We start from the raw sequence: 40,548 nt of genomic DNA, 5'->3' as shown, positions 1-40,548 counted from the left end.
GCCCAAGAGCCGGGCCGCGTCCTCGAACTGAACCTGGGTTGGAGTCTTCCCCTTGGCCATGGTGCGATGTTCTCACATCGGGACCCAAACACCGCCGAAGTTGGCGACTAAATCAGCGGTCTCCTAGGCCGCGCGCGGCCAACCAGGATGCGGCCAAAACGCCGAGCCCCAAGAGCGCGCGCAAGGCCGCGTTGTTGTCGGCGTCGGCCGGCGGGGTCGCCGGAGTCGAACTCGGTGTCGGGGATGGCGACGCGGTCTGCGTCGGGCGCGCGGAGGGCGTCGCCCCCTGCGCGCGCACCACTTGCAACCCCGACGGGGTGGTGAAGTACAAACCGTCCGGCCCCCAGGTCATTCCGACGACGCCTTCGTCCAAGCGCGCCACAACGGTGTCCCTTGTCACCGAGTTCCGGTTCCCGGACAGATGCAACCGATGGATGGCGCGTTCACCGTAGGTTCCCAAGAACAGGTCTCCAGCGAAGGATCCGAAAGCTTCTCCGGCAAAGGCCATCCCGGTCGGCACGACGATATTGGTGTAGTCGATCACCGGATTGATGAACCGGCGGTCCTCGGCGCGGCCCTTGACGACCGGCCAGCCGTAGTTCCCCTTGCGCCGGATCAGGTTCACCTCATCGTTGCTCGCGGGCCCGTTTTCGCTCTCCCACAGGTTGCCCGTTTCCGGGTCGAAGGCCAGCCCGAAGGAGTTGCGATGTCCCCAGGACCACGTGGGGGAACCGGCGATTGGGTTGTCTGCGGGAATCGTGCCGTCGTCGTTGATCCGGTACACCTTGCCACCGAGCGCGCGCGGGTCTTGCGCGCGCCGCTGGTCGTGCGCCTCGCCGTTGCTCACATACAACTTCCCGTCGGGCCCGAATGCCAGGATCCCGCCGTGGTGGTATTGGGATCCCGAGGGCAATCGATCCATCACGATTTCGCGAGCCACTGCCCGGCGCCCGTCCGACCGAAGGCGTTCGACGCGGTCGGTCTTGCCTCCCGGCAGCGTGTAGAACACGTACACCCAGGGCTCCCCGTCTTGGAACTTCGGGTGCAGAGCCAGTCCGAGCAGTCCGCCCTCGCCGGCCGTCGTGGTGTCAATGCGCGCGAAGGGTTCGGCTTGCAGTGCGCCGTGGCGGATGATCCGGACCCGACCGACGCGTTCGTTGACGAACAACATGTCACCCGAATCCGTGAATTGCAGCGACGTGGGGAAGCTCAGCCGACGAAGCGTTTCGACGCGCATATCCTCGGCCGCGACCGCCCCCGTCGGGGCGATGAGCAATGCGGCCATCAGGGTCGCCCGGACGCGGCGCATACCCGGGACTATAATCCGCAGGTCTATGGCTCAGCTCACGCCTTCTGCGGGATACACCCTAACGATTCGCGTCACGCTCCAAAACGTTCCCGGAACGCTCGGCCGCCTGACTTCGGCGATCGGGCGAGCCGGCGGGGATTTGGGCGCCCTGGACCTCGTGGAACACCGAGGGAAGGAAGTCGTGCGCGACCTGAACGTCAAGTGCCGAGACGAGGCACACGGGCATCAGATCGTGCGCGCGGCGCAGCGAGTTCACGGAGCCGAGGTGCGGGCGATCACCGACCGCACCTTCGCGATGCACGACGGAGGCAAGATCTCGGTGGTGCCGAAGTACCCACTGAAGACGCGCGACGATCTTTCGATGGCGTACACGCCGGGGGTCGGCCGCGTGTCTTTGGCTATCGCCGACGACCGTGAACGCGTGTGGGAACTGACGATCAAGCGGAACTCAGTCGCCGTTCTCACCAACGGGACTGCTGTGCTCGGGCTCGGCGACATCGGTCCGGAGGCGGCGATGCCGGTGATGGAGGGCAAGGCGATGCTCTTCAAGGAGTTCGCCGATATCGACGCATACCCGATCTGCGCGAACGCGCGCACGGTGGACGAGGTGGTCGCGGTCGGAAAGGCGATTGCCCCCGGCTTCGGCGGGATAAACCTAGAGGACATCGCTGCGCCTGAGTGCTTCGAGATCGAGCGACGCCTTCGCGAAGAGCTGGACATCCCGGTGTTCCACGACGACCAGCACGGCACGGCCGTGGTGACGCTCGCGGCGATGCTCAACGCCGCGCGCGTGGTGGGCAAGCGTCTTGAGGACATGCGGATCGTGTTCTTGGGGATGGGCGCGGCGGGCGTCGCCTGCGCGCGCCTGCTGATCGAAGTGGGCGTCGGCGACGTGATCGGCGTCGACCGATCCGGCATCGTTCATCGCGAGCGAACCGAGCATATGAACGATGCGAAGCGCTGGATCGCCGAGCACACGAATCGAAGCGGCCTGAAGGGATCTCTTGAGGACGCGTTGCGCGGTGCCGACGCCTTCGTCGGAGTGAGCGGCCCGGGACTCGTCAAGGCGGACTGGCTCGCGGGGATGACCTCGGACGCGATCGTGTTCGCGCTTGCGAACCCGACCCCCGAGATCATGCCGGAGGAAGTGCCCGAGAACGTTCGCATCGTGGCAACCGGACGCAGCGATTACCCGAACCAGATCAACAACGTGTTGGTCTTCCCCGGGTTCTTCCGCGGCCTGCTGAACTGTCGCGCGCGCGGCATCGTGCCCGAGATGGAGATCGACGCCGGGCGCGCGCTCGCTTCCATCGTCTCGGACGCCGAACTCGACGAGGAGAACATCATTCCGTCGGTGTTCGACCCCCGGGTGATGCCCGCCATCGCTCGCGCCGTCGAGGGTGCGGCCGTGCACAGCCGTGTTGCGCGCCCGAGGCTTGAGAGCACAACTCCGTTCATTCTGCGGAGCTGAGGCTCAGTCCCAGCCGAGTTCACGCAGTCGTTCATCGTCGATTCCGAAGTGGTGCGCGACTTCGTGGAAGACGGTCGTGCGCACTTCGTCGGCAAGTTCTTCCGGCGTTCGCGCGCGCGCCTCGATCGGCCGCCGGTAGATCGTGATGACGTCGGGGAGTGCTCCGGTGTAGCCGGCGTCGCGGTCGGGCTGGGGAATTCCCTGGTAGAGGCCGAGCGTGTCCTTGGGCGCGCCGCCGTCCTCCACGACCACCGCAACGTTGGACATCGCAGCGCTGATCTCTTCGGGCAGCGCGTCGATCGCGTCGGCGACCAGCTCTTCGAAGCGCCGGCGCGCGGCGGATTCGCCGGCCATGTACTCCGACCATCCGGCCTTCCGCTTCGATCCCATCGCGACCTCCAGAGCGATCCTATCCAGAGGTCTGGGAGATGGCTATGTGTGGCTTGCGCGTTCTTGGGCCGAGATGTGCCCCCGTCTGTCAGGATGACGTGAGACGCGTCCAGTAGGGGGTTGCCATGACCACAGGATCCGATCGGCACATCCCGCGGGTGGCGGGAGTATTCGTCGGCGTCGTGTTGCTGATGGGTGTTCTCGGCTGGGGTGTTCAGCGGGCCATTCAGACCTTGGCTCGCGGTGGAGTGGAGTACTCGTACAGCACAGCGAAGAACTGGGACCAGCTTGTATGGAAGGCGGACGCCGTCGCGCGCGCGCGCATCGAGAAGGTAGACGAGCCGCGCTGGAATTCCGTGGACGGCGATTACTGGGACGGCTCGGACGACGTGACCTCCCGGCAGTTCACCGATGTGCGCTTGACGATCCTCCACACGTACCTGGGGGACCTGCCGAAGGGACCTCTGACGATCACCGTCTTCGGACCGGCGTCAAAGCGTTACGACGAGGAGCCTGGGATACCTCCTAGTGAGAACCTGTCGGGGGGTTTCAACGAGGGCGACACGCACATCGTCTTGCTCGGCAGGTTGGAGTACGGATGGGAAGACGGATTGCGGGAGGTCTGGAGCCTCGCGGCTCACTTCGAGGGGAACTGGCGTCTGGACGGCTCACGCATCGCGGGCGGCAGCGCGCTCTCACGGTCGTTGAACGCCGACGGGCTCATCGGGGAGCTGCGAGAGGTGTGGGGCCAGCGCCCGAAGGCCGCCGGCAGCCCCGTGACTTAGCGAGCCGGTTGCGGGGCTCTCCGAGCCGGGCAATACTTCTCCGACTCAAGCGATCCAGGAGGAGACCCCGTGAGAGCACGACGTTCTTGTTTGTCCGTCCCCGGCTCCAGCCCGAAGTTCCTGGCCAAGGCGGCCGGACTTCCCGCAGATGAGGTCTTCTTCGACCTTGAGGACTCCGTCGCGCCGCTTGAAAAGGAAGCCGCGCGCGGAAACATCATCGAAGCACTGAAGAACAATGAGTTCGTCGCGCCGACCAAGATCGTGCGGATCAACGGTGTCTACACCAAGTGGTGCTACCGCGATGTCATTACCCTCGTCGAAGAAGCCGGCCACCTGATCGACGGATTGATGATCCCCAAGGTCGAGTACCCGTCCGATGTCGTGTTCGTCGCCAACCTGTTGCGGATGATCGAGGACACCGTCGGGCTGAACAAGCGCCTCGGGCTCGAAGTTCAGATCGAGACCGCCATCGGCCTTCAGAACATCCAGGCGATCGCCGCCGCGTCCGACCGCATGGAGGACCTGATCCTTGGTCCGGCCGACATGAGCGCGTCGCTCGGTCTTCCCACCGTCACCGCCGGCGCCCCGATTCCCGGGTACGGCAACCTCGACCACTGGCACTACGTGCTCACCCACATCAACGTCGCGGCGCGGGCGAACAACCTGCAGTCGATCGACGGGCCGTACCTGCTCATCCGCGACCTCGACGGATTCCGCGAGGCCGCGATGCGCGCGCGCGCGCTCGGTTACGACGGCAAGTGGGCGCTGCACCCCGACCAAGTCGCGATCCTGAACGAAGTCTTCACGCCGACGCAGGATGAGTACGACAAGGCTGAGGCGATCCTGGAGCACTACAAGCACGCCACCGAAGTCGAGCGCAAGGGCGCGGTCATGTTCGGCAAGGAGATGATCGACGAGGCGAGCCGCAAGATGGCCGAGCAAGTCGCCGCGCGCGGCGAGGCGGCCGGGATGACTCGTGCAAAGGGCGTCGACGACTTCCTGAACGTCGGGTAAGGGGAGTCCTATGTCTCTCTTCGAGTTGACCGAAGACCAGAAGATGATCTTGGACACCGTGCGCGAGTTCGTCGAGCGCGAGGTGATCCCGGTCGCGGACGAGATGGAGCATCGGGACGAGTTCCCGGACCGGATCGTCGAGCAGATGAAAGAGATGGGCCTTTTCGGGATGATGACGCCCGAGGAGTACGGCGGCCTTGGCATGCCGCTCACGACCTACGCGCTTACCGTCGTCGAACTCGCGCGCGGGTGGATGAGCCTCTCGGGCGTGCTGAACACGCACTCGATGGCCACATGGCTGATCAAGACCTTTGGCACCGCGGACCAGAAGCAGCGGTTCCTCCCCCCGATGGCGACGGGGAACCCGCGCGCGGCGCTGCTGATGAGTGAGCCGCACGCGGGCTCGGACGTCCAGGCGATTCGCACGCGCGCCGTGCGTGACGGCGACGATTACGTGATCAACGGCCAGAAGATGTGGGCGACCAACGGCCTGCGCGCGGGCATCTGCATCACGCTGGTCAAGACCGCCATCACCGACCCGCCCTTTAAGGGGATGTCGCTGTTCATCGTGGAGAAGGAGCCGGGTGCGGAGCGCTCCGGCGGTGTGATCGTCGGCAAGAACATTGAGAAACTCGGCTACAAGGGCGTCGAGACGACCGAACTCGCGTTTGACGACTGCCGCGTGCCCGCGGCGAACTTGCTCGGTGGCGAAGAGGGCCAGGGGTTCATCCAGAACATGGCGGCGATCGAGGTCGGTCGCGTCAACGTTGCGGCGCGCGCGCTCGGGGTTGCGCAGCGGGCCTTCGAGGAGTCGATCAAGTACGCCCAGGAGCGCGAGGCTTTCGGCAAGCCGATCGCCCAGCACCAGGCCATCCAGTTCAAGCTCTCCGAGATGGCGACCAAGATTGAAGCCGCGCGCTTGTTGATGCTGCAAGCGGCCGCGATCAAGGATGAAGGCAAGCGCGCCGACCTCGAGGCGGGAATGGCGAAGTTGTTCGCGTCGGAGATGTGCGTCGAGGTCGCGATGGAAGCGTTGCGGGTCCACGGCGGTTACGGGTACTCCAAGGAGTACACGGTCGAGCGCCTGTATCGCGACGCGCCGTTCTTCGTGATCGGCGAGGGGACCAGCGAGATCCAAAAGATCGTAATCGCCAAGAGCCTGCTGCAGAAGTACAAGATCTAGCGCGTCCGAGCGGGCCGGGTTCGCGCAGGGGTTGTACGCTTCATCGAGTTCGAGCTGCAACGGGAGGATCACCAGATGGGCGAGGCGCGCGAGTTCGGCCGGTTCTTTGAGGAATTCGAGATCGGCGACGTCTACAAGCATTGGCCGGGAAAGACCATCACCGAGTACGACGACCATCTGTTCTGCATGATCACGATGAACCACCACCCGCTGCACACCAACGTCCATTACGCCGAGACGCAGACGCACTTCAAGAAGAACGTGGTCGTCGGCAACCTCGTCTACTCGCTTGCGCTCGGGATGAGCGTCCCGGACGTCTCCGGACGCGCCATAGCCAACCTCGAAGTCGAATCGCTCAAACACACTGCTCCGGTCTTTCACGGCGACACTCTCTACGCGCAGACCACGGTGCTGGACAAGAAGGAATCGGGGTCGAAACCGGATCGCGGAATCGTCTCTGTCGAGACCCGCGGGTACAACCAAGACGGCGTGGAAGTGCTGTATTTCCGCCGCAAGGTGATGGTGCCGAAGCGCTCGCACTACCCCGAGTTGCAGCCGGGCCGCCCGGAGCCGGCCGCATCCGAGTAGACGCTTGAACTGGGTCGACTTGCTCATCATCGGGGCCTCCGGCCTTGCGCTGATGGGCGGCTATCGCCGCGGGGTCGTTATGCAGTTCTTCTCCTGGGGAGGGTTTCTTCTCGGCCTGGTCGTCGGAGGGGCAGCGACAACTCCTATCGTTCGCGCCATCGATCCCAGGACGCCGATGTCTCGGGCAGTCGCGGCCCTTGCCGCTTTTCTGGGGATTGCCTTCATCGTCGAGGCGATCATCGCCTATGCCGGAAGCAAGATCACGCGTCGCATCACGCATGCACGGGTTCGTCGGGTCGACGCGATCCTGGGCTCGGTCGTAGCCGGTACGCTGGCGCTGACGTCGGTGTGGTTCCTGAGCGTCCCGGCCAAGCGTGTGCCCGAACTTGCCTCTGCACTCAGGAAATCGGCGATCTTGCGGGCGGAGTATGCGTTGATGCCGCACCCGCCGGACATCCTCGCAGGTATTGGGAACTTCCTCGGGCGGACCGGTTTCCCGGAGGTCTTCGCTCAACTCAACCCCTCGCTTGCTCCGGGGGTGGCACCGGCACCTGCTTCGCTGGCGCGGGATCGCGAGGTGCTTGCCGCCGCCCGTATTACGTACAAGATCGAAAGCGACGGGTGCGGCGGACGCGTTGACGGCAGCGGGTTCTCGGTAAAGGCGCACACTGTGATTACCGCAGCCCACGTTGTGGCCGGGACTCGCAATACAAGGGTTCTCGAGCCGAGTGACGGGGGAGGGCGCAGTTTCCCGGCGCGCGTCGTGTATTTGGACTCGAAACGCGACATCGCGGTTCTGTGGGTTCCCAAGCTCAACTCACGACGCATGGAATTCATTCGTCGTGCGGCGCCGCGGGGGACCGACGGGGCGGCCATCGGGTACCCGGGAGGAGGGGACCGACGGATCTCCGTCGCGCGCGTTCGCGCGCGCACCGAGGCGGTCGGACGCGACATCTACGGAGAGGGCCTGGTCCAGCGCGAGATCTACGTTCTTCGAGCCCGCGTGCGCCAGGGGAACTCCGGTGGACCCTTCATCGACCGGCGAGGGCGCTTGCGTGGGATGATTTTCGCCGCATCCGCGCAAAACCAGGAGGAGTCCTACGCTTTGGCCGAAACCGAGGTTGCGCGCGCGCTCCGCCTGTCGGACGGCCGGACGACCCGTGTGGACACCAGAGCCTGCGCCATCTAGCGTTTTGGCGATGTCGCTACCTGCTCGCCGGAACCTGATCGTCCACTATCACGAGATCGGCCTCAAGGGCCGCAACCGCTCGGTATTCGAACGCGCGCTCGTCACGAACCTTCGCCGGGCGACGTCGGATCTTCACGACTTGCACCCGAAACGGTTGCCGGGTCGCATTCTCGTGCCGATACCCGAGGGCGTTGATCCCGCTGCCGTCGCCGATCGTGTCGGGCGCGTGTTCGGGATCGCCAACTACGCGCTTGCGCGCGGAGGCATCGTGGACTTCGACGCGATTTGTGAACTCGCCGCCGACGCAATGCGCGCCGCGCCCTTCGAAACGTTCGCCGTGCGCGCGCGCGCGGCGCACTCAACGTTCCCAATGAGCGCGCGCGAGATTAACGAGAAGCTGGGCGCGTGGCTGCTCGAAAACGTTGGCGGACGCGTGAATCTGTCCAATCCCGACCGCACCTGCCGCGTCGAGATCGTCGGGGATCTCGTCCTGATCTACGCCGACCGCTCGAGCGGTCCGGGTGGCTTGCCGGTAGGGGTCTCCGGGCGCGTCGCTGTGTTGCTGAGCGCCGGCATTGATTCTCCTGTGGCCGCCGCGCGCTTAATGCGGCGGGGTGCGCGGTGCATGTTCGTGCATTTCCACTCGCAACCGTTCACCGACGCATCGAGCGTGCGCAATGCGCTGGAGATCGCAGGGATTCTCACGCGGTACCAGTACGACTCGAACTTGTATCTGGCGCCGCTGGCGCCGGCGCAGCAGCAGATTGCCACTGAGTGCCCCGAGGCCCTTCGTACCGTGCTGTACCGACGCATGATGGTGAGGATTGCCTCGGAGCTGGCCGTGCGGGACGGGGCGGCCGCGCTGGTGACCGGGGATTCTCTCGGGCAGGTCGCGAGCCAGACGCTGGAGAATCTCTCGGTGGTCGAAGCCGCCTCGCGGCTTCCCGTCTTGCGGCCGCTGGTCGGCATGGACAAGATCGAGATCATCGCCGAGGCGCAAAGGCTCGGAACCTTCGATGTTTCCAGTGCTCCGTGCCAGGAAGCCTGCGTGTTGTTTGAGCCCAAGAGCCCGGCTACCCGGGCAAGGCTGTTTGACGTCGAACGCGCTGAGCGCGTGCTCGACGTAAGTGCGCTGACTACCGAGGCCGCGGATGCGGCCGAGGTTCGCGTGATCCGGTTCCCGCCAGCGTCCTAGCGCTTCTTGGTGGCTTTCTTCGCCGGCTTCTTCGTGGGTTGCTTCACCGACTTCACTGATGACTTCGCCGGCTTCTTCGTGGCCGGTTTTGCGGACTTTGTTGCCGTCTTCGCTGCTTTGGCGGGTTTGACCGCTGTCCGCGTCGCAGTGGTCTTCGCCGCCGGCTTCGCGGACTTCACGGCCTTGCCTGTGGTTGCGGTCTTCGCCGCCGGTGCGACCTTCGGCTTGCCGGTCTTGGGCTCGAACCTCACGGCGCCGGCCCCCGGCTTGAACAGGGACGTGGTGCCGTCCGACCAGCGCACGTTGATGAGCGGGCCGACGACCCCGATTAGCGAGCCTTCCCTCCGCGGGTTCCCGATCTTCGTGCCTTCGATGATCACGCGGTCGCCCACTTTGGGCATGAGCAATCCCCCCTTATAGACTTCCTCGGCCGGCCGTTGAGATGTGCCGGTTGCCTTTCGGCGAACGAGGGATATACTAACTCCCTGCTGTCCAACCGGATGGCAGAAACCAACCGGTATCTACGACCCGGAAGGGTCCAGGTCCGGTGTGCTTGTGCCTTGACAACTGCATAGCGAGGACACAGCCGAACGCGCAGCCTCTCTTCGGAGGGGTTGTGAAATACGCTTGTAAAGAGAGCGGGAACCCAAGCAATTCCTAACCATGAATCCAAACCGGAGCTTCGGCTTCGGATTGAATTTCTATGGAGGGTTTGATCCTGGCTCAGGACGAACGCTGGCGGCGTGCCTAATACATGCAAGTCGAGCGATCGGCCGGGGAAGCTTGCTTCCTCGGTACGGAGCGGCGAACGGGTGAGTAACACGTGAGCAACCTGCCTTGGAGACGGGGATAACGTTGGGAAACCAGCGCTAATACCCGATGATCCGGCTGGAGGACATCCTCTGGTCGGCAAATGTTCCGGCGCTCCGAGAGGGGCTCACGGCCTATCAGCTTGTTGGCGGGGTAACGGCCCACCAAGGCGACGACGGGTAGCTGGCGTGAGAGCGCGAACAGCCACACCGGGACTGAGATACGGCCCGGACTCCTACGGGAGGCAGCAGTAGGGAATATTGGACAATGGGGGAAACCCTGATCCAGCGACGCCGCGTGAGGGACGAAGGCCTTCGGGTTGTAAACCTCTGTTGTTGGGAAAGAAGCCGGGTGCATAACCCGGTGACGGTACCCGACGAGGAAGCCCCGGCTAACTACGTGCCAGCAGCCGCGGTGATACGTAGGGGGCGAGCGTTGTCCGGATTCACTGGGCGTAAAGGGCGCGTAGGCGGCTACGTAAGTCAGGCGTGAAAGCTCACGGCTCAACCGTGGACGTGCGTCTGATACTGCGTTGGCTTGAGGACGGTAGAGGTAAGTGGAACTAGCGGTGTAGCGGTGAAATGCGCAGATATCGCTAGGAACGCCGGTGGCGAAGGCGACTTGCTGGGCCGATCCTGACGCTGAGGCGCGAAAGCTAGGGGAGCGAACCGGATTAGATACCCGGGTAGTCCTAGCCGTAAACGGTGGGTGCTAGGTGTGGGGGACGTATGTTCCTCCGTGCCGCAGCTAACGCATTAAGCACCCCGCCTGGGGAGTACGACCGCAAGGTTAAAACTCAAAGGAATTGACGGGGGCCCGCACAAGCGGCGGAGCGCGTGGCTCAATTCGATGCAAAGCGAAGAACCTTACCAGGGTTTGACATGCTGGCAGTAGTGACCCGAAAGGGGATCGACCCGTTGAGTCGGGAACCAGCACAGGTGCTGCATGGCTGTCGTCAGCTCGTGCCGTGAGGTGTTGGGTTAAGTCCCGCAACGAGCGCAACCCATGTCTTCTGTTGCCAGCGGGTAATGCCGGGGACTCAGGAGAGACTGCCGGCGAGAAGCCGGAGGAAGGAGTGGATGACGTCAAGTCCTCATGGCCCTTACATCCTGGGCTGCACACGCGCTACAATGGCAGGTACAAACCGCTGCAAAGTCGCAAGGCGGAGCTAATCGGAAAAAGCCTGTCGTAGTTCGGATCGAGGTCTGCAATTCGACCTCGTGAAGTTGGAGTCGCTAGTAATCGCAGATCAGCATGCTGCGGTGAATACGTTCCCGGGCCTTGTACACACCGCCCGTCACGTCCTGAAAGTGGGCAACACGTGAAGCCGGTGGCCTAACCCGCAAGGGAAGGAGCCGTCGAGCGTGGGGTTCGCGATTGGGACGAAGTCGTAACAAGGTAGCCGTACCGGAAGGTGCGGCTGGATCACCTCCTTTCTAAGGAGTACTTGATACTCCCATGAAACGGGAACCCGCTCTTGTCCTCGCTATGTAGTTGTTGGCACAAGCCTCAAAACAGGCGCCTTTGGCGCCTTTTTTGGTTTTCACCGGGTTCTTAGGCGGGATCTGAGGCAGTTGCCTATCAGGGGCGGGGCGCGCGCCAGACGCGGTAACGGGTGTCCTCGGCGATTACTTCGGGGGTTGGGAAGACCTCGTTCAGGTGACGCGCGTAGTCGAGGAAGCGGTTGGCGACGATCCATAGTTCGCCCCGGCGATGCAACCGATCGGGAGCTTCGCGGATCAGTCGGACCGCGGCTTCCGAAGCCGTCCTCACTCCCGCGTGGAACGGTGGATTGCTCACGATGAGGTCGTAGTCGCTGCCGGCATCGGAGTAGACGTCGGACGCGAAGACGTTGATCCCGTCGAGGCCGTTTGCCAGCGTGGTCTGTCGGGTCGACTCTAGGGCAAGCGCGTCGACGTCCACGCAATCGACGTGCAGACATCCTCCGGCCCGCAGATGCGCGCCGACGATGCCGGAGCCACACCCGACGTCGAGCGCGCGCGCCTCAGGGCGGATCAGGAGGTTCTCGAGCAGCAGCGCGGATCCCGCATCAAGGCGGCCGGATGCGAACACTCCCGGGTACCCCACGGCGGTGAACCTGCGTCCCCGAGCTTCCGTGGACCAGGTAGTGCGCCAAGCGTCCAGGGATGACGGCTCACCGGGTTTGGCTACAACCGCACTCAACAATCTGCAATGGTGGCGGAAGTCCACGACGTCGGTGGGTCCAATCAGATCGCCAATGTGTCGGGGGGCCGATCGGATCCCGGCGTCGTTGTGGCCTGCGACAAGAACGACCCCGCCGGGGGACACCAGTCCCGCGGCCATCGACAGCAGCATCCGCAGTCGCTCGGTTTCCTTCGGCAATAGAATCGCGGCGGCCGCGTAGCCGGGCGGCCCCGGCGCCCACGGGGCGAATGTTGACGGAACGCCCCGCACCGAGCACGCACGATGCGCGCGCAGGTTCAGGTGGAATACCTCGACGATGTCGCCGCGCTCGATGAATGCCTCGGCAGCCTCCGGGCCGAAGCCTGCCACCAGGATCCGCCCGGCGGGAATAGACCCCAGGTTCTCGACGAGAATCCTTGTCTCGGGTGCGGTCATGCGAGGAAAACTAACACGGCGGTGGGGCGCGACCGGCACCTGACGGCTCCCCGCGGTGCAGGCTTCCGCCCGCTCCGATACACTTCCGTGCCCGTGGAAGAGAACGAGTTTGCAGTCATAAAGAAGTCCGACGTCATTCAGGGCGTCCACTACGTGTTCCCCAAGCCGGCCGACGACGATCGCGGCAAGTTCGCGGAGGTCTACCGCCACGAGTGGATTCCGGGCAGCCGCGAGATGAAGCAGATGAACCTGTCGCTCTCTCGTGCAGGCGTCCTTCGAGGAATGCACTACCACCTGTTTCAGGCGGACTACTGGTATGTCACTTCGGGCAGCGTGTTCGTTGCGCTTTACGACCACCGGGCCGCATCCAAGACCGCCGAGAAGTCGGAGTTCTTCGAACTGCAGGAAGGGGAGGGACGCGGCATCTACATCCCTCCGGGCGTTGCGCACGGCTTCTATGCGATCACCGACGCCACGTTGCTGTACATGGTGGACCAGTACTTCGACGGCACTGATGAACTAGGGATCTACTACGACGATCCGGCGCTTGAGATCACATGGCCTTTCGAAGTCGAGCCGGTCGTCTCGGACCGAGACCGTGACTGCCCGATGCTGGCAGAGATCCCCGAGGAGAATCTCCCGATCTAAGCAGATGCGGCGCCGGTAGGATGCGGCGCATGAGCATCTTTCTTGACGCGCTGGCCGAGCGCGTTCTTGTTTTCGACGGGGCCATGGGGACGCAGATCCAGATCCGCGATCTGGGTCTGGACGGGTTCTGGGGACAGGAAGGCAACTCCGAGGTCCTGACCCTTTCTCGTCCCGACGTCGTCAAGGAGATTCACGCGGATTACCTTGCGGCGGGTGCCGATTGCGTCGAGACCAACACGTTCGGCGCTAACCTCGTCGCACAGGCTGAGCACGGAATGGCCGACCGTGTGCATGAGCTGAACCTGCGCGCGGCGCAGCTCGCTCGTGAGGCCGCTGCGTCCTTCACCGATCGCCCCCGCTTCGTGGTCGGTTCAATAGGTCCGGGAACAAAGGCGCCGAGCCTTGAGCAGATCGGGTTCGACGAACTTGAGCACTCGTACGAGATCCAGTCATGCGGACTTCTGGACGGCGGAGTCGACGCGATCCTCATCGAGACCGCGTATGACCTGCTTCAGGTGAAGGCGGCGCTCGCCGGCGTTTCGGCGGCCTTCGGCACCCAAGGGCGCACGGTTCCGGTAATGGTGCAGGTAACGATCGAGAGCACGGGGCAGATGCTGCTCGGCTCAGAGATCGGCGCTGCGCTTGCGACGTTCGAGCCGTATCGCTTCGTCGATGTGGTCGGGGTCAACTGCGCGACGGGGCCCGTCGAGATGACGGAGCACGTGCGATACCTGTGCGAGAACTCTCGCAAGTACGTCAGCGTGCAGCCCAATGCCGGGCTGCCTGAGATGCGAGACGGGCTGCCTTTCTACAGCCTGACGCCGCAGGATCTGCTGGCCCATCACCGAGTGTTCGTTGAGGAGTTCGGAACGAACATCGCCGGCGGGTGCTGCGGGACGACTCCGGAGCACATCCGTGCACTCGCCGACGCATTAGGCGGGCAAGCACCTCGGCCGCGCGCCCGGTTGTTCGAGCCGTCGTGCGCGTCGCTGTACGTTGCGCAACCCTTCCGGCAGCAGACGTCTGTCTTTGTTGTCGGGGAGCGGTGCAACGCTCAGGGTTCGCGCCGGTTCAAGGATCTCGTGGACGGTTCCGACTGGGATGGTGCCGTGGTAGTGGCCCGGGACCAGGTGCGCCAGGGTGCGCACGCGATCGACGTGAGCGTCGATTTCACGGGTCGAGACGGTGTCGCGGACATGACCGAGGTGGTCTCGCGATTGCGCGGGCAAGCGACTTCGCCGATCTTCCTCGATTCAACTGAGCCGGCTGTGATCGAGGCGGGGCTGAAGTTGATCGGTGGTCGGCCGGTCATAAACTCGGTCAATCTAGAGGAAGGCAGCGGTCCGGAATCGCGAATTGCGTGCAATCTTCGAAACGCAGTCAAGTTCGGGGCAGCCGTTGTTGCCCTCGCGATTGACGAGGTCGGCCAGGCGACCACCGCCGCGCGCAAGGTTGAGATCAGCCGAAAGATCTTCGTTTTGGCGGTCGGCGAGTACGGACTCGAGCCTCACGACATCATCTTTGATCCCATTGTCCTGCCGATCTCGACCGGGCTGGAGGAAGCGCGGCATGCTGCCGTCGAAACGCTCGATGCGGTCGCAGCCTTGCGAAGTGAGTTCCCGTCGTCCTTTGTGAGTCTGGGCGTATCCAACGTCTCTTTTGGACTGTCGCCGGCCGCGCGCCAAGTGCTCAACTCGGTGTTCCTACATGAGGCCGTTGAGCGCGGGCTGGATATGGCAATCGTGCATGCGGCGCAGATCCTGCCGCTAAACCGGATCGAGCCCGAGCGTCTAAACGCCGCCCTCGATCTCATCTACGATCGTCGCAGCGACGGAGTGGATCCGCTGCAGGAGTTCATCCGCTTGTTCGAAGGCGTGGATGCCGCCCACGCATCCGCGGGTCCGGTTCTTGGGGATCTTCCGCTGGAGGAAAGGCTGCCTCGCAGGATCGTGGACGGTAATCGCGACGGTCTCGATGGCGACATCCGGGAGGCACTCGCTTCCTACGCCCCGCTGGACATCGTGAACCGGTTCCTGCTGGAGGGGATGCGGACGGTCGGGGAGCTATTCGCCTCGGGTCAAATGCAGTTGCCGTTCGTCTTGCAGTCGGCGGAGACCATGAAGGCGGCGGTGGCGTGTCTTGAGCCTCACATGGAGAAGGCCGAAGGCGAAACCAAGGGGACCCTCGTTCTTGCGACGGTGCGCGGTGACGTCCACGACATCGGCAAGAACCTGGTGGACATCATCTTGACCAACAACGGTTATACCGTGGTGAACTTGGGCATCAAGCAGCCGATTTCCTCGATCATCGAGGCGGCGGCGCGCGAGAAGGCCGACGCCATTGGGCTGTCGGGCTTGCTCGTGAAGTCCACGGCCGTCATGCGCGAGGACCTTGAGGAATTGAACCGCAGGGGCTTGCACGGTTACTCGGTGATTCTCGGCGGCGCTGCGCTGACGCGCTCCTACGTCGAGGACGATCTGCGTCGTCTCTACAATGGGAAGGTCTTCTACGGCCGCGACGCGTTCGCCGGTTTGCGCACGATGGACGAGATGATGGCCGAGAAACGCGGTGAGAAGGTCGTTGACGCGGCCCCCAAAACCAAGCGGGTAGCGCGCGCATCCTCGGTCCCCGCCGCCCCCGCGGCCGCGACGAGATCCGATGTCGCGACCGACGTTTCGATCCCCGCGCCGCCTTTCTGGGGAAGCCGCGTGGTCAAGGGGATCCCGCTCGCCGACATCGCGGCGATGCTGAACCGAACCTCGTTGTTCCGAGGGCGGTGGGAATTCAAGCGCGCGCGCGAGCAGTCGCCCGAGGACTTCGAGCGTTTCCTCGCCGATAACGCCGAACCTGTGCTGCGCGACTTGCTGTTACGGTCTGCCGTCGAAGAGATCTTGCAGCCGGCCGTGGTCTACGGGTACTTCCCCGCACAGTCCGACGGGAACGACCTCATCGTGTACGAGCCCGGGAGCACGCAGGAGATCGTTCGGTTCTCGTTCCCGCGCCAGGAGCGCGATCGCCGGCTTTGCATCGCGGACTTCTTCCGTCCGGTGGGATCGGATCAGACGGACGTGCTCGCAGTGCACCTGGTCACCGCGGGATCCCGCATCGGGGAGTTGGCGCAGGAGTTGTTCTCCTCCGACCGCTACCAGGAGTACTTCTTCCTGCATGGGTTCGGAGTGGAAATGGCCGAGGCACTCGCGGAGCTGTGGCATCAGCGCATTCGCCGCGAACTCGGGATTGCGGATGCCGACGCTTCAGATCCAGAGAGTCTGTTCGGGCAGGGATACCGCGGTTCACGGTACTCCTTCGGCTATCCGGCATGTCCGAATCTGGAGGACCAGAAGCACGTCTTCACTTTGCTGCAGCCGGAGCGGATCGGCGTGCGCTTGAGCGAGGAATTCCAACTCGATCCCGAGCAGTCGACAAGCGCCATCATCGTGCACCACCCCGAGGCTCGGTACTTCTCGGTCGGTCGCAGCGAGTAGCTGAATCTAGGCCTTTCCGGCGTCCTCGATTGTTACCTTGATCAGGGTGATCGGCGGGTCGGGTCGCAGGCCGAGTCCGTTTCCAATCGGCTCGCCCTTCGTCTCAATCATCTTGTCGAGTGTCCCGAAGCTGGCCTTGTCTGTGGCGTCTACGGCTCCGAAGAACGTGTAGTTGGCCGGCAGCGAGGGCCAGTCCTTCACCACGATGAAGAACTGGCTGCCGTTGGAATCGGGCGAGCCGGAGTTCGCCATGGCGATGAATCCGCGCTTGTACTTGGTGATCGGCGACGGTGTCTCTCCGCCGTATTGGTACCCGGGTCCGCCGGAGCCGTCGCCATTCGGGTCCCCGCCCTGCACGATGGCGAAGTCTGATTCCTTCTGTACTCGATGGAAGATCGTTCCGTCGTAGTAGCCCTGCTGGGCGAGGAAGACCACGTTGTTGACCGTCTTGGGCGCCAGTCGTGGGTCCAAGCGCAGGTTGATCGGGCCCATCGACGTCTGCATGTGCGCGATGTACGTGTGTTCCGGATTGATTATCTCGCACGGAGGCAGGGCGAAGGTCTTCTTGCCGATCGTGTCGGGACCGGGACTGGTGCACGCGGACGACGATGCGGATGGCGACGGACTCTGCGACGAGGATGCCTTCGGCTCTCCGGAGCCACGCACCAGGAACAGCGTGCCGCCGCCGATGAGTCCGAGCACGACGACCGAGAGTAACCACGTCAGCAACCGACGCCTGCGTCTGCGCTGTTTGCGTTGCGTCTTCTCCTGCTGCCGCTGCTCGCGAATTCGCCGCTGCTGGTATCCGCCCTTACCCACGCTCGCCCTCCTTGCGGCGCGGCAGGCCCGAGAGGCCTCGCCACGCCAGTTCGGTCAAGTCCTTGACTAACTCGTCTCTGCCGACTTGCTGTTTGCGGTCGATCCACCACGTTGAGGCTGCCTCAGCCATGCCCATGACGCTACGGGCAAGCAGTTCGGACTCCTCCAACGGCTTGCCGGTCTCCTCGACAATGATGGCACCGATTGCTCCTGCGGCCGCATCGTGGAAGTGATCGATGGCCTCGCGGAAATCGGGGTCTGCGCCCATCGTCTCGCGGAACAGAAGGCGGAAGGAATCGACGTTGTCCTCGATGAATTTGAAGTAGGCCGCCAGTCCGCGCTGGATGCGCACGTGACCGGCTGCACCGGCAATCGCGTCGGAAACCTGGACCAGCAGCCGAGCCATGTCGGAGTCAAGCAGTGCGCAGTAGAGCTCCTTTTTCCCGACGAAATGCTGGTACAGGACGGGCTTGGTGACGCCCGCGCGCTGGGCGATCTTCTCCATTCCGGCGCCGTGGTATCCGTCCTCGCCGAACACCTCGCGCGCGACCGCGAGGAGCTGCGCCCGCCGGGCTTCGGCGGTGAGCCTTCGCGTGGCCAGGGCTGTCCCTTTCCTCGTGGGCGCGCACTTGACGAACCGCGTGCGCCGCCCTAGATTACCGGATGGTAAGTTACCGTCAAGTAACCTGTTCGCGCGACGCGGACCAGACCAACGCGGGGGAATTGATGCCTGACTTCGGGTTGAACTCCGAGCAGAAAGAGTTCAAGAACTGGATTCACGAGTTCTCTGAGAAGGAGATCCGTCCGGCTGCGGCCGAGTATGACGAGACCGAGGAATTCCCCTGGCCGATTGTAAAGAAGGCCGCCGAGGTCGGGATCTACACCTTTGACTTCTACATGCAGACGGGCCAGGACGAGAGCGGCCTGATGATGCCGATCGCGCTCGAGGAGGCAGCTTGGGGCTGCGCCGGCATCGGCCTCAGCATCTTCGCCACGGGCCTGCCGATGGCCGCGGTTGCGGCGAGCGGCGACTGGAACGCCATTCAGAAGTGGGCGCCGATGATGTTCGGCACGCCCGAGGACCCCAAGCTTGGTGCGTTCTGCGTGACCGAGCCGAACGCCGGTAGCGACGTGTCGCAGCTTCGCACGACCGCCAAGCGCGAGCGCGACGGCTGGCTACTCAACGGCACCAAGAACTTCATCACCAACGGTGGAATCGCCGACGTCCACGTTGTCGTTGCGACGGTTGATCCCGCGCTCGGACACCGCGGTCAGGCGACGTTCGTCGTCGGCCCCGACACGCCGGGACTGTCGATGGGCAAGAAAGAAAAGAAGATGGGCATCCGCGCTTCGCACACCTCCGAGGTCATCCTCGAGGACGTGTGGGTGCCGGGCGAGAACTTGCTCGGCGGCGAGGAGAAGCTACAGGCGAAGCTCGAGCGCGCGCGTTCGGGACAGAAGTCCGGCAAGTCCGGCGCCCTGGCGACGTTTGAGGCCACCCGCCCGTCGGTCGGGGCTCAGGCAGTCGGTATCGCGCGCGCGGCGTGGGAGTTCGCTCGCGATTACGCCAAGGAGCGCGTCACCTTCGGCCGCCCGATCATTGAGCACCAGGGCATCGCATTCCAGCTTGCCGACATGGTCATGGAGACCGAGGCTGCGCGCTTGCTGGTGCACCGAGCCGCCTGGATGGGGCGCACCGGCCAGCAGTTCGTCCACGCCGAGGGTTCGATGTCGAAGCTCAAGGCCGGCGAGGTGGCCGTCAAAGTGACCGACCAAGCGATCCAGATCCTCGGCGGATACGGATTCTGCAAGGACTTCCCGGTCGAGAAGTGGCACCGCGACGCGAAGATCTTCACGCTGTTCGAGGGCACGAGCGAGATTCAGCGTCTCGTCGTCTCGCGCGCGCTGGCGGCCGAGTAGCGGGAATGTATCTGCGGGGGACCGAGGACGGGACGCTGTTTCCGAAAGACCGCTGCGTCGTCACGTCCGACGGTGCCCACGTTGCGTACACAATCAAAGGACAGAAGAGCCCCGTCGTAGTTCTCTGCGCGGGGCTCGTCTGTCCGGATAACTTCTGGAAGTACCTCGTCCCGTCGCTCCAGCGTCATTACAGCGTCCTGGTCTGGAACTACCGGGGCAGTGGGGCGTCGGGCATGCCGACGGCCCCCGGCTTTCGAACGCGCAACTACACGGCGGATGATTTCGCCGTCGAGCTATACGCCGACGACCTGCGCGAGATCCTCGACCGTGAGGGGATCTCCGAGGTCGTCGTGTTGGGCCACTCGATGGGGACGCAGGTTGCGCTGGAGGCATACCGGCTGATGCCTGATCGGGTGCGCGCCATCGTGTCGGTGGCGGGTCCGTTTGGGGCGCCGCTGGATTCCTTCTACAACACTCGTCTGTCGTCGGAGTTGTTCCCGCTGATTTCGTTCGCGATATCGCACACGCCAGGGCTTGGGCCTGTGTGGCGAGCGTTGCTGCGGTCGCCGATCGTGCATCCGATCGCTTTGGCGGTTCGGGCGCTCGGGCCGGCGACGAAAGAGGAAGACATGAAGCCCTACTACGACCATCTGGCGTCGCTGGACCCACTGGTGGTTGTGAAGATGGCAGAGGCGGCGCACGCGCACAGCGCTGAGGACTTGCTGCGTCACATCGATGTTCCAACGCTGGTGGTCGTGGGGGAGAAGGACAACTTCACGCCGCCGTGGGTCGGGCATGTGATGGCGTCGCGTATTCCGGTGGCCGAGTTGTGCGTCGTCCCCGAGGGTACGCATACAACTCTCATCGAGTACCCGAAGGTGGTCAACCGCGCGGTGCTGGACTTCTTGCGGCGGCATTTGGGTGAGACTCAAGGCGCGGTTTCCCTGACCGCCCGGCGGCGGGCGCGCGCCCGCCGTTCGTCAACCGACGCCGCCACCCCGCGCCCGTAGCGCGTCGCGAGGGATGTCCGGCGACGGCCGATCCCGGTCGGTACGATGTCCTGGTGGCTTCCGTCGAGAAGGTTCTTCTTGCCGCTCCCCGTGGGTACTGCGCCGGGGTAGATCGCGCGGTTGAGACCGTCGAGCGCGCGCTCCGCAAGTTCGGCGCTTCGATCTATGTCCGAAAGCAGATCGTGCACAACCTCCACGTGGTGCGCGCCCTTGAGGCCAAGGGCGCGCTGTTCGTAGATGAACTCGATGAGGTTCCGACTGGTGCGACTGTAATCCTGTCCGCGCATGGAGTTGCTCCCGAGGTCTACGAGCAAGGAAGGGCACGCGGGCTGCGCGTAATCGATGCGACGTGTCCGTTGGTGACCAAGGTGCACAACGAAGCGAAGAAGTTTGCCGGTGACGCCTATCACGTCGTTCTGATCGGACACGAGGGCCACGAAGAGGTCGTCGGGACCATGGGGGAGGCACCGGCTTCGATCACGCTGATCGGTTCACCCGATGAGGTGGATCGGCTGTCTTTGCCCTCGGACGACCGCGTCGCGTACTTGTCGCAGACCACGTTGTCGGTGGATGAGACCGCCGGCGTGATCGAGCGGCTGCGCGAGCGTTTCCCGTCGATTCGTGGTCCGGTGCGCGAGGACATCTGCTACGCGACTCAGAATCGCCAGACCGCGGTGAAGGTTCTGGCCGAGCAGGCCGACGTCGTGCTGGTGATCGGATCGAACAACTCGTCCAATTCCAACCGCTTGCGCGAGGTGGCCGCCGCGCGTGGGGCGCGCGCCTACCTCGTGGACGATGAGACTGAAATCGACGAGGCGTGGCTCGAGGACGCGCGCGTCGTCGGGATCACCTCCGGCGCGTCGGCGCCCGAGTGGCTCGTTGAGCGTGTTATCGGGTTCTTCCGCGCGCGCGGCGTGGATGACGTTGAAGAGGTGCGGGTCGTGGAAGAGGACGTGCGGTTCGCCCTGCCTCCGGAAGTGGGCTAGTTGACCGAACCGTCGGCCGGTCCCGGCGCGACGTGCAGTCTCAACGGCAGGCTCTTCATGTGCTGGCTGTTGATCAGGATCTCGATCGAATAATCGCCCTGAAGTTCGAAGCGCGTGTTTACCAGGTTGACTACGAGGTTCAGCGGAATCTCGCGGCCGGGTGCGGCTTGTCCGGTCGCACTGAAGCTTCCCTCGAGGTTTGCCAGTTCCCCGCCGTCGGAATCCATCATCCGGATTTCGAGATGATGCTCTCGGTCGGCTTCCGCGGGGTGGACCAGCAGGCGCAGAACCAGCGCGATGAGCGGGTGCACCACCGGGAACGCCGGCGCGGCGATCGAGTCGATGCCGCCCCCGAGGACGTGGAACTTACGCCCGGGCTCGGCTTCAGCGGCATCGGCGAGGAAAGCGAAATCGAGCTTCGGCATCGGTCCTCCATCGTCACTTCTTCGCGATTCTACGCGGAGGCAAGCACTCGCGGGGACGGGTTCGTCGTCATCGCGTTGGTGTGCGCGATCCGGTGAGGCCGGACCCGGCTTCTCAAACCGGGCGGAAACACGATAGCGTGAGCCGACGTTCGTCCGGATGGGGAGTGCGGATGAGAAACCTCTCGGAGAAGAGCACGGCCGAACTTGTCGCGGGGTCGATCGACGACGCGCTCAAGTTGGTGCGCAAAGAGCTTGAGTTGCTTCGCATCGGGCTGACCGAAACGCTGAGTGAGCGGCTGAAAGGCGCCGGGTTGATCGGCGGCGCCGCCCTGGCCGTGGTTCCGGGCCTGTTGTTCGTTCTCGTTGCGCTCGCGTTGTGGCTGCCGGGCTCGGCCGCGTTCGGGTTCTTCGTCCTGGGACTGGCGCTGCTCGCAATCGCGGGCGCTGCGGTCTTCTTCGGTGTGAAACTGGTGCGCTCGGGTGGAAAGGAGTCCAGCGCCGCGTTGGACAAGGTGAAGGAGGATGCGCGATGGGCTCGCGGACGTCTGACACGCTGAGAGAGATCGAGTCGATCCGCGCGGGTCTCGACGCGAAACTGACCGAACTGGAGGGCCGCCTCCCTCCGACCGCGAAGTTCGGCAAGCAGGCGGTGGGGATTCTCGCGGGAACCGGTGGTGGTGCGCTGTTGTTTGCGCTACGCCGCTCCTCCAAGAAACGCAGAAGTCGCGGATCCGCCGTCGCGCCTTCGGTCACCGTGAAGGTCTTCTCCGGCGCTGCCGCGCCGGCCGCGCTCGGCGTTGCGGCCATCTGGGCCGCTGTGCGCCTGTATGAAATGCGAACACGAAGTCAAGGAAACGGAGTTTCTCGGCCGGCGGTCGTCCGGTCGTTGCCATCAGAACGGAGGGCCTAAATGCGCGCAGTCAAGTTCGAGGATGTCGGGCAGTTGTCGGTTGGGGACTACCCGGACCCGGTCATCCAGGATCCCGGCGACGCGATTATCCGCGTGACGACGGCGCCGATCTGCGGGTCGGACTTGCACCTGCTGCACGGTCGTATTCCGGGTATGCGCCCGGGCAGCGTTGTCGGCCACGAGTTCGTCGGCATCGTTGAGTCCGTCGGACCCGATGTGAAGAAGTTCAAGGTCGGCGACCGCGTCGTCGGCTCGTTCCTGATCGTGTGCGGAACCTGTTGGTTCTGTCAACGCGGATCGTTCGGCAACTGCGAGCAGCTCTGGGTGCTCGGCTACGGCATGTTCACCGGCGACCTCGACGGCGCACAGGCCGAGAAGGTGCGCGTTCCGGTCGCAGACTGGAACCTGCATGCGGTCGATCCGTCGCTCACCGACGAGCAGGCGGTGTTCGCCGGCGACATCCTCACGACCGCCGCGTACATTTGCGCGCGCTCGAACATCTCCGAGGGCGACACCGTCGCGATCACCGGCGCCGGCCCCGTCGGGCTACTGACGCTGATGATCGCCAAGACTTACAACCCCGCGCAGATCTTGGTCGTGGACCAGGCGCCGGACCGACTGGCGCTTGCCGAGTCCCTCGGCGGCGTGCCGGTCGACATGTCGAAGGTCAACCCGGTGGTCGAGATTCAGCGCGCGACCCAGGACCGGGGAGCCGACATCGTGATCGAATGCGTCGGTGCGACGCCCGCGTTTACCACGGCGCTGAACGCGGTGCGCGCGGGCGGAACCGTCGGCGTGATCGGCGTGTACTCCGAGCTGGAATACGACTTCCCGATCGGCGAGATCTGGCGCCGCGGAATCACCATCGTGATGGGCGGCACCGCGCACGTGCAAGCGCACTGGAGCCGCGCTCTCGAGCTGGTCGAACAAGGCATCGTCGACCCGACCGTCATCATCACGCACACCCTGCCGCTGGAAGAAGCTTTGAAGGGCTACGAGATGTTCGAGTCGCGCGAAGCCATGAAGGTGATCCTGAAGCCGTAAACGGGGGCTAGCGCGCGCGCACCTTTGGGCCCTCAGGCGCGTCTTCGACGTCGAAGCCGCGCGCGCTGATCTCGGTGCGCAGGGCGTCGGCGGCGGCATAGTCCTTTGCATCGCGCGCGCGCTCGCGTTGCTCGACCATTTCCTGCACCTCGGCGGGGATTTCCACCCCGGCGCGCGCGTCGCGCAGGAGATCGAGGGCGAGGACGGCGTCCCACCCGGCGAGCAAACTCGCGCGGGCGTGGGGTGGAAGCGATGGCGTGGAGACGACCTCGGCGACGAGCGCGATCGCGGCGGGTGTGTCGAGGTCGTTTGCGAGCGCGTCGGTGAAGCGCTTTTCGTAGCTGGTCGTGTCGGCTTGTTCGGCGGGCTGAGCGGCGGACTCGGCGGCGATCCTGCGCCAGCGGTTCAGCGTGCGTTCGGCTCCGGCGAGCGCGTCGAGGGTGAAGTTCATCTGCGCGCGATACCGCGACTGCAGGAACAGCAGGCGCACGGCGAGCGGGTCGGTGTGGCCGCGCGCAGCGAGGTCGCGCAAGTCGTAGAAGTTCCCTGCGCTCTTGGCCATTTTGCGGCCTTCGCTCAGCAAGTGCGCGCCGTGCATCCAGCGGCGCACGACGCGGTGACCGGTCACGCCCTCAGACTGAGCGATCTCGTCTTCGTGGTGCGGGAAGACGTTGTCCTCGCCGCCGGTGTGCAGATCGAACTCTTCGCCGAACGCCTCCATCGACATCGCGGAGCACTCGATGTGCCAACCGGGATATCCCTCGCCCCACGGCGATGGGAACCTGATCGCGCGTTGGGGTCCGGCGTGCATCCACAGCACGAAGTCCGCGTGGTAGCGCTTGCGCGGATCGTCGATGTCCTTGCGGTGCCCGGAGACGAGTTTGTCGAGTGTGTTGCCTGAGAGGCGGCCGTAGTCGGGGAACGACCGAACGTCGTAGTAGACGGTTCCGTCGCACTCGTAGGCGTGTCCTCGCTCGATCAGGCGCACGATCAGCTCGATCATCTGTGGGATGTACGCGGAGGCGCGCGGATAGGCGCGCGCAGGCGCGATGTTGATCGCGGCCATGTCGGCGAGGAACGCCTTGGTGTAGTGCGCCGCGATCTCTTCGGGGGGCTTGTTCTCCAGGCCTGCGGCCAAGAGCATCTTGTCTTCGCCGCGGTCGAACAGCTCGTCGGTCATGTGTCCGACGTCGGTGATGTTCATAACTTGGTGGACCTCGACGCCTGAGTACTCGAGCGAGCGCCGCACGATGTCGGCCGCCAGGAACGTGCGCAGGTTGCCGATGTGGGCGTAGCGGTACACCGTAGGTCCGCACGAGTACATCGTGAGCGCGCGCCCGGCGACCGTCTCGAGGGGGAGAACGGCACGGGCGAGTGTGTCGTATACGGCGACCATTCCGGCCATCCTAGTGGGCCGGAAGCGCGTGAAGCAGCCCTATCTTGAACGGGGCGGGGTCGGAGGAATTACACGCGCGGCTGTCACGTCTTCCGCCGCGAACTCGACCAAGACGCCGGCCCGGGTGCGAACGGCCATCCCTTCAGGGTCGAATCGCTCCAGCACGCCGACCACGTCTCCGAGGTGTCCGTCGGGCAACCGCCGACGAATGGTGACCCGCTGCCCGACGTCGGACGGCGTCACGATTCCCGCGGATTGGTAGCGCATCATCCGGCGATGTGCGCGGCGACCGCCGTCGCCAGCTCGTGGCGGGAATTGGTGAAGAAGTGGTCGGCTCCCTCGAAGACCTCAACCCGCGCTGAAGGAGAGATCCGGCACGCCCAGGCGCGAACATCATCGGGTCCGGCGAACCCGTCCAAAGTCCCGCAGACGGCGTAGACGCGGCCCGAGAAAGCCCGAAGTTGATTCTCCGACGGTGCTGGGGGACCGACATCGACGTTCAGGGAAACCGGAGGTGCGACCGCGGCATACGCCCGAACGCGAGAGTCGGCGACCGCGGCGGCCAGACCGACCAGCGAACCAAAAGACCAGCCGGCGACCGCAAGTGGGAGCCCTTCCGCCTCGATCGCGATCCGATCCAGGGCGGCCGCGGCGTCCAAGCTTTCGCCGACGCCGCCGTCGTAAGTGCCCTGACTGTCGCCTACGCCCCGGAAGTTGAACCTCAGGCAGGCCCAGCCGGCGGCATCGAGCGCGCGCTGAATGGCCGGAATCAGAACCGAGGACATGGAGCCGCCGAATTGGGGATGAGGATGGCAGAGAATGGCTCCGCCGCGCGGGTTGACCGGGGCCGTCAGTCGGCCCTCAAGCAGCAGGCCGTCGGGGGAAGAGAAACGGATGCGTTGCGCAACTGCCGCCATCGCGGGGAAGTCTACCCGGACTTCGAGGCGCGATCTGATTGACAACGCTGAGTGCGGTACTATTCCGGGCGTCTTCAGCAGCCACGAGGGGGTAAGTGACGTGACGTACGTCATCGCAGAACCGTGTATCGACGTTAAGGACAAGGCCTGTGTCGAGGAGTGTCCGGTCGACTGTATATACGAGGGTCCTCGGACTCTCTACATCCACCCGGACGAGTGCGTCGATTGTGGCGCCTGCGAGCCGGCCTGTCCTGTCGAGGCGATCTTCTACGAGGACGACCTGCCGGACAACTGGAAGCAGTTCACCGCTGTGAACGCTGAGTGGTTCACCGCCGAGAACGGAATCGGTTCTCCCGGCGGCGCCGCGAAAGTCGGTCCGGTCGACCACGATCACCCCGTGGTCGTGGCCTGGCAGACCAGCTAAGCGCGCGGCAGAAAAGGCGAGGCCGGGGTCTTCCCCGGCCTCTTTTCTTGCCGCCTACTTCCGTGGAAGGAACTCGCCGATCGCCGCGATCACGGCCTCGGGGTTCTCTAGGTTGGCGACGTGGCCGGCGTTCGGGATGGCGACGAACTTCGCACCGGGGATGCGGGCAGCCGTTGCCGCGGCACCTTCGATCGGCATGAGCTTGTCTTGCTCTCCGTGCATCCACAGCACCGGCACGTCGATGCCTGCAAGTAAATCGGTTGAGTCGGTCCGGTCGCGCATTGCGAGAAGGTCGGCGGCGGCGACTTCGGGGGCGGTTTCCATGAACATCCGCTTGACTTGCGCGGGCACCTGATCCGCCGGCGCGTCACCGAACATCTTGGGGCCGAGGCCGTCGTGCAGCGCTTCCATGCCGTCCCGCGCAACCATTTCAGCGGTCTTTTCCCGACCGTCTTTCGCTTCGGGTGAATCGGCTTCCGCCTTGGTGTCGATGAAGATCAACGAACGCACGCGCGCACGATGACGCCGCCACAGCGAGAACAGCACGTAGCCGCCCATCGAAAGACCGGCGAAATCGGCTTGCTTGATCTGCATGCCGTCGAGTGTGGCGGCGATGTCGTCGGCGAACATGTCCATCGAGAATCCTTCAAGGGATTCGGTTGCCGACAGTCCGTGTCCGCGGAGGTCGATGGCGACGCATGTGCGCCGTTTCGCGAGTCCCGCCAACTGAGGAATCCACAGCGTGCGGTCGAGGGGGAATCCGTGGACAAACACCAACGCGGGGCCTGATCCCCGCTCTTCGTATGCAAGCTCCATTGCTTCCATGAAGCCTCCTTGGGCGTCTGACCTTTTCACCCTACTCGACGCATGAACAGAGGGGGATGGGTCGATCAGGTTTGGGTTTCGGGGTCGGGCGAGACGACCCCGGGCGCGGCGAGCGCGGAACCCAGGTCGGGCCACCGGCGGCGTTGGGCGACGGCCAGCTTGTGCATTAGGGCCAGAGCGGCCGGATCATCGACGCCGGGTTTCACCGCGACCAGCCCGGCGTCGGCAGCCGCGCGCAGCCACTCCGCGCCGCGTTCGGTCCGAACGATCGTCAGGGTCCACCCCTCGGACCGGCCGATCCCTCCGGTCGAGATATCCGCGTGCTCGGCCGCGAAGTCCGGGCACTGTTTGCACCCTTCGCGAGTGAACGGCCGGCATTGCTTCAGCGGGATGTCGACCTCTTCGCCGGTTGAACGCAACCGGATCTGGAACTTGCCCTTGACGTTCACCTTGGAGATGTCGTCGAGCGGGATCCCCATCTCGGTGGCGATCTTGCCCTGCATTAAGCCTTCGTAGGTGAAGGACTTCGAGCAGAGCAGGCCGATCGTGAACGCGATGCGACGGCTGTACTTTGCCACGTTGCGCGCGTTGACGGTTCCGTTGATCGACGATTGGCATCCCATGCCGACGAGCGCGACGTTGCGCAAGCCGCGTGCTTCAGCCTCCTTCATCGCGAGTGGGTTCGCGGAGTAGGTGTAGCGCGACCCGGCTGATGCCAGGACATCCTCGCGGGACGTCGCGACGAAAGGCTCGGCGTCCCAGGGACGCTCGTCACTCAACTTGCTGACGAGCGCGCAGTCGATCTTGCCGCTCTCCAGGCCCCAGATCAGCAGGGCGGAGACGAGGCCGCCGTCTTGTCCGGCGTTGAGCGTTGCCGAGTCGGTGGCGCGCGCCAGGTAGATGTCGCGAAAGATGCCGGCCGGTTCGTTCGCAGCGCGCGCACGCCCGAACAGCGATGTATCGCACTCGACTTCCCACGCGCGAAACCGTGGACAAGCTTTCGTGCAGATGTCGCACCCGCGTTGTCCGTGAATACAGTCGTCGAACGCCGTCGAGTCTTCGATGTTGAACGGGTGGAAGGTGCTTCGCTCGTAGTTCAGCACGTCCCGCGGGCACGCCATTATGCACGCGGCGCAGCCGGTGCAAAGGCCGGTCGAGACAACCTCGTGGAACAGCTCCTTCCACTGGCCGTACGCGCGCTCTTCGCCCGGCATCGCGCTCAAATGCTCGCCGTCGGCGGAGCTTCCTTGGGGCCGCGCTGGGCGCCGTCGAATGCGTCGTCGTCCAGGACGAGGAATTCGACGGGACGGCCACCGACTAGGTGCTCATCGATGATGCGTTCGACGTCGTCCACAGTGACGCCGCCGTACCAAACGTTGTCGGGGTGCACGACGATGGACGGTCCGGCCATGCACGGCTCGAGGCATCCCGTCGCCACAGCTTTGAAGTTGGTGAGTCCCTTTTCTCCTTGGAGATCGCGGAACTGCTGCAGGACGTCGGCGCCGCCGCGTCCCATGCAACTCCCGCGCGGATGGCCTTCCGGGCGCGAGTTGGTGCATACGAAGACGTATCTCTCCGGCTTCATGACCGGCATCCTATCGGCGCGCGCCCTCGCGACGCCCGGCCTCCGCGTACAATCGCTCGATGGATTTGGGACTTCGGGGCAAGGTCGCCGCGGTCGCGGCGTCGAGCAAAGGTTTGGGTCGAGCATCGGCCGAAGCGTTGGCGCGCGAGGGCGCGGACGTCGCCGTGTGCGCGCGGGGGGGCGTGGCGCTCGAGGCCGCCGCCGAGTCGTTGCGCGCGATGGGCGTGCGTGCGCACGCCGTGGCGCTCGACCTCGGCGAAGCCGGGGCGTGTGAGCGATTCATCGAGGAGACGGTTTCACAGTTGGGCGCAGTGGACGTGCTCGTTGCCAACAACGGCGGGCCCGCAAGCGGCCCAGCCGAGCAGTTCGAGCTCCCGGAGTGGCGCGATGCCCTGGAGCGGAACTTGCTTGTGCCGGTGCGACTGGCGCGCGCCGCGTTGCCGCACATGCGTGCGCGCAATTGGGGCCGAATTATCAACGTTACGAGCATGTCGGCCAAGCAACCAATCGACGGTCTGGTGTTGTCGAATTCGGCGCGCGCCGGAGTGCTGGGGTGGTCCAAGACGCTCGCGAGTGAACTGGCGTCCTCGGGGATCACGGTCAATTCAATCGCACCTGGGCCGTTTCACACCGACCGCATCCAGGCGCTTGCCGAGCAGCGTGCCGCGCGCGAGGGCATCACCGTCGTCGAGGCGTTGCGCGCGCAAGAGGCCGCGGTGCCGATGGGTCGCCTCGGCCGCCCCGAGGAGTTCGGCGCCCTGGTTGCCTTTCTCGCGAGCGAGCAGGCGTCGTTTCTGACCGGTGCCACCATCCAAGTGGACGGCGGTTTCGTTCGCGGGCTCTTCTAGCGATCAGCGCGCGAGGTCGCGGCGTGAGAACACTCGAACGGCGGCGATTGCGAAGACGACGGCCAGTCCGGCGAGGATTCCGAGATCCGTTGCGTACGGTCGCGACTCCAGGATGTTCGCCGCGCTGAAGTAGTGGAATGGAGTAAAGAACCGCATCCACGACGCGCCGTCGAACAAGAGCGCAACGAAATTCAAGAAGAACATACCTATGGTGGTTCCGGCGGCGACTCCCAGGGCCCTGCTGCGCAACGACGCGGTGGCGAAAACCGCGAAGGCGAACATCGCGAAGACCGAGAACAGTAGCCACGATCCTCCAAATGCGATCAGCGTGTGCGCGACGGGCAGGTTGCGAACACCCGGGATGGCGGCCTTCGCGACGAAGGTCCCGGTGACGCCGCCTGAGACCACGAGCATCAAGATGCTGAGTCCCGCCGCCATCTTCGCCGACAGCATGGCCGTGCGTCCGACCGGTCGCGACAACACGAAGTCCATAGTCCCCCGTTCAAGTTCCGATGCTCCCGAATTGGATGCGACCAGTAGCGCGCCGGCCGTTTGCAGTGCGAGCACGACGGGGTGAAACATCCCGACCGCCACCCATCCGGCGGGGGTAGTGAAGTCGGCCGCTCCGCCGACGAAGGCCCGCATGGCGCGCGGCGGCTTCGCAAGCAGTCCCGGCACATTGCCCGCCTGATCGATGAACGAGACCGACGACAACATCACTAGGAAGAAGAACAAACCGAGGCCGATTCCAAGCATCGCGCCGGTGCGTGCGGCTTGGCGCATCGCGTGGCGGAACACCGCAGTGTTCATCGTTCACCGTAGATGTCGAAGAATGCTTCGGTCAGGCTTTCCGGCCGAGCGAGAAACTCGATCACTCCTGCTCCGGCAAGCCGCTCGACGAGCGGCTCCATTTCACCGCGGAAGTCGAAGATGAACGCCGTTCGGTCTTCATTCACGACGAGGGCCTCGATGCCGGCGACGTCGTCGAGCAACCCGGCGCGCGCCGGCGCCTTCAGTTGGAGGGCGCAGTGCCGCACGTGTCCTCCGCTCAGGTCCGAGGCCGGTCCGACCTTGACCAGTCGCCCCTGTTTGATCACTGCGACGCGATCGCTGGCGGCTTGCACTTCAGACAGGATGTGCGAGGACATGAATACGGTTCCTCCGCGGTCGCGGTGCTCGCGGACCAGTTCAAGGAATCGCTCCTGCATTACCGGATCGAGTCCCTCGGTCGGCTCGTCCAGCATGATCAACTCGGGTTCGTGCTGGAACGCCTGAATCAGTCCGAGCTTCTGTTTCATTCCACGGGAGTAGTGGCGGACTTGTCGGCCGAGGTCGGCATCCGACAGTTCGAATCGCTCGCACAGGGTCGTCCGCGCGCGCGGCGGTGCGGGGTGGAGCCGTCCCAAGTAGGCAAGGTGATCGCTGCCGGTCATAGACGGCCACAGGCCGAACTCCCCGGGGAGGTATCCGATCCGCGCGAGGACGTTCACGCGGTGGCGTCGCGCGTCGCGACCGAACAACTCGATGTTCCCCGCGCTCGGGGAGATGAAACCGAGCATGCAGCGGATCGTTGTGGTCTTCCCTGCGCCGTTGGGTCCGAGGTATCCGAACGACTCGCCCTCGGGGATCGAAAGACACAGATCCGTCACCGCTTCCACGTGCCCGTAGCGCTTGCTCAGGTTCCGGATCTCGATCACGGATGACATGCACAACCCTCCCGAAGGCTAATCCTAACGGGCGCGCGGCGGCCGCCGGGCAAATCGCATCCAACCGGTCTTCGCTGTTGGAGTTGTGGCGGTGGCGATCCGGCCGTCCCGGTACGATTACTCCTGGTGGAACCCTTGCTCCGACCCGCGCTCCCACTAAGTGAGCCATTTCGTCATGCGTTTACAAGCGCGCTCGATGCTCGCACGCCGCGCGCGTTGGACGTGCCCGGCCGACGTCGAGCTGCGGTGCTGTTGCCGCTGTTCGAGCGTGAAGATGAACCGTGGATCGTGTTGACGCGTCGGACCGAGACTGTGCGTTCACACAAGGGTGAGATCTCGTTTCCCGGCGGTGCTGAGGATCCGGGGGATCTCGACTTGTGGCACACGGCGGTTCGCGAGACATCGGAGGAGATCGGGTTACCTCCGCCCCAGATCCGCCCACTGGGCGCGCTGGACCAGTGCCCGACGTTCTCCAGCGACTTCGTCGTGTCGCCGTTTGTGGGTGCGATCACGCCGCCGGAGCGGTGGGACCCGAGTCCACACGAGATCGCTCAGGTTATCGAGTTGCCCTTGCGCGCCCTTGCCGAGGCCGGACGCACCGAGGCGTGGGAGTACGGCGGTACCCGTCACCCGATGCGGGTATTCGAGGTCGACGGTCACTACGTCTGGGGGCTGACGGCATACATCCTGGGCGGGTTTCTGGATCTCGTCGCTCCGGCGGTGGGATGGGAGTCGAAGGCGCTCTAAGGTCGAGGTTCAGCGAGGGAACCCGCATGCGGAGCACGGCGTCATAGGTACAAGAGGCGTCATTGCGCTTCGAAACCGACAAAGCGTAATATCTTGAGGTGGTGAGGGCCCCGATGAGTACATCTTCCGGATCTGTTGTGGCGCGCAGGTTCCGCCGCGAGCGCGCGGCGGCGGCGGCCGTGATCGCGGTCGGCCTGTCTTTGATCCCGATTCCGGGCGCGCGCGCCGAGTCGCTGCCTCTGATCGTAGAGAAGACCGCCTGGTTCTGGTCGTCGAACTCGAAGGTCACGACGTGTTCGGACGACCCAGCGGTTGGGGTGTGCGGTGCGGCTTCCATTACCGGCGGCGTCGCAGGAAACGCTGCCGGCACGGCGTCTCCGATCTCGCCCGGACACCTTGGCGTATCGATGAAGGACGGCGGGTCGGACATGCGGTCCTACGTGTTCTTCAATCTCGCCGACCTTCCGGACGGGGCTGAAGTCAGCCGGTTCCTAGTTCAGATGAATGTGTCCTTGCAGTCGGGGGAGCACATCCAAGAGCACGCTTCTAAGCGCGAGCAGCCTCCGGCGACCTCTAACCAGGCCACTGCGGCGATCCAAGCCTGCGCTGTGACCGAGCCATGGGGCCCGGCAGAGGGAGATCCTCCATATTCCACAACGGTGGTCCGGCCGCATCCTGAAAGCGCCGATACGACCGCGGAAGTCGAAACGGTGCGGAACGAGCCCTTCACGGACTGCAGCCTTAGCGCGGGTGGGACGGTCTCCAAGGACGGCGCGGTCTGGACCTTTGACATCACGCACATCGTCAAGAAGTGGACCTCCGGCGAGATGTTCAACGAAGGTGTTGCGCTCATGCCGGTCAACACCGGGGTTGCGCAGACGTGGACCGTGGAGTTTCACGGGAAGCCGACGACGGTAGCCGCTGCCGACGGGACTGAACTTACCTACGTGGCCGAGAAAGATGCCAGTCGCGCGATCGTCGAGTACACGGTCGCCGCCTCACCACCGTCACCACCACCGTCATCACCTCCGACGGACGGGAGTCAATTCCCGTCTTTTGGCAACCCGATCCCGATCGACGACTACATTCCCCAGTTGGAAGTGGATGTTCCTTCGGGGATCGGAACGGGGGGGGCGAGCGGGACTGAGCGCGTTGTTCCCATCGCGGCGAATCCGAAGACCCCCGCCTGGGTATTTGGCGTCATTCCGCTCGGCATTCTGGGATTGGGGCTGGTTACCAGCGTGATCGGAGAGGATCCTGTTCCGGTGGGCGCCGGGGGGTTCATCTCCAGCAGCCGGGTCGCCGCGTTGTTGCGTCGTCGCAGGATGGGCAGCGAGGATGCGGAGATTGCGGACGGAAGTTGAATCAAGGCGTGGCCGTCTCGGGGGGAAGCCGATGAGTTGTTGGAAGGGTGCGCGGTTTGGCGCGCTGGCGATTCTGTTGATGCTGGTGCTTGCTTCGTGCGGCCAGCATGCGGGAGTGCACGCGGCGGGAGGGCCAGCCGGAGGAACCATCAATGTGCCCGGAGACGGCACCGGCACGGGCACCGGAACGGGCACCGGAACGGGAACGGGAACGGGAACGGGCACTGGTACAGGAACCGGCACGGGCACCGGAACCGGCACGGGCACCGGAACGGGAACGGGCACTGGTACAGGAACCGGCACGGGCACCGGACCGATCGCGGGGGATCGCACCGGCATCACGGCCACAACGATCACGATCGGTCTGCATGCTCCTCTGACCGGCGCGGCGCCGATCCAGCCACTTGCGTTCGAAAAGGGCAAGGATCTCTACTGGCGATGGCTGCACGAGGTCAAGAAGCAGAAGATCTATGGCCGCGAAGTGAAGGTTGTGTTCCGCGATGACCAGTACACGCCGACGACTGCGGTAGCCGTTTGCAACCAGATGGCGACGTCTGATCGCGCGTTCATGCTGATCGGTGGTGCGGGCACGGACCAGATCAACGCGTGTGCGCAGTACGCCGACGCCGAAGGACGAAAGATCCCGTATCTGTCTCCTGGGGTACAGGAGGCGGGGCTCAGCAAGCGATCGACGTACTTCGCCGTGACGATGTCGTACGCGCAACAGATGCCCTTGCTCCTGCAACTCCTGAAGAAGGTCAATGCGAAGAAGAGTCTGGACGTCTACGGCGGGATCGGGGGGGGCAACGACAAGATTCTGTTCGGACACGTCCGTCCCAACACGCCGAACTTCAACGACGCGGCGGCGGCATTGAAGAAGGCGGTCCTCGCGGCGGGCTGGGAGTACAAGGCGTACACGGTCGTAAAGGAAGGCAGTTCGACGGAGGCGCAGACGGTTGCCACTCAGGCTCAGCAGGATGGCGTGGACATCCTCATGCCGATCACCGCGCCGACCTTCACCGTGCAGTTGGGGCTTCAGGCGGACAAGAACGGATACAAACCCAAGTGGGTCGGTATTGGAATCACGAACAACCTCAATGCTTTTCTAAACACTGTGTGCGGTAAGAGCCCTAACCCGACTTCTTCCACGGTTCAGGGGGCGATCTTCCTTTCTCCTTGGGCAGGCTGGAAGCAGGTCCAGCAGGGGCAGTACGACCCGGACTTTGCGCAAGCCGCAAAGAGGTTCGCGGCGGATGTGAACACCCGGGACAAGAACGGGGACCTCGTGCTCGCCTTCTGGGGGATCATGAAAGGTATTCACCAGGCGCTGCTGGCTGCGGGGCCGAACGTGACGCGCGAGAGCTTCGTCAGCACGATGAGTCGGTTCAGTTACGCGTCGCAGTTGTTCCCAACCCTTCGCTTCACCCCGGGCAGTCCTTTCGGGGCGCAGAACGTGCACGTGCTGCGAGGGAGTTGTGCCGAACCGGCCGACGCGGCGCATGATGTACAGGCGGGAGCACAGTTCATCGAGGATCCCGATTATCCTGGTCTCCACTCCAGTTTCTAAGAATCCCGTCACCGACTGGGGAGGGAGCGCGTGCTTACCTTCGTGACCATCGGCATCATTCAGGGCGCCGTCATCGGCCTCCTGGCCATCGGAATCGTTCTGGTGTACAAGGGCTCGCGCGTATTCAACTTTGCTCAAGCTGAGTTCGGATCCCTCGGCGCCTTCTTCCTGTATTCCCTGCTGGAGGTCGTCCACGTGCCGTACGGCCTCGCGATTCCCATCGCTCTTGTCGGAGTGGGGTTCGTGGGGTTCGTCGTTGAGCGGCTAGTTGTGCGTCCGCTGTTCGAGGCGCCGCGGGTGACCCTGCTCGTGGCCACCGCCGGCGTCGCTCTGCTCGCGATCGCCCTTGAACTCAAGATCGGTGGGGCGGAAATCCGCCAGCTTTCGCCCATTGTGTCGGGCCAGGCGCTGAGAGTATTTGGCGCGGTGATCACTTGGCAGCAGGTGATTACATTGACCGTGCTCGGCGGACTCGCCGCCGGTCTGGCCTACTTCTTCAAGAAGGCCGATCTCGGGCTCGCGGTGCTGGCCACGTCCCAAGAGCCGGTGGCTACGGAGTTGGTAGGGATCGGGACGCGTCGGATCTCGACGTTCATCTGGGTGTTCGCCGCGGTCCTTGGGGGAGTGGCCGGAATCCTCCAGGGATCAGACACGATCTTTACTCCTGGGTTCATGACGGTGAACTTCTTGCTCCTTGGTTTCACGGCGGCGGTCGTGGGAGGCGTTACGAGCCTCGCAGGCGCGTTCGTCGGGGGTCAGGTGATTGGAATCATCCATGCGCTCGGCGCTTACTTCGACTCTAAGTACATTCATTCGTACGTGGATATCCCCGGGCTGCCGGATCTGCTGGTCTTCGCAGTGCTGGTCACCATCCTGCTCGTTCGCCCGCGGGGCCTTTTGGGGTCGGAGGCGTAGATGGCGGTTACATCGCAGCAAAGTTCGTTCCTGCCGCTGCTCAAAGTGGGGATGCCTTCGGGAAGCGAGTGGTTCTCGCGTGCCGCCGTTGTGGCGGGAATGGGATCTGTGCTTCTTCTCCTGCCGCTCGTACTGCCGTCTTTCCAGGTTTCGTGGATTTCGCTCGGCATCATTTATGTGATCGTCGGCCTGTCGATCAACGTGCTGATGGGGTACGCGGGACAGGTCTCGCTTGGGCACCAGGCGTTCGTCGGGGTCGGGGCGTTCACGTCTGCGCTGATGGTGTCGGAAGTAGGCATGCCGTTTTGGTTCGCCATCTTCGTGGCGGCAGGGACCGGGGCGGTGGCTGCCCTTGCCCTTGGGTTCGTGGCGCTGCGCTTGAAGGGGCTGTACTTGGCGCTCATCACGCTCGCATACGGAGGTATTGCCGAGCGCGTGATCTTCTCGATCCCGAGTTTGACGGGAGGAGGAGCAGGGACACTCGCGCCTCGTCCGAACGGGTTTGCGGGCGAGACCGCGTATCTGTACGTCTGCTACGCAGTCCTCGGCACGGTGCTGTTCGTCGACTGGCGCTTGCTGAAGACGAAGGCAGGTCGTGCGATCCTGGCAATCCGTGAGAACGAGATCGCGGCGGCAAGTTTTGGGATCAATGTGGTCGGGTACAAACTGCTGGCATTCGTGCTCTCCGGTGCCGTTGCGGGCGTAGCCGGTTCTTTGTTTGCCCATTGGCGGACCGTCGTTGTTTCCGTGGACTTTGATTTCAAGTTGGCGCTGACGTTCGTGTTGATGGCCGCGGTCGGGGGCCTGGGATCGCGCGCCGGGATCTTTGGCGCCTCGATGTTCTTTGCGATCTTCCCGCTGGCGGCGAATGCGCTCACGGTGTGGGTGCTGATCATCGGGCCGGTGCTGCTGTTATTCACTCTGGCCGTCGCGCCGGGGGGGATGGGGCAGCAGCTTCGCCCCATCACCGAGTGGCTGCGTGGAAAACCGTTCAGCCTCAAGCATGACGAAGGCGGCGTTCAGACGGGAGGTGCCGGTGTCCGTCCTTGAGATCCGCGATCTATCGATGCGTTTCGGCGGGCTTCAGGCGCTGTCCGAAGTGAGCCTGGACGTCAACGAGTGGGAGATCGTCGGGCTGATCGGGCCCAACGGCGCAGGCAAGACCACGTTTTTCAATTGCGCGATGGGCGTCTACCAGCCCGACAGCGGCACCGTGTCGTACCGAGGGCAGGACATCACCCGGACGCCGACGCACAAGCGATCTGCGATGGGGCTCGGTCGGACGTTCCAAAACGTCGGCTTGGTCAAGAGCCTGTCGGTTCTCGAGAACATGCTCATCGCGCAGCACGCGAAAGTGAAATACGGCGCCGTCGGTGGGATGCTCGGGCTTCCGGCTTCGTGGGCCGAGGAGCAAGTGCTTCGCGAGAACGCGTTGGAAATCCTCAACTTCATGGGGCTGATCGACCATCACGAGGATCGCGTCGCAAAGCTCCCCTACGGACTTCAGAAACTGACGGAGATTGCCGCGGTTCTTGCGGGGGATCCCGACGTGTTGCTTCTCGACGAGCCGACTTCGGGGATGAGCCCGGAAGAGGCGCACGAGTTCGGCGACCTGCTGCTTCGGTTGCGTACGGAACTGAGTCTGACGGTGCTGATGATTGAGCACCACGTTCCGCTCGTGGTGCGCGTGTGCGATCACGTGTATGTGCTGAACTTCGGCAAGCTCCTTGCCGAGGGGAAACCGCAGGCGATTCAGAAGCATCCGGAAGTAGTGGCGGCGTACTTGGGGGAGGAAGATGGCGCTGCTTGAGATCCAGGACCTGCGTACCGGATACGGTTCGCTTCCGGTCCTGCACGGCATCTCACTCCAGATCGACGAAGGTGAGTTCGGCGTGATGCTTGGCCTCAACGGGGCCGGGAAGTCCACGATGATGATGGCGCTAACCGGGCTTTTGCACACCTGGTCGGGGGAGATCTACTTCGACGGCGAGCCGATCTCGAAACTGGAACCGTCCGAACGCGTCGCCCGCGGCATCGCTCTTTCGCCGGAGGGTCGACGCGTGTTTCCTGCGCTGACTGTCGCGGTGAACCTGCGTCTGGGCGCGTGGGTGCGGCGGAAGGAGCCGGGATCGTTCGCGCAGAGCCTAGAGGCCGTGTACGAGCTGTTCCCGCGTCTTCACGAGCGAAGGGACCAACTCGCGGGGACGTTGTCGGGCGGGGAGCAACAGATGCTTGCCGTGGGGCGCGCGATGATGGCGCGACCGCGACTCCTTCTGATCGACGAAGCCAGTCTCGGTCTGGCTCCGAAGCTCGCGAAGGAGATGTTTGCGGCCATCCGGCATATCTCCGAGACCGGGATCACGGTCGTGATGGTCGAACAGAACGCAGGCGCTTTGAAGCTTGCCGATCGGGCGTGGATCATGCAGAAGGGAACCCTGGTGTTCTCGGGGGCTGGAGACGAAGAACTTCGCGGCACGGATCTGCGCGCGGCGTATCTGGGGTAGGACTTCGTAGGTCCTGGCCGACCCGGCTGAGTTCCTTGGTTAGTTCTTCGACGCGAGCGTCGGATCGCACACGCGGCAGGGCTGTAATCCGCGGGCAATAGCTTCGTCCTTGGATGCGTGGTCGAGATCTTCCTTGCCTTCGACCAGTCGGCAGCCCGGACGGTGGAACGAGGACCGCCCGATCACCACGTTGCCGTTCGTTGAGGCTGCGGTCTTCGCCGTCCTGCGCGGGGCGGCCGGTGCAGCCGCCGGCGGGGCTTCAGTGTCGGCCGGGCGCTCGGTGTTCCGGCGGATCGCGTCGACGAGTTCGTCGATCTTGGACTCGAGTTGACCGCGCGCCCGGCGACCCGCCTCGAAGAGCAGCAATCCGGCGCCGAGGATGATGAAACCGAGTCCGGCAGCTCCGCCTGAGATCAGGTACGGGATCTGGCAGTCCACACAGTTGACGCCGGCTGAGCCGTTCCAGCCGAGCAGAATAAAAAGGAACCCCAAACCGAGGAAACCCAGTGCGACCGCCGCAGGCAAACCAATCTTGAATCGCATCGGCACGGATCGTACCCCGTTCCCTTCCCGCGGCGCCAGAAGGCAGGCCGCTTTGCGGACGGTCTTTCCTCCGAAGCGGGCCTTCTGCGCCTAGCGCATGACCGCCTGGATGGTGTGTCGCCAAGAGGCGGGCAGGAACCGGTCGGTGATCGCGCGGTCGAATGCCGCCGCGGCATCTGCCGACGCGCGCGCGCCGCGTCGAACCCAACGGTTGCGCGCGAGGCCGTCGAATTCCCCAACGAGGTAGTAGTTGATTCCCAGCGCAAGGATCCACGCGAGTGAGGCCTTGCTCACCTCGACCTGCTCGAACCCCGCCGCGCGCGCCGTGGATTCGATTTCGTCCGGCGTGAACGTGTGCAGGTTTGCCGCCATTGAGGCCAGTTCCCAAGTGAGGTGTTCGGGGTCCTGCGTGCGGCCGCGCAGCTTGTTCAACAAACCGACGGCGCGCACCGCTACGCCGACAACGGCCGCGACTTGGCGTTCTCCGCCTGGAGTGGGTTCCGCCGTGACGATCGCGATTCCGCCGGGTTCCAGCACCCGGCGAATCTCGCGCAACGAGGCGGCCGGATCGGGAAGATGATGAAGGGCCGCGCGCGCGACGACCAGATCGAAGGCCGCGTCGGCGTAGGGGAGTCGCTCGGCGTCGGCGAGGGCGACCGTCAGTGACGCGCCCGCCCGCGCGGCGTTCTCGGCAGTCCGCTCGACCATTCGCACCGAGAGGTCGGTTGCGTGGACTTCGCGGGCGATGCCTGAGGCCGCTAGTCCGACGGCCAAGTATCCGGTGCCGCATGCGACGTCGAGGGCTCGGCGCGCGCGCGGGACTTCTCCGAGGAGGGCGCCGAGGTCGCGGCGGACCTCGGCGCCGATTCGTCCGTCGTAGTCGATGAGGAAGCGGTCGTCGTAGTACGCCGCCTCGCGGTCGTGCACGATTGCGTTCAGGGCTTTGGGATCCACGCGGGCAGTATATGGACCACCCTCGGGCTCTCGCCTGCCGCGCGTAGGATTCCCGGGATGAACCCGGAGGACGCGGTGGAGGAGACCAAGGCCGGACCGGTGTTGCGCGTGCGTGTTCGAGCTCGGGCGCGCGCCGACGCGGTCGGCTGGACGGCGGCGGCCGGCGTGCGGGTCACGGTGCGCCCGGCCCCGGAGAAGGGCAGGGCGAATGAGGCCGTCGTACGCGCGATAGCGGCGTGGCTTGGGGTTCCGGCGCGCGACGTGGATGTGGTCTCTGGGACAGCCGCCGTGGACAAGCGCTTGTCGATCGCGGGGATGACGACCGCGGAACTGCGTAGCCGGGTTCGCGCCCTGGCGTCGGACGGCTAGGGGCTGCGCAGCCCCGCGCGGAGCAGACTGATAGTCTTACGCGCCAGATGCCAAAACCTCGTAGAAGCCGACCACGTCCAGGCCAGCGTCCGGCCGGCGGTG

General features: G+C 64.4%; 42 protein-coding genes and 1 rRNA gene. 26 read left to right on the top strand and 17 right to left on the bottom strand.

What is annotated here, in order from left to right; translation table 11 throughout:
- Window positions 1–112 precede the first annotated feature (112 nt).
- Window positions 113–1,309 (bottom strand): PQQ-dependent sugar dehydrogenase, encoded by a 1,197-nt coding sequence (locus WDA27_11880; protein ID MFA5891630.1) that lies wholly within the window; start codon window positions 1,307–1,309, stop codon window positions 113–115.
- Between the two features lie 25 nt (window positions 1,310–1,334).
- Here WDA27_11880 and WDA27_11875 point away from each other — a divergent pair, with 25 nt between their 5' ends.
- Entirely contained in the window at window positions 1,335–2,780 is a 1,446-nt protein-coding gene (locus tag WDA27_11875; protein ID MFA5891629.1) for an NAD-dependent malic enzyme, read from the top strand.
- Window positions 2,781–2,783: 3 nt separating this feature from the next.
- Here the strand turns inward: WDA27_11875 and WDA27_11870 are convergent, their stop codons facing one another.
- Complete coding sequence (locus tag WDA27_11870; protein MFA5891628.1) at window positions 2,784–3,170, bottom strand: metallopeptidase family protein; 387 nt, start codon at window positions 3,168–3,170, stop codon at window positions 2,784–2,786.
- A gap of 125 nt (window positions 3,171–3,295) precedes the next feature.
- Here WDA27_11870 and WDA27_11865 point away from each other — a divergent pair, with 125 nt between their 5' ends.
- The 6 genes from WDA27_11865 (at window position 3,296) to thiI (ending at window position 9,124) form a co-directional block, all read left to right on the top strand.
- Window positions 3,296–3,955 carry a hypothetical protein gene (locus tag WDA27_11865; GenBank protein MFA5891627.1) on the top strand — a complete coding sequence of 220 codons (660 nt, stop codon included), beginning with the start codon at window positions 3,296–3,298 and terminating at the stop codon, window positions 3,953–3,955.
- A gap of 69 nt (window positions 3,956–4,024) precedes the next feature.
- Entirely contained in the window at window positions 4,025–4,969 is a 945-nt protein-coding gene (locus WDA27_11860) for a CoA ester lyase (GenBank protein ID MFA5891626.1), read from the top strand.
- Between the two features lie 10 nt (window positions 4,970–4,979).
- The gene (locus WDA27_11855) at window positions 4,980–6,152 is read left to right on the top strand and encodes an acyl-CoA dehydrogenase family protein (protein MFA5891625.1); all 1,173 of its coding nucleotides are present in this window, start codon (window positions 4,980–4,982) and stop codon (window positions 6,150–6,152) included.
- Window positions 6,153–6,227: 75 nt separating this feature from the next.
- On the top strand, window positions 6,228–6,740 hold the full coding sequence (locus WDA27_11850) for a MaoC family dehydratase (GenBank protein ID MFA5891624.1): 513 nt from the start codon (window positions 6,228–6,230) through the stop codon (window positions 6,738–6,740).
- Window positions 6,741–6,744: 4 nt separating this feature from the next.
- Entirely contained in the window at window positions 6,745–7,929 is a 1,185-nt protein-coding gene (locus WDA27_11845; protein ID MFA5891623.1) for a MarP family serine protease, read from the top strand.
- 10 nt (window positions 7,930–7,939) lie between these two features.
- On the top strand, window positions 7,940–9,124 hold the full coding sequence (gene thiI, locus WDA27_11840) for a tRNA uracil 4-sulfurtransferase ThiI (protein MFA5891622.1): 1,185 nt from the start codon (window positions 7,940–7,942) through the stop codon (window positions 9,122–9,124).
- On the opposite strand, the gene WDA27_11835 is transcribed toward thiI, so the two are convergent.
- Window positions 9,121–9,525 carry a DUF1918 domain-containing protein gene (locus WDA27_11835; protein MFA5891621.1) on the bottom strand — a complete coding sequence of 135 codons (405 nt, stop codon included), beginning with the start codon at window positions 9,523–9,525 and terminating at the stop codon, window positions 9,121–9,123. The genes thiI and WDA27_11835 overlap by 4 nt on opposite strands.
- 299 nt (window positions 9,526–9,824) lie before the next feature.
- Here WDA27_11835 and WDA27_11830 point away from each other — a divergent pair.
- A 16S ribosomal RNA gene (locus tag WDA27_11830) occupies window positions 9,825–11,370 on the top strand.
- A 145-nt stretch (window positions 11,371–11,515) separates the two neighbouring features.
- Here WDA27_11830 and WDA27_11825 read toward each other — a convergent pair.
- A complete protein-coding gene (locus tag WDA27_11825; GenBank protein ID MFA5891620.1) occupies window positions 11,516–12,535 on the bottom strand; it encodes a class I SAM-dependent methyltransferase in 1,020 nt (339 codons plus the stop codon).
- 93 nt (window positions 12,536–12,628) lie between these two features.
- On the opposite strand from WDA27_11825, the gene rfbC reads away from it, so the two are divergent.
- Together rfbC and metH are read left to right on the top strand one after the other, a co-directional pair.
- Window positions 12,629–13,183 carry a dTDP-4-dehydrorhamnose 3,5-epimerase gene (gene rfbC / locus WDA27_11820; GenBank protein MFA5891619.1) on the top strand — a complete coding sequence of 185 codons (555 nt, stop codon included), beginning with the start codon at window positions 12,629–12,631 and terminating at the stop codon, window positions 13,181–13,183.
- A 29-nt stretch (window positions 13,184–13,212) separates the two neighbouring features.
- A complete protein-coding gene (gene metH / locus WDA27_11815) occupies window positions 13,213–16,668 on the top strand; it encodes a methionine synthase (protein MFA5891618.1) in 3,456 nt (1,151 codons plus the stop codon).
- A 6-nt stretch (window positions 16,669–16,674) separates the two neighbouring features.
- On the opposite strand, the gene WDA27_11810 is transcribed toward metH, so the two are convergent.
- Complete coding sequence (locus WDA27_11810) at window positions 16,675–17,487, bottom strand: peptidylprolyl isomerase (protein MFA5891617.1); 813 nt, start codon at window positions 17,485–17,487, stop codon at window positions 16,675–16,677.
- Complete coding sequence (locus tag WDA27_11805) at window positions 17,480–18,088, bottom strand: TetR/AcrR family transcriptional regulator (protein MFA5891616.1); 609 nt, start codon at window positions 18,086–18,088, stop codon at window positions 17,480–17,482. The genes WDA27_11810 and WDA27_11805 overlap by 8 nt, the downstream gene beginning before the upstream one ends.
- 125 nt (window positions 18,089–18,213) lie before the next feature.
- Here WDA27_11805 and WDA27_11800 point away from each other — a divergent pair, with 125 nt between their 5' ends.
- The 3 genes from WDA27_11800 to WDA27_11790 are packed head-to-tail and all read left to right on the top strand — an operon-like array spanning window position 18,214 to window position 21,403.
- Entirely contained in the window at window positions 18,214–19,407 is a 1,194-nt protein-coding gene (locus tag WDA27_11800) for an acyl-CoA dehydrogenase family protein (protein ID MFA5891615.1), read from the top strand.
- A 5-nt stretch (window positions 19,408–19,412) separates the two neighbouring features.
- A complete protein-coding gene (locus tag WDA27_11795) occupies window positions 19,413–20,417 on the top strand; it encodes an alpha/beta hydrolase (GenBank protein MFA5891614.1) in 1,005 nt (334 codons plus the stop codon).
- Between the two features lie 50 nt (window positions 20,418–20,467).
- On the top strand, window positions 20,468–21,403 hold the full coding sequence (locus WDA27_11790) for a 4-hydroxy-3-methylbut-2-enyl diphosphate reductase (protein ID MFA5891613.1): 936 nt from the start codon (window positions 20,468–20,470) through the stop codon (window positions 21,401–21,403).
- On the opposite strand, the gene WDA27_11785 is transcribed toward WDA27_11790, so the two are convergent.
- Entirely contained in the window at window positions 21,400–21,828 is a 429-nt protein-coding gene (locus WDA27_11785; GenBank protein ID MFA5891612.1) for a hypothetical protein, read from the bottom strand. The two genes, WDA27_11790 and WDA27_11785, sit on opposite strands and share 4 nt — an antisense overlap.
- Before the next feature lie 170 nt (window positions 21,829–21,998).
- On the opposite strand from WDA27_11785, the gene WDA27_11780 reads away from it, so the two are divergent.
- The 3 genes from WDA27_11780 to WDA27_11770 are packed head-to-tail and all read left to right on the top strand — an operon-like array spanning window position 21,999 to window position 23,782.
- Entirely contained in the window at window positions 21,999–22,385 is a 387-nt protein-coding gene (locus tag WDA27_11780; GenBank protein ID MFA5891611.1) for a phage holin family protein, read from the top strand.
- On the top strand, window positions 22,358–22,738 hold the full coding sequence (locus tag WDA27_11775) for a hypothetical protein (GenBank protein MFA5891610.1): 381 nt from the start codon (window positions 22,358–22,360) through the stop codon (window positions 22,736–22,738). Before WDA27_11780 ends, WDA27_11775 begins: the two co-directional genes overlap by 28 nt.
- Entirely contained in the window at window positions 22,739–23,782 is a 1,044-nt protein-coding gene (locus WDA27_11770; protein ID MFA5891609.1) for an alcohol dehydrogenase catalytic domain-containing protein, read from the top strand.
- A 7-nt stretch (window positions 23,783–23,789) separates the two neighbouring features.
- Here WDA27_11770 and cysS read toward each other — a convergent pair whose 3' ends face one another.
- From cysS to WDA27_11755, 3 genes are read right to left on the bottom strand one after another with little or no spacing between them, the layout of a single operon-like run.
- Window positions 23,790–25,178 carry a cysteine--tRNA ligase gene (gene cysS / locus WDA27_11765; GenBank protein MFA5891608.1) on the bottom strand — a complete coding sequence of 463 codons (1,389 nt, stop codon included), beginning with the start codon at window positions 25,176–25,178 and terminating at the stop codon, window positions 23,790–23,792.
- Between the two features lie 39 nt (window positions 25,179–25,217).
- Entirely contained in the window at window positions 25,218–25,448 is a 231-nt protein-coding gene (locus WDA27_11760; GenBank protein MFA5891607.1) for a hypothetical protein, read from the bottom strand.
- Entirely contained in the window at window positions 25,445–26,095 is a 651-nt protein-coding gene (locus tag WDA27_11755; GenBank protein ID MFA5891606.1) for an alpha/beta fold hydrolase, read from the bottom strand. The genes WDA27_11760 and WDA27_11755 overlap by 4 nt, the downstream gene beginning before the upstream one ends.
- A gap of 100 nt (window positions 26,096–26,195) precedes the next feature.
- Between WDA27_11755 and fdxA the strand changes: the two genes are divergently transcribed.
- Window positions 26,196–26,519 carry a ferredoxin gene (gene fdxA, locus WDA27_11750; GenBank protein MFA5891605.1) on the top strand — a complete coding sequence of 108 codons (324 nt, stop codon included), beginning with the start codon at window positions 26,196–26,198 and terminating at the stop codon, window positions 26,517–26,519.
- Window positions 26,520–26,573: 54 nt separating this feature from the next.
- On the opposite strand, the gene WDA27_11745 is transcribed toward fdxA, so the two are convergent.
- The 3 genes from WDA27_11745 to WDA27_11735 all read right to left on the bottom strand — a co-directional run bounded on the left by WDA27_11745 (window position 26,574) and on the right by WDA27_11735 (window position 28,929).
- On the bottom strand, window positions 26,574–27,344 hold the full coding sequence (locus tag WDA27_11745) for an alpha/beta fold hydrolase (GenBank protein MFA5891604.1): 771 nt from the start codon (window positions 27,342–27,344) through the stop codon (window positions 26,574–26,576).
- A gap of 65 nt (window positions 27,345–27,409) precedes the next feature.
- Complete coding sequence (locus tag WDA27_11740) at window positions 27,410–28,558, bottom strand: Coenzyme F420 hydrogenase/dehydrogenase, beta subunit C-terminal domain (GenBank protein MFA5891603.1); 1,149 nt, start codon at window positions 28,556–28,558, stop codon at window positions 27,410–27,412.
- Between the two features lie 5 nt (window positions 28,559–28,563).
- Window positions 28,564–28,929, bottom strand: a complete 366-nt coding sequence (locus WDA27_11735; GenBank protein ID MFA5891602.1) for a (2Fe-2S) ferredoxin domain-containing protein — start codon at window positions 28,927–28,929, stop codon at window positions 28,564–28,566.
- 59 nt (window positions 28,930–28,988) lie between these two features.
- Here WDA27_11735 and WDA27_11730 point away from each other — a divergent pair, with 59 nt between their 5' ends.
- Window positions 28,989–29,777 carry an SDR family oxidoreductase gene (locus WDA27_11730; GenBank protein MFA5891601.1) on the top strand — a complete coding sequence of 263 codons (789 nt, stop codon included), beginning with the start codon at window positions 28,989–28,991 and terminating at the stop codon, window positions 29,775–29,777.
- Window positions 29,778–29,780: 3 nt separating this feature from the next.
- Here the strand turns inward: WDA27_11730 and WDA27_11725 are convergent, their stop codons facing one another.
- Both WDA27_11725 and WDA27_11720 read right to left on the bottom strand, forming a co-directional pair.
- On the bottom strand, window positions 29,781–30,587 hold the full coding sequence (locus WDA27_11725) for an ABC transporter permease subunit (GenBank protein MFA5891600.1): 807 nt from the start codon (window positions 30,585–30,587) through the stop codon (window positions 29,781–29,783).
- On the bottom strand, window positions 30,584–31,483 hold the full coding sequence (locus tag WDA27_11720; GenBank protein ID MFA5891599.1) for an ABC transporter ATP-binding protein: 900 nt from the start codon (window positions 31,481–31,483) through the stop codon (window positions 30,584–30,586). Before WDA27_11720 ends, WDA27_11725 begins: the two co-directional genes overlap by 4 nt.
- A gap of 126 nt (window positions 31,484–31,609) precedes the next feature.
- Here WDA27_11720 and WDA27_11715 point away from each other — a divergent pair, with 126 nt between their 5' ends.
- The 7 genes from WDA27_11715 (at window position 31,610) to WDA27_11685 (ending at window position 38,580) form a co-directional block, all read left to right on the top strand.
- Complete coding sequence (locus WDA27_11715) at window positions 31,610–32,230, top strand: CoA pyrophosphatase (protein MFA5891598.1); 621 nt, start codon at window positions 31,610–31,612, stop codon at window positions 32,228–32,230.
- Between the two features lie 113 nt (window positions 32,231–32,343).
- Window positions 32,344–33,594 (top strand): hypothetical protein, encoded by a 1,251-nt coding sequence (locus tag WDA27_11710; GenBank protein MFA5891597.1) that lies wholly within the window; start codon window positions 32,344–32,346, stop codon window positions 33,592–33,594.
- Window positions 33,595–33,625: 31 nt separating this feature from the next.
- The gene (locus tag WDA27_11705) at window positions 33,626–35,161 is read left to right on the top strand and encodes an ABC transporter substrate-binding protein (protein MFA5891596.1); all 1,536 of its coding nucleotides are present in this window, start codon (window positions 33,626–33,628) and stop codon (window positions 35,159–35,161) included.
- A gap of 30 nt (window positions 35,162–35,191) precedes the next feature.
- Window positions 35,192–36,076, top strand: coding sequence for a branched-chain amino acid ABC transporter permease (locus WDA27_11700; protein ID MFA5891595.1), 885 nt, complete (start codon window positions 35,192–35,194; stop codon window positions 36,074–36,076).
- Complete coding sequence (locus WDA27_11695; GenBank protein ID MFA5891594.1) at window positions 36,077–37,126, top strand: branched-chain amino acid ABC transporter permease; 1,050 nt, start codon at window positions 36,077–36,079, stop codon at window positions 37,124–37,126. It begins immediately after the preceding gene.
- On the top strand, window positions 37,113–37,886 hold the full coding sequence (locus tag WDA27_11690) for an ABC transporter ATP-binding protein (protein ID MFA5891593.1): 774 nt from the start codon (window positions 37,113–37,115) through the stop codon (window positions 37,884–37,886). The genes WDA27_11695 and WDA27_11690 overlap by 14 nt, the downstream gene beginning before the upstream one ends.
- The gene (locus tag WDA27_11685; GenBank protein ID MFA5891592.1) at window positions 37,873–38,580 is read left to right on the top strand and encodes an ABC transporter ATP-binding protein; all 708 of its coding nucleotides are present in this window, start codon (window positions 37,873–37,875) and stop codon (window positions 38,578–38,580) included. Before WDA27_11690 ends, WDA27_11685 begins: the two co-directional genes overlap by 14 nt.
- 39 nt (window positions 38,581–38,619) lie before the next feature.
- Here WDA27_11685 and WDA27_11680 read toward each other — a convergent pair whose 3' ends face one another.
- Together WDA27_11680 and WDA27_11675 are read right to left on the bottom strand one after the other, a co-directional pair.
- A complete protein-coding gene (locus WDA27_11680) occupies window positions 38,620–39,123 on the bottom strand; it encodes a hypothetical protein (protein ID MFA5891591.1) in 504 nt (167 codons plus the stop codon).
- Window positions 39,124–39,213: 90 nt separating this feature from the next.
- Window positions 39,214–40,077, bottom strand: a complete 864-nt coding sequence (locus WDA27_11675; protein ID MFA5891590.1) for a class I SAM-dependent methyltransferase — start codon at window positions 40,075–40,077, stop codon at window positions 39,214–39,216.
- A gap of 57 nt (window positions 40,078–40,134) precedes the next feature.
- Between WDA27_11675 and WDA27_11670 the strand changes: the two genes are divergently transcribed.
- Window positions 40,135–40,446: a DUF167 domain-containing protein gene (locus WDA27_11670; protein MFA5891589.1), complete on the top strand. Its 312-nt coding sequence runs from the start codon at window positions 40,135–40,137 to the stop codon at window positions 40,444–40,446.
- The last annotated feature ends 102 nt before the right edge of the window (window positions 40,447–40,548 follow it).

The organism is Actinomycetota bacterium (assembly GCA_041658565.1).
Taxonomy (GTDB): Bacteria; Actinomycetota; AC-67; order AC-67; family AC-67; genus JBAZZY01.
This window is presented reverse-complemented; position numbering and strand designations above follow the sequence as displayed.

Bases quoted from the DNA above. Each gene is read 5' to 3' on its own strand.
- WDA27_11870 (MFA5891628.1), bottom strand. From the start codon at position 3,170: ATGGGATCGAAGCGGAAGGCCGGATGGTCGGAGTACATGGCCGGCGAA.
- WDA27_11685 (MFA5891592.1), top strand. From the start codon at position 37,873: ATGGCGCTGCTTGAGATCCAGGACCTGCGTACCGGATACGGTTCGCTT.
- WDA27_11850 (MFA5891624.1), top strand. From the start codon at position 6,228: ATGGGCGAGGCGCGCGAGTTCGGCCGGTTCTTTGAGGAATTCGAGATC.
- WDA27_11865 (MFA5891627.1), top strand. From the start codon at position 3,296: ATGACCACAGGATCCGATCGGCACATCCCGCGGGTGGCGGGAGTATTC.
- WDA27_11880 (MFA5891630.1), bottom strand. From the start codon at position 1,309: ATGCGCCGCGTCCGGGCGACCCTGATGGCCGCATTGCTCATCGCCCCG.
- WDA27_11875 (MFA5891629.1), top strand. From the start codon at position 1,335: ATGGCTCAGCTCACGCCTTCTGCGGGATACACCCTAACGATTCGCGTC.
- WDA27_11770 (MFA5891609.1), top strand. From the start codon at position 22,739: ATGCGCGCAGTCAAGTTCGAGGATGTCGGGCAGTTGTCGGTTGGGGAC.
- thiI (MFA5891622.1), top strand. From the start codon at position 7,940: ATGTCGCTACCTGCTCGCCGGAACCTGATCGTCCACTATCACGAGATC.
- WDA27_11705 (MFA5891596.1), top strand. From the start codon at position 33,626: ATGAGTTGTTGGAAGGGTGCGCGGTTTGGCGCGCTGGCGATTCTGTTG.
- WDA27_11780 (MFA5891611.1), top strand. From the start codon at position 21,999: ATGAGAAACCTCTCGGAGAAGAGCACGGCCGAACTTGTCGCGGGGTCG.
- WDA27_11825 (MFA5891620.1), bottom strand. From the start codon at position 12,535: ATGACCGCACCCGAGACAAGGATTCTCGTCGAGAACCTGGGGTCTATT.
- WDA27_11740 (MFA5891603.1), bottom strand. From the start codon at position 28,558: ATGCCGGGCGAAGAGCGCGCGTACGGCCAGTGGAAGGAGCTGTTCCAC.
- WDA27_11800 (MFA5891615.1), top strand. From the start codon at position 18,214: ATGCCTGACTTCGGGTTGAACTCCGAGCAGAAAGAGTTCAAGAACTGG.
- WDA27_11835 (MFA5891621.1), bottom strand. From the start codon at position 9,525: ATGCCCAAAGTGGGCGACCGCGTGATCATCGAAGGCACGAAGATCGGG.
- WDA27_11745 (MFA5891604.1), bottom strand. From the start codon at position 27,344: ATGGAAGCAATGGAGCTTGCATACGAAGAGCGGGGATCAGGCCCCGCG.
- WDA27_11710 (MFA5891597.1), top strand. From the start codon at position 32,344: ATGAGTACATCTTCCGGATCTGTTGTGGCGCGCAGGTTCCGCCGCGAG.
- WDA27_11730 (MFA5891601.1), top strand. From the start codon at position 28,989: ATGGATTTGGGACTTCGGGGCAAGGTCGCCGCGGTCGCGGCGTCGAGC.
- WDA27_11785 (MFA5891612.1), bottom strand. From the start codon at position 21,828: ATGCCGAAGCTCGATTTCGCTTTCCTCGCCGATGCCGCTGAAGCCGAG.
- metH (MFA5891618.1), top strand. From the start codon at position 13,213: ATGAGCATCTTTCTTGACGCGCTGGCCGAGCGCGTTCTTGTTTTCGAC.
- WDA27_11760 (MFA5891607.1), bottom strand. From the start codon at position 25,448: ATGATGCGCTACCAATCCGCGGGAATCGTGACGCCGTCCGACGTCGGG.
- WDA27_11795 (MFA5891614.1), top strand. From the start codon at position 19,413: ATGTATCTGCGGGGGACCGAGGACGGGACGCTGTTTCCGAAAGACCGC.
- cysS (MFA5891608.1), bottom strand. From the start codon at position 25,178: ATGGTCGCCGTATACGACACACTCGCCCGTGCCGTTCTCCCCCTCGAG.
- WDA27_11855 (MFA5891625.1), top strand. From the start codon at position 4,980: ATGTCTCTCTTCGAGTTGACCGAAGACCAGAAGATGATCTTGGACACC.
- WDA27_11755 (MFA5891606.1), bottom strand. From the start codon at position 26,095: ATGGCGGCAGTTGCGCAACGCATCCGTTTCTCTTCCCCCGACGGCCTG.
- WDA27_11725 (MFA5891600.1), bottom strand. From the start codon at position 30,587: ATGAACACTGCGGTGTTCCGCCACGCGATGCGCCAAGCCGCACGCACC.
- WDA27_11670 (MFA5891589.1), top strand. From the start codon at position 40,135: ATGAACCCGGAGGACGCGGTGGAGGAGACCAAGGCCGGACCGGTGTTG.
- WDA27_11735 (MFA5891602.1), bottom strand. From the start codon at position 28,929: ATGAAGCCGGAGAGATACGTCTTCGTATGCACCAACTCGCGCCCGGAA.
- WDA27_11680 (MFA5891591.1), bottom strand. From the start codon at position 39,123: ATGCGATTCAAGATTGGTTTGCCTGCGGCGGTCGCACTGGGTTTCCTC.
- WDA27_11775 (MFA5891610.1), top strand. From the start codon at position 22,358: ATGGGCTCGCGGACGTCTGACACGCTGAGAGAGATCGAGTCGATCCGC.
- WDA27_11695 (MFA5891594.1), top strand. From the start codon at position 36,077: ATGGCGGTTACATCGCAGCAAAGTTCGTTCCTGCCGCTGCTCAAAGTG.
- WDA27_11720 (MFA5891599.1), bottom strand. From the start codon at position 31,483: ATGTCATCCGTGATCGAGATCCGGAACCTGAGCAAGCGCTACGGGCAC.